This is a genomic window from Pseudopontixanthobacter vadosimaris (assembly GCF_012979275.1).
Lineage (GTDB): Bacteria > Pseudomonadota > Alphaproteobacteria > Sphingomonadales > Sphingomonadaceae > Pseudopontixanthobacter > Pseudopontixanthobacter vadosimaris.
This window is the reverse complement of record NZ_JABASZ010000014.1, coordinates 346,030-401,885: the sequence shown is the minus strand read 5'-3', so window position 1 is coordinate 401,885 and position 55,856 is coordinate 346,030. Positions and strand designations below refer to the sequence as shown.

The 55,856-nt window shown below is 61.9% G+C and carries 56 protein-coding genes and 1 tRNA gene (2 of these 57 only partly in view); 34 read left to right on the top strand and 23 right to left on the bottom strand.

The features are described 5' to 3' along the window. The 8 genes from HG250_RS04160 to HG250_RS04125 form a co-directional block, all read left to right on the top strand. Positions 1-609, top strand: partial view of a heme ABC transporter permease gene (locus HG250_RS04160; RefSeq protein WP_170002936.1) — the 3' portion only. The gene continues 153 nt to the left of window position 1, outside the view; the window shows 609 of its 762 coding nt (coding positions 154-762); its start codon lies off the left edge, out of view; its stop codon occupies positions 607-609. Next, a complete protein-coding gene (locus HG250_RS04155; protein ID WP_170002934.1) occupies positions 609-779 on the top strand; it encodes a hypothetical protein in 171 nt (56 codons plus the stop codon). Before HG250_RS04160 ends, HG250_RS04155 begins: the two co-directional genes overlap by 1 nt. After that, positions 776-1,258: a cytochrome c maturation protein CcmE gene (ccmE, locus tag HG250_RS04150; protein WP_170002932.1), complete on the top strand. Its 483-nt coding sequence runs from the start codon at positions 776-778 to the stop codon at positions 1,256-1,258. The genes HG250_RS04155 and ccmE overlap by 4 nt, the downstream gene beginning before the upstream one ends. Then, the gene (locus HG250_RS04145) at positions 1,255-3,207 is read left to right on the top strand and encodes a heme lyase CcmF/NrfE family subunit (protein ID WP_170002930.1); all 1,953 of its coding nucleotides are present in this window, start codon (positions 1,255-1,257) and stop codon (positions 3,205-3,207) included. Before ccmE ends, HG250_RS04145 begins: the two co-directional genes overlap by 4 nt. Beyond that, the gene (locus tag HG250_RS04140; protein WP_170002928.1) at positions 3,204-3,749 is read left to right on the top strand and encodes a DsbE family thiol:disulfide interchange protein; all 546 of its coding nucleotides are present in this window, start codon (positions 3,204-3,206) and stop codon (positions 3,747-3,749) included. The genes HG250_RS04145 and HG250_RS04140 overlap by 4 nt, the downstream gene beginning before the upstream one ends. Then, positions 3,746-4,165, top strand: a complete 420-nt coding sequence (locus HG250_RS04135) for a cytochrome c-type biogenesis protein (RefSeq protein WP_170002926.1) — start codon at positions 3,746-3,748, stop codon at positions 4,163-4,165. Before HG250_RS04140 ends, HG250_RS04135 begins: the two co-directional genes overlap by 4 nt. 2 nt (positions 4,166-4,167) lie before the next feature. Beyond that, positions 4,168-4,890: a tetratricopeptide repeat protein gene (locus tag HG250_RS04130; protein WP_170002924.1), complete on the top strand. Its 723-nt coding sequence runs from the start codon at positions 4,168-4,170 to the stop codon at positions 4,888-4,890. 111 nt (positions 4,891-5,001) lie between these two features. Next, a complete protein-coding gene (locus HG250_RS04125) occupies positions 5,002-6,942 on the top strand; it encodes a potassium transporter Kup (protein ID WP_170002922.1) in 1,941 nt (646 codons plus the stop codon). 2 nt (positions 6,943-6,944) lie between these two features. Here the strand turns inward: HG250_RS04125 and HG250_RS04120 are convergent, their stop codons facing one another. The 5 genes from HG250_RS04120 to HG250_RS04100 all read right to left on the bottom strand — a co-directional run bounded on the left by HG250_RS04120 (position 6,945) and on the right by HG250_RS04100 (position 12,348). Continuing rightward, positions 6,945-7,598, bottom strand: a complete 654-nt coding sequence (locus tag HG250_RS04120) for an inner membrane-spanning protein YciB (RefSeq protein ID WP_170002920.1) — start codon at positions 7,596-7,598, stop codon at positions 6,945-6,947. Continuing rightward, positions 7,598-8,521 carry a signal recognition particle-docking protein FtsY gene (ftsY, locus tag HG250_RS04115; RefSeq protein WP_170002918.1) on the bottom strand — a complete coding sequence of 308 codons (924 nt, stop codon included), beginning with the start codon at positions 8,519-8,521 and terminating at the stop codon, positions 7,598-7,600. Before ftsY ends, HG250_RS04120 begins: the two co-directional genes overlap by 1 nt. After that, a complete protein-coding gene (locus tag HG250_RS04110; RefSeq protein ID WP_170002916.1) occupies positions 8,518-9,705 on the bottom strand; it encodes a MiaB/RimO family radical SAM methylthiotransferase in 1,188 nt (395 codons plus the stop codon). The genes ftsY and HG250_RS04110 overlap by 4 nt, the downstream gene beginning before the upstream one ends. Then, the gene (dapF, locus tag HG250_RS04105) at positions 9,702-10,517 is read right to left on the bottom strand and encodes a diaminopimelate epimerase (protein WP_170002914.1); all 816 of its coding nucleotides are present in this window, start codon (positions 10,515-10,517) and stop codon (positions 9,702-9,704) included. Before dapF ends, HG250_RS04110 begins: the two co-directional genes overlap by 4 nt. Positions 10,518-10,650: 133 nt before the next feature. Then, positions 10,651-12,348 carry a putative bifunctional diguanylate cyclase/phosphodiesterase gene (locus HG250_RS04100; protein WP_170002912.1) on the bottom strand — a complete coding sequence of 566 codons (1,698 nt, stop codon included), beginning with the start codon at positions 12,346-12,348 and terminating at the stop codon, positions 10,651-10,653. A 200-nt stretch (positions 12,349-12,548) separates the two neighbouring features. Here HG250_RS04100 and HG250_RS04095 point away from each other — a divergent pair, with 200 nt between their 5' ends. Together HG250_RS04095 and HG250_RS04090 are read left to right on the top strand one after the other, a co-directional pair. Next, entirely contained in the window at positions 12,549-12,944 is a 396-nt protein-coding gene (locus HG250_RS04095; protein ID WP_170002911.1) for an EVE domain-containing protein, read from the top strand. Positions 12,945-13,017: 73 nt separating this feature from the next. Beyond that, positions 13,018-13,188, top strand: coding sequence for a CsbD family protein (locus tag HG250_RS04090; protein WP_170002909.1), 171 nt, complete (start codon positions 13,018-13,020; stop codon positions 13,186-13,188). 93 nt (positions 13,189-13,281) lie between these two features. Here the strand turns inward: HG250_RS04090 and HG250_RS04085 are convergent, their stop codons facing one another. Further along, a complete protein-coding gene (locus HG250_RS04085) occupies positions 13,282-15,006 on the bottom strand; it encodes a thiamine pyrophosphate-binding protein (RefSeq protein ID WP_170002907.1) in 1,725 nt (574 codons plus the stop codon). 177 nt (positions 15,007-15,183) lie between these two features. Here HG250_RS04085 and HG250_RS04080 point away from each other — a divergent pair, with 177 nt between their 5' ends. Continuing rightward, on the top strand, positions 15,184-15,387 hold the full coding sequence (locus tag HG250_RS04080) for a hypothetical protein (RefSeq protein WP_170002906.1): 204 nt from the start codon (positions 15,184-15,186) through the stop codon (positions 15,385-15,387). 23 nt (positions 15,388-15,410) lie between these two features. Here HG250_RS04080 and HG250_RS04075 read toward each other — a convergent pair whose 3' ends face one another. After that, positions 15,411-16,730 carry an MFS transporter gene (locus HG250_RS04075; RefSeq protein WP_170002904.1) on the bottom strand — a complete coding sequence of 440 codons (1,320 nt, stop codon included), beginning with the start codon at positions 16,728-16,730 and terminating at the stop codon, positions 15,411-15,413. A 129-nt stretch (positions 16,731-16,859) separates the two neighbouring features. Between HG250_RS04075 and pgsA the strand changes: the two genes are divergently transcribed. Beyond that, positions 16,860-17,426, top strand: a complete 567-nt coding sequence (gene pgsA / locus HG250_RS04070; protein WP_170002902.1) for a CDP-diacylglycerol--glycerol-3-phosphate 3-phosphatidyltransferase — start codon at positions 16,860-16,862, stop codon at positions 17,424-17,426. Positions 17,427-17,464: 38 nt separating this feature from the next. Here the strand turns inward: pgsA and HG250_RS04065 are convergent, their stop codons facing one another. The 3 genes from HG250_RS04065 to rnd all read right to left on the bottom strand — a co-directional run bounded on the left by HG250_RS04065 (position 17,465) and on the right by rnd (position 20,005). Continuing rightward, positions 17,465-17,800: a PilZ domain-containing protein gene (locus HG250_RS04065; RefSeq protein ID WP_170002900.1), complete on the bottom strand. Its 336-nt coding sequence runs from the start codon at positions 17,798-17,800 to the stop codon at positions 17,465-17,467. Between the two features lie 61 nt (positions 17,801-17,861). Beyond that, complete coding sequence (locus HG250_RS04060; protein WP_170002898.1) at positions 17,862-18,758, bottom strand: LysR substrate-binding domain-containing protein; 897 nt, start codon at positions 18,756-18,758, stop codon at positions 17,862-17,864. Continuing rightward, positions 18,755-20,005 (bottom strand): ribonuclease D, encoded by a 1,251-nt coding sequence (rnd, locus tag HG250_RS04055; RefSeq protein WP_170003043.1) that lies wholly within the window; start codon positions 20,003-20,005, stop codon positions 18,755-18,757. The genes HG250_RS04060 and rnd overlap by 4 nt, the downstream gene beginning before the upstream one ends. Positions 20,006-20,190: 185 nt before the next feature. Between rnd and aspS the strand changes: the two genes are divergently transcribed. The 7 genes from aspS to HG250_RS04020 all read left to right on the top strand — a co-directional run bounded on the left by aspS (position 20,191) and on the right by HG250_RS04020 (position 26,813). After that, a complete protein-coding gene (gene aspS / locus HG250_RS04050; protein WP_170003041.1) occupies positions 20,191-22,008 on the top strand; it encodes an aspartate--tRNA ligase in 1,818 nt (605 codons plus the stop codon). A 97-nt stretch (positions 22,009-22,105) separates the two neighbouring features. Next, complete coding sequence (locus HG250_RS04045) at positions 22,106-22,342, top strand: acyl carrier protein (RefSeq protein WP_170002896.1); 237 nt, start codon at positions 22,106-22,108, stop codon at positions 22,340-22,342. A gap of 126 nt (positions 22,343-22,468) precedes the next feature. Next, a complete protein-coding gene (gene fabF, locus HG250_RS04040; protein ID WP_170002894.1) occupies positions 22,469-23,731 on the top strand; it encodes a beta-ketoacyl-ACP synthase II in 1,263 nt (420 codons plus the stop codon). 2 nt (positions 23,732-23,733) lie between these two features. Beyond that, positions 23,734-24,705 carry an endolytic transglycosylase MltG gene (mltG, locus tag HG250_RS04035; protein WP_170002892.1) on the top strand — a complete coding sequence of 324 codons (972 nt, stop codon included), beginning with the start codon at positions 23,734-23,736 and terminating at the stop codon, positions 24,703-24,705. A 10-nt stretch (positions 24,706-24,715) separates the two neighbouring features. Then, positions 24,716-25,228 carry a 2'-5' RNA ligase family protein gene (locus tag HG250_RS04030; RefSeq protein WP_170002890.1) on the top strand — a complete coding sequence of 171 codons (513 nt, stop codon included), beginning with the start codon at positions 24,716-24,718 and terminating at the stop codon, positions 25,226-25,228. Positions 25,229-25,304: 76 nt separating this feature from the next. After that, positions 25,305-25,381, top strand: a tRNA-Met gene (locus HG250_RS04025). A 178-nt stretch (positions 25,382-25,559) separates the two neighbouring features. Then, positions 25,560-26,813, top strand: coding sequence for a tyrosine-type recombinase/integrase (locus HG250_RS04020; protein ID WP_011413769.1), 1,254 nt, complete (start codon positions 25,560-25,562; stop codon positions 26,811-26,813). Between the two features lie 7 nt (positions 26,814-26,820). Here HG250_RS04020 and HG250_RS12930 read toward each other — a convergent pair whose 3' ends face one another. Both HG250_RS12930 and HG250_RS04015 read right to left on the bottom strand, forming a co-directional pair. Beyond that, complete coding sequence (locus HG250_RS12930) at positions 26,821-27,024, bottom strand: DUF5818 domain-containing protein (RefSeq protein WP_240956910.1); 204 nt, start codon at positions 27,022-27,024, stop codon at positions 26,821-26,823. Then, positions 27,021-27,623, bottom strand: a complete 603-nt coding sequence (locus HG250_RS04015) for a lytic transglycosylase domain-containing protein (protein ID WP_170003039.1) — start codon at positions 27,621-27,623, stop codon at positions 27,021-27,023. The genes HG250_RS12930 and HG250_RS04015 overlap by 4 nt, the downstream gene beginning before the upstream one ends. A 144-nt stretch (positions 27,624-27,767) precedes the next feature. Between HG250_RS04015 and HG250_RS04010 the strand changes: the two genes are divergently transcribed. The 3 genes from HG250_RS04010 to HG250_RS04000 all read left to right on the top strand — a co-directional run bounded on the left by HG250_RS04010 (position 27,768) and on the right by HG250_RS04000 (position 35,077). Next, positions 27,768-28,676 (top strand): DUF7146 domain-containing protein, encoded by a 909-nt coding sequence (locus HG250_RS04010; protein ID WP_170002888.1) that lies wholly within the window; start codon positions 27,768-27,770, stop codon positions 28,674-28,676. Between the two features lie 75 nt (positions 28,677-28,751). Beyond that, positions 28,752-32,999: a strawberry notch family protein gene (locus HG250_RS04005; protein ID WP_170002886.1), complete on the top strand. Its 4,248-nt coding sequence runs from the start codon at positions 28,752-28,754 to the stop codon at positions 32,997-32,999. Positions 33,000-33,103: 104 nt separating this feature from the next. Next, on the top strand, positions 33,104-35,077 hold the full coding sequence (locus tag HG250_RS04000) for a ParB/RepB/Spo0J family partition protein (RefSeq protein WP_170002884.1): 1,974 nt from the start codon (positions 33,104-33,106) through the stop codon (positions 35,075-35,077). Between the two features lie 229 nt (positions 35,078-35,306). Here HG250_RS04000 and HG250_RS03995 read toward each other — a convergent pair whose 3' ends face one another. Genes HG250_RS03995 through HG250_RS03985 form a run of 4 tightly spaced genes read right to left on the bottom strand, consistent with a single transcriptional unit; the run spans position 35,307 to position 37,572 of the window. Beyond that, complete coding sequence (locus HG250_RS03995) at positions 35,307-35,699, bottom strand: hypothetical protein (protein ID WP_011414916.1); 393 nt, start codon at positions 35,697-35,699, stop codon at positions 35,307-35,309. Beyond that, the gene (locus HG250_RS03990; protein WP_011414915.1) at positions 35,696-37,027 is read right to left on the bottom strand and encodes a dihydrolipoyl dehydrogenase family protein; all 1,332 of its coding nucleotides are present in this window, start codon (positions 37,025-37,027) and stop codon (positions 35,696-35,698) included. Before HG250_RS03990 ends, HG250_RS03995 begins: the two co-directional genes overlap by 4 nt. Further along, complete coding sequence (locus tag HG250_RS13025) at positions 37,020-37,232, bottom strand: GDCCVxC domain-containing (seleno)protein (protein ID WP_081432306.1); 213 nt, start codon at positions 37,230-37,232, stop codon at positions 37,020-37,022. The genes HG250_RS03990 and HG250_RS13025 overlap by 8 nt, the downstream gene beginning before the upstream one ends. Beyond that, complete coding sequence (locus tag HG250_RS03985; protein ID WP_007163747.1) at positions 37,225-37,572, bottom strand: mercuric transporter MerT family protein; 348 nt, start codon at positions 37,570-37,572, stop codon at positions 37,225-37,227. The genes HG250_RS13025 and HG250_RS03985 overlap by 8 nt, the downstream gene beginning before the upstream one ends. Positions 37,573-37,641: 69 nt before the next feature. On the opposite strand from HG250_RS03985, the gene HG250_RS03980 reads away from it, so the two are divergent. The 6 genes from HG250_RS03980 to HG250_RS03955 all read left to right on the top strand — a co-directional run bounded on the left by HG250_RS03980 (position 37,642) and on the right by HG250_RS03955 (position 41,801). Further along, positions 37,642-38,037: a MerR family transcriptional regulator gene (locus tag HG250_RS03980; RefSeq protein ID WP_011414914.1), complete on the top strand. Its 396-nt coding sequence runs from the start codon at positions 37,642-37,644 to the stop codon at positions 38,035-38,037. A 221-nt stretch (positions 38,038-38,258) separates the two neighbouring features. Further along, positions 38,259-39,188: an ArdC family protein gene (locus tag HG250_RS03975; protein WP_170002882.1), complete on the top strand. Its 930-nt coding sequence runs from the start codon at positions 38,259-38,261 to the stop codon at positions 39,186-39,188. Positions 39,189-39,199: 11 nt separating this feature from the next. After that, positions 39,200-39,640: a hypothetical protein gene (locus HG250_RS03970; protein ID WP_090481503.1), complete on the top strand. Its 441-nt coding sequence runs from the start codon at positions 39,200-39,202 to the stop codon at positions 39,638-39,640. Positions 39,641-39,859: 219 nt separating this feature from the next. Further along, complete coding sequence (locus HG250_RS03965; protein ID WP_170002880.1) at positions 39,860-40,795, top strand: DUF2493 domain-containing protein; 936 nt, start codon at positions 39,860-39,862, stop codon at positions 40,793-40,795. 69 nt (positions 40,796-40,864) lie between these two features. Further along, positions 40,865-41,128 (top strand): hypothetical protein, encoded by a 264-nt coding sequence (locus HG250_RS03960; RefSeq protein WP_011413782.1) that lies wholly within the window; start codon positions 40,865-40,867, stop codon positions 41,126-41,128. A gap of 274 nt (positions 41,129-41,402) precedes the next feature. Then, a complete protein-coding gene (locus HG250_RS03955) occupies positions 41,403-41,801 on the top strand; it encodes a single-stranded DNA-binding protein (protein WP_170002878.1) in 399 nt (132 codons plus the stop codon). A 66-nt stretch (positions 41,802-41,867) separates the two neighbouring features. Here HG250_RS03955 and HG250_RS03950 read toward each other — a convergent pair whose 3' ends face one another. Continuing rightward, entirely contained in the window at positions 41,868-42,134 is a 267-nt protein-coding gene (locus HG250_RS03950) for a DUF6437 family protein (protein WP_083825588.1), read from the bottom strand. 343 nt (positions 42,135-42,477) lie between these two features. Here HG250_RS03950 and HG250_RS03945 point away from each other — a divergent pair, with 343 nt between their 5' ends. The 3 genes from HG250_RS03945 to HG250_RS03935 all read left to right on the top strand — a co-directional run bounded on the left by HG250_RS03945 (position 42,478) and on the right by HG250_RS03935 (position 45,575). After that, positions 42,478-42,699 carry a hypothetical protein gene (locus HG250_RS03945; RefSeq protein WP_029140018.1) on the top strand — a complete coding sequence of 74 codons (222 nt, stop codon included), beginning with the start codon at positions 42,478-42,480 and terminating at the stop codon, positions 42,697-42,699. 705 nt (positions 42,700-43,404) lie between these two features. Further along, positions 43,405-44,397: a tyrosine-type recombinase/integrase gene (locus tag HG250_RS03940; RefSeq protein WP_054522880.1), complete on the top strand. Its 993-nt coding sequence runs from the start codon at positions 43,405-43,407 to the stop codon at positions 44,395-44,397. After that, entirely contained in the window at positions 44,394-45,575 is a 1,182-nt protein-coding gene (locus HG250_RS03935) for a site-specific integrase (protein ID WP_054522892.1), read from the top strand. The genes HG250_RS03940 and HG250_RS03935 overlap by 4 nt, the downstream gene beginning before the upstream one ends. Positions 45,576-45,848: 273 nt before the next feature. Here the strand turns inward: HG250_RS03935 and HG250_RS03930 are convergent, their stop codons facing one another. Both HG250_RS03930 and HG250_RS13115 read right to left on the bottom strand, forming a co-directional pair. Further along, on the bottom strand, positions 45,849-47,435 hold the full coding sequence (locus HG250_RS03930) for an ABC1 kinase family protein (RefSeq protein WP_138619420.1): 1,587 nt from the start codon (positions 47,433-47,435) through the stop codon (positions 45,849-45,851). 4 nt (positions 47,436-47,439) lie between these two features. Then, positions 47,440-47,850 carry a MarR family winged helix-turn-helix transcriptional regulator gene (locus HG250_RS13115; protein ID WP_420821307.1) on the bottom strand — a complete coding sequence of 137 codons (411 nt, stop codon included), beginning with the start codon at positions 47,848-47,850 and terminating at the stop codon, positions 47,440-47,442. A 206-nt stretch (positions 47,851-48,056) separates the two neighbouring features. On the opposite strand from HG250_RS13115, the gene HG250_RS03920 reads away from it, so the two are divergent. From HG250_RS03920 to HG250_RS03910, 3 genes are read left to right on the top strand one after another with little or no spacing between them, the layout of a single operon-like run. After that, positions 48,057-49,184, top strand: coding sequence for an HlyD family secretion protein (locus HG250_RS03920; protein ID WP_054527104.1), 1,128 nt, complete (start codon positions 48,057-48,059; stop codon positions 49,182-49,184). After that, positions 49,181-50,752, top strand: a complete 1,572-nt coding sequence (locus tag HG250_RS03915) for an MDR family MFS transporter (RefSeq protein WP_054527103.1) — start codon at positions 49,181-49,183, stop codon at positions 50,750-50,752. The genes HG250_RS03920 and HG250_RS03915 overlap by 4 nt, the downstream gene beginning before the upstream one ends. A gap of 10 nt (positions 50,753-50,762) precedes the next feature. Then, the gene (locus HG250_RS03910; RefSeq protein WP_082400327.1) at positions 50,763-52,223 is read left to right on the top strand and encodes an efflux transporter outer membrane subunit; all 1,461 of its coding nucleotides are present in this window, start codon (positions 50,763-50,765) and stop codon (positions 52,221-52,223) included. On the opposite strand, the gene HG250_RS03905 is transcribed toward HG250_RS03910, so the two are convergent. The 4 genes from HG250_RS03905 to HG250_RS13080 all read right to left on the bottom strand — a co-directional run. Next, positions 52,153-52,647, bottom strand: a complete 495-nt coding sequence (locus tag HG250_RS03905) for a hotdog fold thioesterase (RefSeq protein WP_082379178.1) — start codon at positions 52,645-52,647, stop codon at positions 52,153-52,155. The two genes, HG250_RS03910 and HG250_RS03905, sit on opposite strands and share 71 nt — an antisense overlap. After that, positions 52,644-53,549 (bottom strand): alpha/beta fold hydrolase, encoded by a 906-nt coding sequence (locus HG250_RS03900; RefSeq protein ID WP_054525565.1) that lies wholly within the window; start codon positions 53,547-53,549, stop codon positions 52,644-52,646. Before HG250_RS03900 ends, HG250_RS03905 begins: the two co-directional genes overlap by 4 nt. 232 nt (positions 53,550-53,781) lie before the next feature. Further along, positions 53,782-54,525 carry a DUF4145 domain-containing protein gene (locus tag HG250_RS03895; protein WP_170002874.1) on the bottom strand — a complete coding sequence of 248 codons (744 nt, stop codon included), beginning with the start codon at positions 54,523-54,525 and terminating at the stop codon, positions 53,782-53,784. Positions 54,526-54,728: 203 nt separating this feature from the next. Beyond that, positions 54,729-55,856, bottom strand: partial view of an Eco57I restriction-modification methylase domain-containing protein gene (locus tag HG250_RS13080; protein WP_138619423.1) — the 3' portion only. It continues 3,087 nt past the right edge of the window; only the last 1,128 of its 4,215 coding nucleotides appear in the window; its start codon lies beyond the right edge, outside the window — the gene reads right to left on this strand; its stop codon occupies positions 54,729-54,731.

Below are 55,856 nucleotides of genomic sequence, written 5' to 3'. Positions count from 1 at the left end.
ATCATGTTCATCCATGTGCCCGCCGCATGGCTCGGCATGGGCGGCTGGACGGCTCTTGCCATCGCCAGTCTGATCTATCTCGTCTGGCGTCATCCGCTGGCCGACATCGCTGCCCGCGCCGTTGCCGTTCCGGGCCTGGTCTTTACCGTTATCTGCCTCGTCACCGGGTCAATCTGGGGCCGGCCCACCTGGGGTACGTGGTGGGTCTGGGACGGGCGGCTGACCAGCATGCTGGTTCTGGCCTTCCTTTACATGGGCTACATCGCGCTTGGGCAGGCGGTGGCGCGTGAGGGGGCGTCGGCCCGCATCACGGCCATCTTCGGACTGGTCGGTGCGGTCAACATCCCGATCATCAACCGTTCGGTCGTATGGTGGAATTCGCTGCACCAACCGCCGAGCATTACCATGGGCAATTCCGCGATCGACGCCGAATTCCTCGTTCCGCTGCTGCTCGCGATGCTGGGGTTCTCGCTGTTGATGGGCGGGGTCGTCCTGGCCCGCATGCGGACAATCCTGGCCGAGATCCAGGCGGAAGCGCGCCTTCGCCGGAAAGCTGCCACTCCGGGCGGCAGTCAGTCGCCCCGCCCTCCGCTGCAGGGCACCGCCTGATGCGCGAGGGGCTGGACCAGTGGGGCTTCGTGCTGGCGGCTTACGCGATCGGCATATTGGCCACGCTGTTGCTGGTGGCGCAGAGCTGGCTGGCGATGCGGCGGGCAGAGGCGAGGCGGGCAGAGGTAAAGCGGGCCGAGGTAAAACCGGCGGCGGCATCGCGGAAATGAACGCTTTCAAATCCAAGCATCAACGCCTCATCCTCATCGTGGTGTCGCTCACCGCGCTGATGATGGCGGGTCTGATCGCCGCCTACGCGTTGCGCAATCAGGCGAGCTATTTCTACGTGCCGAGCCAGTTCGTATCCGAACCACCCGAGATCGGCCGCGCCGTTCGCCTCGGCGGCATGGTGCGCGAGGGGTCGCTCGAACGGCTGCCCGACGGAGTGTCGGTCGGATTCATCGTGAGCGACGGCGATGCACAGGTTCCGGTGCGCTTCACCGGCATCGTGCCCGATCTGTTCGTGGAAGGGTCGGGCGTGGTGGCTGAAGGACGCCTTGGCCCGCAGGGCACCTTCCTCGCCGATAATCTCCTCGCCAAGCATGACGAAAATTACGTTCCGCGCGAGCTGGAGGAAATGACGGCCCGGCAGAAGCGGGAAGTCGTCGCGGAAACCGAAGCGGCAGCGGGGCGGGCGGTAACGCGATGATAGCCGAACTCGGTCTTGCCGCCCTGTGGCTGGCGGCTGCGCTTGCCTTGCTTCAGCTGGCGGCAGGCGTTCTGGCGCTGCGAGCGGGCTCCAGCGGAACCGGCGCGACCCTGGCGGCACTGGTCCGCCCCGTGGCGATCCTGCAGGGGTTGCTGGTATCCTTCGCTTTCCTGATGCTGATGTGGCTGTTCGCCCGCACCGACCTGTCGGTCGCGCTGGTCGCCGCCAATTCGCATTCCGACAAGCCCGTGATCTTCAAGCTGGCGGGTACGTGGGGCAATCACGAAGGATCCATGCTGCTGTGGATCTCGGTGATGGCGCTGGCAGGCGGTCTGATCGGATGGGCGGAACGCCGCCTGCCGGAATCGACCCTGCTTGCGACACTGGCGGCGCAGGCCTTTGTCGGCCTCGGCTTCTATGCCTTCCTGTTGTTCAGTTCCAACCCCTTCGCCCGGCTCGCGCAGCCGGTTGCCGAGGGAATGGGGCTGAATCCATTGTTGCAGGACATCGGCCTCGCGCTGCACCCGCCCACTCTGTATTTCGGCTACGTAGGCTTGTCGGTCGCCTTCAGCTTCGCCGTGGGGGCGCTGGTGACGCGGCAGGTCGGGCCGGATTTCGCCCGCGCCATGCGTCCCTGGGTGCTCGGTGCCTGGATATTCCTGACGCTGGGCATCACCGCCGGCAGTTACTGGGCCTATTACGAACTGGGCTGGGGCGGCTGGTGGTTCTGGGATCCGGTGGAGAACGCCTCGCTGATGCCGTGGCTGGCGGCGACGGCGCTGCTGCATTCGGTCAGCGTGCTGGCTTCGCGCGATGCCTTGCGAGCCTGGACGATCATGCTCTGCGTCGTGGCCTTCTCGATGAGCATGCTCGGCACCTTCCTGGTGCGCTCGGGCATTCTCACCAGCGTTCATGCCTTTGCCGTCGATCCTGAGCGCGGCACCTTCATTCTCGCGTTGCTGGCCCTGAATGTCGGCGGTGCATTGCTGCTTTTCATCCTGCGCGCGCAAACTGTGACGGAGGGCGAACGTTTCGCCGTCACCAGCCGCGAAGGTGCGCTGGTGGTGAACAACGTGCTGCTCAGCGCGATTCTCGGGATCGTGCTGCTGGGCACGCTCTACCCCATCCTGACCGATGCGCTGGGGTTTCGCGTGTCCGTGGGGCCGCCCTATTTCAACCCGGTCGGCGCCATTTTCGTGATGCCGATGCTGGCCGTCATGGCCGTGGGCCCCCTGCTGCGCTGGCGGCGGGACAGTCTGGAGCGGATCCAGAAACCACTGGTCTTCCTCGCCGTGCTGGTGCTTTCCGCGGTTATCCTGTCGCTGATGGTTGGCTATTCGGGCATTCTTCCCCTGCTCGGCATGGGGCTTGCCGCCGGACTTGTCATCGGCAGTTTCCTGCCGCTGCGCGGGCGCAATCTGCTGCGCGTGCCGCTGAATGTCTGGGGCATGGTCGTCAGCCATTTCGGCATCGCGGTGGCGCTGTTCGGGATGTCGAGCGAAGCGGCGTGGTCGGTGGAAAAGCTGGCCGCGCTGGATACCGGAAGCCAGACGCAGGTCGGCCCCTGGTCTGTCGTATTAACCGATGTGCGCCCCCGTGCCGGGCCGAACTGGACAGCGATCGAGGGAACGATGCTGGCCCGCTATGAAGATACCGCTCCGGTGGAGGCGGCGCCGCAATCGCGCACCTTCTGGTCGCCCGTTCAGCAGACGACCGAGAGCGCGCTGGTCACGCGCTGGAACGGTCAGCTTTATGCCGTCATCGGCAGTCAGGGCGACGATGATCGCTGGCAGGTGCGGCTGTGGTGGAAACCGTTCGTCACCTTCATCTGGTATGGCGGTATCCTGATCGGATTGGGCGGGTTGCTCGCGCTGATCGGGCGCTTGATCGGCGATCTGAAGCGCCGCCATGCCACGCGCCGCATCGCCGACCGCGCGGCAGCGGCATGACGCGCCCCGTCGTCATCCTCGTCATCGCGGCACTGCTGGGGCTCGCCGGCTTCGTCGCTCTGGCAGCCATCAAGATGCAGCAGCCGCAGGACGATTTCATACGCAGCGCGATGATCGGCCAGTCGCTGCCTGCCTTCGCGCTACCCGTAACCGGAGAGGGCACTGGCGAACAGCTGAACGCAGCGGAATTCCGCGACGGCAAACCGCGGCTGCTGAACGTCTGGGCAAGCTGGTGCGTACCCTGTATCGCGGAAGCGCCGCAACTGGCCGAATTGCAGCGGCAGGGCGCGGATATCGTGGGAGTCGCCATTAACGACACACAAGGGAACATCGCGCAGTTCCTTGCCGATTACGGCAACCCCTATTCCGTTGTGGCGAGTGATGAACTGTCCCAACTGCAGCTGAAGATCGGATCTTCGGGAGTACCGGAAACCTTCGTCATCGACGGGGAGGGCGTCATTCGCTATCAGCATCTGGGCGATATCATGGAGCGTGACGTTCCGGTGCTGATGGCCGAGCTGCGAAAGGCCGGGTGGCAATGACCCGCATTTCTGGCCTGAGCGTTCTGTTGTCGCTGCTGCTTCTGCCATGCGCCGTCACGCCCGCCGCGGCCGCAGTGCCGCCGCCCCCTTTTGCCTATCGCCAGATCGAAGATCCCGCGCGCGAGGCCGCCGCGCAGGAATTGATGGAAACGCTGCGCTGCCTGACCTGCCAGAGCCAGTCCATCGCCGACAGCGACGCCCCCATGGCCGGCAGCATGCGGCACGAGGTTCGCACGAGGATTGCGGCGGGTGAGGACCCGGAAGCGATCCGCAACTGGCTGATCCGGCGATATGGTGACTATGTCAGCTATTCCCCGCCGGTCGGGGCCGCCACCTGGCCGCTGTATGCCGGGCCGCTCGTCCTGCTGCTGCTCGCCGGAATGCTGCTCAGACACAGATTGGGGAAAAGGTCTTGAGCATGCTGCCGATAGTTTCGCTTGCTATCCTGACCTTTCTGCTCGCAGCCTTCCTGCTGAAACTGCCGCGGCGGCTCTGGACCCTTCTTGCAGCCGGTCTGACCTTCGGGCTGACCGGCTATGCCTGGCAAGGGTCGCCGGGACAGGCGGGCGCACCGGCGGCAAGCGCTGCCGATTCGACGGAATCGGGAGAAGCGCTGGTGGATGCGCGCCGCAGCATGTTTCCCGGTGAATTGCCGCCGCCCCGCTGGATTACGGTGGCGGATGCCTTCACCCGCAAGGGGCGGTATGAAGATGCGGCCAACATGCTGCGAAATGCCGTGGCGGAGAACCCCCACGATCTCGAGGCATGGCTCGCCCTCGGCAATGTTCTGGTCGAACATGCCGATGGGGCGCTGACGCCGGCGGCGGCCTATGCCTACGACCGCGCCGAAACGCTGGGCCCCGATCATCCCGGCGCGCCGTTTTTCGTCGGGATCGCGCTGCTGCGATCGGGTGAGCCGCAACAGGCCCGCGACGCCTGGGCAGAGCTTCTGGCCCGTACGCCGCGCAATGCACCGTGGCGCGTTCAATTGGAGGATCGCGTCGCCATCCTTGATGGACTGCTCGCCATGGACGACGGACGGGCGGCAGCGCCCGATGTGCCCGCCAGCGGCCCGCCCGTGCCTACCGGCCCCGCCCTGCCGCCCGCCATGCCGCCGGCCCTGCTACCGGCAACGCCCTGACCCGACCTGCTGTTGCAGGGTGTAACCTATGCTGATAACGGGCATTCCCTTGCCGCGCTTCGCATCTGATGGCGCGCCCGGCATCAAGCGTGGCATGGAAAGCCGTTCGTCATGACTGAAGCTGCGGTTCCACCGGAACATTCACCCGAAAGTGACTTTCCTGCCCATCGGCATGGCAAGCGCCTTTCTCCGAAGACCGCATTGGCAGTCGGGTCGATCGGCATCGTGTTCGGCGATATCGGGACCAGCCCGATCTATGCCTTTCGCGAGACTTTCGTCGGCCCGCATCCGCTGACGCTTGACACCTTGCATGTGCTCGGGGTGCTGAGCCTGATCTTCTGGGCGATGACGCTGATCGTGTCGATCCAGTATGTCACCATATTGATGCAGGCGGATAACAAGGGGCAGGGCGGCAGCCTGGCGCTGGTCGCGCTGATCTCGCGGTCATTGTCGAAGTCGCGCTATGCTTGGATTACCGTGCTGCTGGGCGTGTTCGCCACGTCGCTGTTCTATGGCGACAGCATGATAACGCCTGCCATTTCGGTGCTTTCGGCAGTGGAGGGCCTGACGGTGGTGCAGGCAGGGCTGGAGCCGCTGGTCCTGCCGATCGCGCTTGTTCTCCTCATCTCGCTATTCATGATCCAGAAGCGCGGTACCGCCAAGGTGGGGGCGCTGTTCGCCCCGGTCATGATCGTCTATTTCACCGTTATCGCCGTGCTGGGCACCATCCAGATCGTGCAGAATCCCGGGGTGCTGGTGGCGCTGAACCCCTGGTATGCGGTGCAGTTCTTCCTTACCGACAAGATGCTCGGCTTCCTGGCCCTGGGATCGGTGGTGCTGGCCGTCACCGGTTCCGAAGCACTATATTCCGACATGGGACATTTCGGCCGCGGACCGCTGCGCCTGTCATGGTTCGGATTCGTCATGCCCTGCCTGCTGCTGAACTATTTTGGGCAGGCGGCAATGATCATCAGCCTGGATTCGGCCGCAGCGGCAGAAGCGATCGAGAACCCGTTCTTCATCCTGGCGCCGGAGTTCCTGCGTTTCCCGCTGGTTATTCTTGCCACGGCAGCGACCTTCATCGCCAGCCAGGCGGTCATTTCGGGCGCGTTTTCCATCACTCACCAAGCGATGCAATTGGGCTTCATCCCGCGCCTATCGATCCTGCACACCAGCGAAACCGAAGCCGGGCAAATATATATCCCCTTCGTCAATTGGGCGCTGCTGGTCGCGGTGCTGCTGCTGGTGGTGACCTTCGGCAATTCCTCCAGCCTCGCGTCCGCCTATGGTATTGCCGTGACCGGCGCGATGCTGATCGATACCTGCCTGATGGCGGTGCTGCTGATCGCGGTATGGAAGTGGCGCTGGCTGGCGGCTGTTCCGGTCATCGTCCTGTTCTTTATCGTGGATGGCGCGTTCTTCGCCGCCAATGTACCCAAGATTCCCGACGGCGGCTGGTTCCCGCTGCTGGTCGGCGCGATCATCTTCACCCTGCTGACGACCTGGGCCAAGGGCCGCACCCTGATGCGCGAGCGCATGGCGGAGGTGGCCCTGCCGATCGAGATTTTTGCGAAATCGGCCCGGAACAGCGCGGCGCGCGTGCCCGGAACCGCCGTGTTCATGGCCTCGAATTTCGGCGGCGTGCCATCGGCGCTGCTGCACAATATCAAGCATAACAAGGTGCTGCACGAACGGGTCGTAGTGCTGACCGTGCTGATCGCCGACGAACCCTACATCGATCAGGACAGGCGTTACGAGGTCAAGGATATGGGGGACGGGTTCTACCGGATGGTGCTGCACTACGGCTTCATGGATGAGACCGATGTGCCGCTGGCGCTGAAGGATGCCGATCTCTGCGGCGGCAGTTTCGACATGATGCAGACCAGTTTCTTCCTGTCCCGCCAGACCCTGCTGTCCTCGCAGAATCCTGCCATGCCGGTCTGGCGAGAGCGGATTTTCGCGTGGATGCTGCGCAATGCGGCAACCGCGATGGAATTCTTCCGCCTGCCCACCAACCGGGTGGTCGAACTGGGCAGCCAGGTCGAAATCTGACGCTATTCGCCGGTGGGCGGCTGGTCGGAGATCACCTCGTCCGTGCGTTCGGGGTCGAGGCCGTGGCGCATCAGCATCGGTATCTGACTGAAGGTGAACAGAAAGCTGACCGGCAGGAAAACCCAGATCTTGGCCGCCAGCCAGTCACCGAAGGACAGATAGAAGCGGAGGCCCTCGTTCAGCGCGGCGAGAGCAAGGAAGAAGATGCCCCAATTGCGCGACAGCTTCATCCAGCCAGCATCGTCCAGCCCCTCGAAGGCAGCTTCCAGCAGGATCTTCAACAGTGGGCGACCCATCCGGTAACCGACCAGAAGGGCGATACCGAAGATCGTGTAGAGCAGGGTCGGCTTGATCTGGACGAAATCGGGATTGCCGAAGAACACGGTCAATCCGCCGAAGCCGATGATGAGCGCGGTCGAGAACCACAGCATCGGCGAAACCTTGCCAAGGTGCCATTTGGATATGGCGAGAGCCACGAGCGAAGCGGCCATGAAAGCGAGCGTGCCGCGGATCACCGCCGCGATCTCTCCGACAGGCTCCGGATTGTCCGGCGAGAAGTAGCGATAGGTGAAAAAGAAGACGATCAGCGGCCCGTAATCGACGGCAACATTGAGCCAGCCTAATTTCTTCGGCTTGTCCTGCGGGATATCGTTCATCAGGCTACTCCGGCGATCACGCGGGCCACGAGGTCGGGGTCGAAGGGGCGCAGATCGTCGATCTGCTCGCCGACGCCGATGGCGTGGATGGGGAGGCCGTATTGCTGTGCCGCCGCCACCAGCACGCCGCCGCGCGCCGTGCCATCCAGCTTCGTCATCACGATGCCGGTCACACCGGCGACATCGCGGAAAGTCTCGATCTGCTGCAAGGCATTCTGCCCGTTGGTCGCGTCCAGCACCAGCACGACATCGTGAGGCGCCTCGGGATTGATCCGGCCGAGAACGCGGCGAATCTTGGAAAGTTCGTCCATCAACTCGCGCTTGTTCTGCAACCTGCCCGCCGTATCCACGATCAGGGCGTCCGTGCCGCGATCCGTCGCCGCTTTCACTGCGTCGAAAACGATGCTCGCCGGGTCGCCGCCCTCAGGCCCGCGGATCAGCGGCACGCCGACCCTGTCCGCCCAGGTCTGCAACTGGCCGATGGCAGCAGCGCGGAACGTGTCGCCGGCTGCCAGCATGACGGCATAATCGTCTTCCTGAAACCAGTGGGCGAGCTTCGCAATGGTGGTCGTCTTGCCGCTGCCGTTCACCCCGATCACCAGCAGCACCTGCGGGCGGGGGAAAGCGGTGATGTCCAGCGGCTTTGCCACCGGGCGCAATATTTCCGCGATTTCCTCGGCCACGGCCTCTTTCAGTTCCCGCTCGGTCATGCCGTGGCCGAATCGTTTTTCAGCCAGACTTGCCCGGATGCGCGCCGCGGCCGCAGGCCCGAGATCGGAGATGATGAGGGCATCCTCGACATCGTCCAGCGTCGCATCGTCGAGCTTCGCGGTGCCGACGACACCGCTCAGATTGGACGACAGCCGTTCCGACGTCTTGCGGAACCCGCCGAAAACGCGGGCGGACCAGCTGGTCTCGCTCATATCAAAAGACCTTCCTGAACCGATCGGGGTTCGATGGTGACGAGGGTGCCTGCCGATGTGCCCGCAGGCAGGCGCATCCTTGCGAAATGGGGCGTGTAGCCGGTGCCGTCCCTTTCGGCGAGAACCGAATGGGTGCGTCCGGTCAGGCCCTGAAGCCAGGCGGACCGCCGGGCGGATACGGCGGCCCGCAGACCGGCGGCACGATTTTTCACGATGGCGCGGCTCAATTGCGGCATCCGCGCAGCGGGCGTCCCCTCACGCGCCGAATAGGGAAAGACATGGCCGTGAACGATATCGAGCTCGTGGATGACCGAAAGGTTCGCCTCGTGCATCGCCTCGGTCTCGGTCGGAAAACCGGCGATGAGATCGGCGCCGATGGCGATGTCCGGCCGGGCGGCCTTCAGCCGCGTGACCAGCTCGGCGGCATCGGCGCGGCAATGACGGCGTTTCATGCGCTTCAGGATCAGATCGTGCCCATGCTGCAGCGATAGATGCAGATGCGGCATCAGCCGTTCCTCGCTTGCGAACAGGTCGAACAGCAGCGGGTCGATCTCGATCCCGTCGAGCGACGACATGCGAAGGCGGGGCAATTCAGGAAACTCGCGCAGGATGGCCGCAACCAACTGCCCCAAAGCGGGGCTATTCGGCAGATCGTGCCCCCAGGATGTGACATCGACGCCGGTCAGGACCAGTTCCGATGCGCCGCGTTCCAGATGGCGACCGGCCTCGCGCAGCACCTCTGCAATGGTGAGAGAACGGCTGGCACCGCGCCCCTGCGGAATGATGCAGAAGGTGCAGGCATGATCGCAGCCATTCTGCACCGTGACGAAGGCGCGGGTCCGGGCGGGCGGCTTAGGCGGCTCATGCGTCTGCGCCGGTGAGGGCACGTTCCACGCCCGCGCGTCCAGCTTGACGCCGTTGGGAACGATCCCGTCAACCTCCGGCATGGCGGCGATGGCGTCGCGTTCCACCTCGGCCGCGCAGCCCGTTACCAGCAGGCGCGCATCGGGGCGGGCGCGGCGGGCGCGGCGGATCGCCTGACGGGTCTGGCGAACGGCTTCCGCTGTCACCGCGCAACTGTTGACGACGATCATGTCATCCTGGCCGCCCAACATTTCGCGCAATTTCTCGCTTTCGGAAATATTCAGCCGGCAGCCGAGCGTCCTGATATCCGGGCCGCTCACAGATAATCCTGCAATGCAAATTCGCCGCGGAAGCTTTCCTGCGCCGGACCTGACATGGTGATCTGCCCGTCTCCTGCCCACTCGATCCGCAATGCTCCGCCGGGCAGATTGACGGTCACGTCATGATCCACCAGCCGACGGCGCATGGCTGCGACGGCCGTGGCACAGGCGCCGGTTCCGCAGGCGCGCGTCAGCCCGGCACCGCGTTCCCACACGCGCAGGGCGATCGTCGCGCGGTCTGTCACCGTCGCGACATTGACGTTGATGCGTTCGGGGAAGAGCGGATCGTTCTCGATTTCGGGCCCGAGATCCTCGAGCCGGATTTCCTCCTGCCGATCGACGAAGAAGACGGCATGAGGATTGCCGACATTCACGGCAGCCGGCTTCTCCAGATTACCCCACGCGACCGGCATCGCCAATGTATCCATCGCATAAGCGAGCGGCACCGCATCCCACGCAAATCGCGGAGCGCCTATGTCCACCGCAATTCCGCCGTCCGATGGCCGAACCGAGATGATCCCGCCGTCCGTCTCTATCCTGGCGGGCGTGCCATGAAGAAGCGCCACCGCGCGGCTCGCATTGCCGCAGGCGCCGACTTCGCCGCCATCGGCATTGAAGATCCGCATGCGGAAGTCCGCTGCTGCCGAACCGCTGGTTTCGAGGCGCACCAGCTGATCGCATCCGATGCCGGTGCGCCGGTCCGCCAGCGCGGCGATGGCTTCGGCAGGGAGTGTCGGCAGATCCCGCTCCCGGCTGTCGAGGATAACGAAATCATTGCCGAGGCCGTGCATCTTGACGAAGGGAATGCGCATGGTCTGCGCATCTAGGTGCCGATGCTTCGCACGTCCAGAGGCTCAGGCAGAGGCTCAGGCAGAGGCTCAGGCAGAGGCTCAGGCAGGGGCTCAGGCAAAAGCGGGGGCAGAGAAGCAGGCGGAGTGCGCGCGATCAGCCGGTCTGGCCGACGGATTTCGCCATGTCTTCCGGCACAAGGATCGGCAGGTCGGCACCCGCGCCGCTATGCTTCAGCAGCTTCAGCGACCGCAGGCGCCGCCGGACGTCGCTGCCGCTTTCCGGCATTCCATAATGAAAGCCCTGTCCCTTGAGCTGTCCGAATTGCTTCAGCGTTTCGAGGATCTGGACATTTTCGATTCCTTCTGCCGTGACTGGCAAATTCAGGCATTCGCCCAGCGAGATGATCGCCTTTATCAGCTCGGGGTTAGCCGTATCGCTCTGCAGTTCCTGGATGAAACTGCGATCGATCTTGAGCCGGTCGAAAGGAAGGCTGCGCAGTTGCGACAGGCTGGAATAGCCAGTCCCGAAATCATCGAGGCTGATGCGCACACCCTGATTTCTGAGGCTGGTGATCATCACGCGCACATTGCCCAGATTCTGATGCAGGCAGCTCTCGGTGATTTCAAGATCGAGCCTGTGCGGCGGGAAATTGTGCAGGATCAGCTTCTTCAGCAATTTCTGCGAAAACCAGGGGTCGCGCATCTGGACCGGCGAAATGTTGACGGACAGTGTAAGCCGCGGATCCCATTGCATGGCCTCCAGCAAGGCGGCATCGATCAATTGATCGGACAATTGCGTGATGACGCCGATTTCTTCCGCGATGGGTATGAAGATTTCGGGGCTGACATCGCCCAGCGTGGGTGAATGCCAGCGGGCGAGCATTTCAAAACCGACCAGTTCGTTGGTTTCGAGATTGATCTGCTGCTCGTAAAAAGGTTCGAACTCGCCGTTGAGCAGCCCCTTGCGGATACCCGATTCGATCTCGTTGCGAACCTGCAGTTCCAGTTCCATCGGCATCTCGAACCAGAAATGACGGTTCTTGCCCTTCTTCTTGGCCTGATACATGGCGATATCGGCCTTGTGCAGCAAAGCCTGGGCGACGGTTTTCTCTGCTGCGCATTTCGCTGCATCTGCCGGTTGCTGCGCCGCAGTAGCGGGTGCGACCATTTGCGTCGATGCGATGCCGATCGACACCGTTACTAGCACGCTGATGCCGGGATCGGCGATGGGCGCCGGTACAGTGTCGATCAGCTTCTCGCAGAAACGATCGACATAATTCGGCCTGCCCGCGTCATAGGGCACGACGCAGGCAAATTCGTCCCCGCCCAGGCGCGCCAGCAATGCGCCGGCGGGCAACAAGCTGCCGATCCGCTCTGCCATCCGCACCAGGATCCGGTCGCCGGCGGCATGGCCGTTCAGATCGTTGACCTGCTTGAAATTGTCGAGATCGATCATCAGGAAGGCGACTGCCTGCCCTTTCGCCCTGCTGCTTTCGACAAGCTGGTCGGTCGCGGGCGATATGCTGCGGCGGTTGAGGCAGCCGGTCAGCGGGTCCGTCTCGGCCAGCTGCCGCGCCACTTCTTCCGCCTGACGGCGCTCGGCGATCTCCTGCGTCAATTCGCGATACCGCCGCCAGCCGAAGATGATGAGCGCGATGTTCAGAAGCAATGCATTGACCAGCATCGCATCGGGTGCAGCGCCCATGCCCCGCAGATAGCGGATGATCATGGGGAGGACCGATCCGCCGGTTCCGACAAACATCAGGATCGCACCTGTCGCGATGCCCAGCGTGATGAAATCGCGCTCCGCCGTTCCTACCCGTGATGCTACCTGTCTGATCCTGTTGCCCATCCGCCCGTCCGTCGCCTTGCAGCGCACCCAGTTGCCGCTTATCTCTGCCCGGCATGGACGATTGCACTGAAGATCAGGTTAATCCGGAGCCTCTCCTTCAGCTGTTGCTTACCATTTCGATCCGGTGGCCGGGTTTCTACCTGAAATGACCAGCCGAACGCTGCGCAGATTGGAGAATATAATTGCCGAGATACTGGTTGATGAAATCCGAACCCGATGCCTATTCATGGGATGATCTCGAAGCGGCGGGGGAGGGCGTCTGGGACGGCGTTCGCAACCATGCGGCGAAAAACAACCTGGCCGCGATGGAGGTGGGCGACCAGGCGTTCTTCTACCATTCCAATATTGCCCGCGAAATCGTCGGCATCATGGAAGTGAGCGAAGCCGGTCTGCGCGATCCTACCGACAAGGACGGCAAATGGGCGGCGGTCAGGATCATCCCGCGCACCAGGCTGCCCGCTGCCGTAACCCTGAAATCGATCAAGGCCGCGGATGACGAACTGGGCGAGATGCAACTGGTGAAGCAATCCCGCCTGTCGGTTTCCGAAGTGACCAAAGCCGAATGGTCGAAAATCCTGTCGATGGCCGGCATCTGAGCGGAACCGCCCGCTGTGACAAGGCGTTCATTCTGCACGGGGCGAATGTTTCGCCTGGTAAAGGAGCAACGACATGGGTGAACTCGGAGACAAGGCAAAGGGCATCGCGAATGAGGCTGCCGGCAAGGTCAAGCAGCAGTCGGGCGATCCGGAAACGCGGGCCGAAGGCCATGCGCAGGAACGCAAGGGCGAAGCGCAGAACCTGAAGGGCGAAGCGAAGGGTGCCATGGGCAACAAGGTCTGAAGGCAACCGACGAACACCTTATCCGGTGGTGATGCAAAGGGCGCTTTTCGGCGCCCCTATTACTTTCCGATCGTCGGCGCACCGATCAGGTGTTCATCCCGCTTTACTGTTCCCGCGAAGTCCGCTGATGGTCGCACCGCTGGCAGCGAGCTGTTCGACATCGATCAGGCAATGGATCACCCGAAGCCCCGAGCGCCCTTGCGCGGCGACGAGGCCGTTGCGGAATTCATCATTGGTCTCGCAGCGGGTCGACCAGGCTCCGAACGATGCTGCCAGTGCGGCAAAATCGGGGTTTACGAGGCGGGTCGCCGAAATACGCCCGGGGAACTCCCGCTCCTGATGCATGCGGATGGTGCCGTAAGCGCCATTGTCGACGATGATCACGATCATGTCGAGCTGGTGCTGCATCGCCGTGGCCAGCTCCTGCCCGTTCATCAGGAAATCCCCGTCGCCCGCAACCGCGACGACCTGCCTGTCGGGGAAACGCGCGGCCGCAGCCACTGCTGCCGGTACGCCATAGCCCATCGCCCCCGCAGTGGGTGCCAGTTGGGTCGGAAAGCCTTCGTACCGCCAGTAACGATGCCACCAGCCTGAGAAATTTCCTGCGCCGTTGCAGATGATCGTATCGGCAGGCAGCGTATCGCGCATGAAGGTGACGCATGTCGCAAGGTCGAGCCAGTAGGCGCTCTGCGGAGGAGGGGAGGCCCATTCCGCCCATTCGCGGTGCGCGTCCGCGCCCGCGTCGAAATCGGTGATGTCATCATCCCACAAGGCCACCGTTTCGGCAAATTCCGCCATATCCGCGCAGATCGCCAGATCGGTTCGGTAGACCCGGTCGAGTTCCTCGGGATCGGGGTGAACGTGGATCAGCACCTGACCGGGATGATCGGGTGACGGAAGCGTGTATCCATCGGTGGTTGCTTCGCCCAGACGCGCACCGACCGCCAGGATCAGATCCGCATCCCGCACGCGTTCGACCAGAGCCGGATTGGGTCCATAGCCGAGATTGCCGGCATAAACCCTGCTGGACGGCGCGATGGCGTCCTGACGCCGGAAGGCGGTCGCCACCGGCAAGCCGATACGCTCTGCAAACAGAGTGAAATATTCGCGCGCCTTGGCGTTCCATCCTGCACCCCCGACGATGGCCACGGGCGCGGCCGCATCGGCAATCAGGGCCATCATCGCCTGCATGGCAGAGGGGCAGGGCGGCTGGGCAGGTCGCAGGATTTCTGGGCGGGGTGCAATCCCCTCGACCTGCAGGGACAACATGTCTTCCGGCAGGGCGAGCACGACGGGGCCGGGACGGCCGCTGATCGCGGTGGCATAGGCGCGGGCGACATATTCGGGGATCCGCCGCGCATCGTCGATCCGGGCCGACCATTTCGCCAGCGGAGCGAACAGGGCGGTCATGTCGACCTCCTGAAATCCTTCGCGATCGCGCATCGCGCTGTCCACATCGCCCACGAACAGGATCATCGGCTGCGAATCCTGCATCGCCACATGAACGCCGATGCTGGCATTCGTCGCCCCGGGTCCGCGCGTGACGAAGCAGACGCCAGGCCGGCCCGTCATGGTCCCATCGGCACAGGCCATGAACGCCGCGCCGCCTTCCTGCCGGCAGGTCACCACATCGATATCGCTCTGTCCGTAAAGCGCATCGAGAACCGGCAGGAAGCTTTCCCCCGGTACCGTGAATATGCGGTCGAGGCCCTGCCGGACGAGGCACTGGACGAGCAGTGCGGCAGCCGATGAAGACGCACCTGCGGATTGGTCGATTTCGGCACCTGGCGCGGCGGATGATGCTTGGTCATGAATCATGCGCGAAGCCTACCCGCAAGCTTGCGAACCAGCAATGCGCCAAACGCCCGGTCCGGTGAACCCGATTGCGCGCAAGCAGGACCTATCGGCACGCCGCCAATCCGCCGCACGTTCCAATTTGCAACAACGCCGTTTGTTCGGGAGCGAAATGGTTAGCAGGAGGTTAACGTCGGCATCATGAGACGCTCCCTTGTTCTGACCGACGAATCGGCCCGCCACCCCTTCCGGGCAAGCCTGCCCCCACATATCCGCAGCGCCGGGTCACCCGCTCCTGCAAAACCGGCCCGAAAACGCTCATGGATGCTCACGCGAGACGATCTCGGCGGCTTTCTCTCCGCCTATTTCGGATGTTTCGTGGCAGTCAGCATCTTCATCGGCTGAAGCGGACTATGCGTGATCGGCGCTCAGGGTGCGATCGCGTGTCCTGCGTTCCGTTCCGCCCCGTAGAGCCGTGCCCCCAGCCATGCCGATACGAGGCACATGGCGGCGCTCAGCAGCAATTGTTCCACGATGGGGATGCCGATCATGTTCAGCAGCATGACGATGACGGACCCCCCGACCATTGCCCCGGAATTGACGATATTGTTGGCGGCGATCGTCCGTGCGGCCTGCGTCTTGGGCACAAAGGTGGTGAGAAACGCATAGAGCGGCACCACGAACATGCCGCCCGCCACTGCGATGCCCAGCAGTGACAGCATCAGGGGCATGGCAAGCGGCTGGATCAGAAATCCCGAAATGCCGTGAAGCGTGCCGGTGGCGGGAAGGTTCCACCGGCTCGACACGATGTGGAACGCAACGACGAAGAGACCCATCGTCAGCACCGATACGGGGGCGAAGCGCGCCGAAACGGTGCCTTTCAACATGGCATTGATCGCAACCGAGCCGACCGCCACGCCGACCGAGAAAATGGCGAGGAACAGGCTGGCCACTTCGCGCGTGCCGCCGATGACATTGTTCACCAGCACGGGAAAATGGATGAACAGCACGGTTCCGATGGTCCAGAAGAAGCTGATCGCGATGATCGCCAGCCACACGCGCCGGTCCGCACGCACCTGCCGGATGATGGCGGCGGATGATCGCAGAACATGAAAATCAAGCGGTTCGGCTTCCTGCATCGCGGGTGCAGGCGGAATTTGCCGGCCGGAAATGTAGCCTATGACGGCCACCAGCAGCACCAGCAGCGCCGCCGTTTGCACCGTGATGAAGCCTGCCAGGATGGTTCCGAACAGAATGGCGATATAGGTCCCGGCTTCGACCAGGCCCGTTCCGGCCAGCACCTCGTTGTCGCGCAGATGCTGCGGCAGGATCGCATATTTGATCGGCCCGAAGAATGTCGATTGCAGGCCCGTCAGGAACAGGGCCAGCAGCATCAGCGGAATGGCCACGTCTTCTATGGCAATCCCCGCCCATGCCAGCAGCAGCCCGGCCGCACCCACCATCATCAGTCCGATCTCGCACAGTTTCACGATTCGGATGATCCGCGCCTTATCGCGCATGTCCGCCAATTGGCCGGCCAGCGCGGAAAACAGGAAGAAGGGCAGGATGAACAGCAGGCTGGCCACGGAACTGAAGATGCCATCCGCTTCTTCCGATCCGTAGACGGCGTAGACCACGAACAGGACCATGGCGGTCTTGTAGAGATTGTCGTTGAAGGCGCCGAGCAATTGCGTGATGAACAACGGCAGGAAACGCCTGCGGCCCAGGATACGCATAATCGTCGTCATGATGTCCTGACCCGAACCCCCGTTTGCATGCTGCCGTAAGGATATGCTCGGCTCGAACAAGGATTTTCGCGTCGGTTGCACGCTTAGCCGCTTTTGCAGAAAGGCGGCTTGCGCTAGGGAAGCCCGGCGATGATGACCCTTCCCAACATTCTGACGCTGTCGCGGATCGTGACCATACCGCTGCTGGCAGCCCTGTTGTGGTGGCCGCAATGGCAGCTTGGTTATGCGCTGGCTTTCGCTCTTTACTGCTTGATGGGCGTCACCGACTATTTCGACGGCTATCTCGCCCGGTCGAGCGACAAGGTGTCGCGCCTGGGCCAGTTTCTCGACCCCATTGCCGACAAGCTGATGATCGCCGCGGTAATCCTGGTGCTGACCGCACAGGGATATCTGCGCGGACCCTATGTCGGCGATCTGCATGTGGTTGCAGGGCTCGTCATCCTGATGCGCGAGATCGCGGTTTCGGGTTTGCGTGAATTCCTCGCCGGATTGCAGGTCAGCGTGCCGGTCACCCGGCTCGCCAAGTGGAAAACGACGCTGCAGCTGGTGGCGCTCGGCGGCCTGATCCTGAGCGGCGCCTTGCCGGAATGGGGCTGGATCCATCTCGTCAGCCTGATCGCGTTGTGGAGCGCGGCGATCCTGACGGTGATCACCGGCTGGGATTATCTGCGGGTCGGGCTGAAGCACATGGACTGACTGTTCGCAGCTGGCGATAAAACGCCGGGCGCAAATAATCAGTTCGGAATGGGATTACCAAACCTGTCGCGCGGGTCGTGTGGGTCGCAGTCCTCTTCGGGCGCGCGAAAGCCGAAATGCTCGACGACTTTGTGGTGCAGCGGCGTCTCGAACTTGACTCCTGCATTGCGGCCGATGCGCCAGACGATCTGGCCCGGTATGCTCGCCAGGTCGCGCAGCCGCACTTCCACCTTGCTGCCTTCGGAGACATCTTCCCTGCGCATTTCAATCATGCAGCCGCCGGGCGACAGATTATACAGCATCACGGCGTTGCGCTCGCCGGCAATGTCGCATTCGACCTCCTGATCGACGATGAAGCGATTGTCGGAACGCATGGAAACCCTCCCCGGCTTGCAGAGAAGATACCTATGCCGAAAATGATCAATAATTAATGAATCAGCCGGCACGGACCTCTTCCGCCAGCAGCCGGAATTCCTCGGACCGAGGCGAATTGCGGCGCCAGGCAAGAACGATCTCGCGCGTCGCGGCCTTGGCCTTCAAAGGGCGGGCGACGACCTGCGTGTCGCGCAGGATACCGGCCTCCAGCGCCATTTCGGGCAGCATGGTCACGCCAAGCCCGTTATCGACCATCTGGACCAGCGTATGCAGGCTGGTCCCGATCATGGCCGCATTGGCGCGCAGGCCGGGGCGGTTGCAGGCGGCAAGCGCATGTTCCTTCAGGCAGTGGCCATCTTCCAGCAGCAGCAGGCGGCCATCGTCGATCATCGCCGCCGGGATCTCGTCGGGCGGATCGCGCGGCTCCCCTTCGGGCATGGCAACGAACAGACGATCGTCGGCAATATGGGCGGTGTCCACCTCGCCGGTTGGGAACGGCAGGGCCAGCAGCACGCAATCGGCGCGGCCCTGATGCAGCGAAGCGATCGCATCCTGGCTCGGTTCCTCGCGCAGGAACAGCTTGAGGTCGGGACGTTCCCGCCTTAGCCGGGGCAACATGCGCGGCAGCAGGAAGGGCGCGATGGTGGGGATCACGCTCATCCGCAATTCGCCCGACAGCGGCTTGCCAGCCGCGAGGACCAGTTCCGACAATTCCTCTGCCTCGCGCAGCAGGCGGTGCGCTTTTTCCACCACCTGGTTGCCCAGAGGCGTGAAACGGATGACGCGGCGGCTGCGTTCGACAAGCGTCACGCCCAGCAGCGATTCCAGCTCGCGGATGCCTGCCGACAGGGTCGATTGCGATACGAAGCTCGCCTCCGCGGCGCGGCCGAAATGCCCATGTTCGTGCAGCGCCACCAGATATTGCAGCTGCTTGATCGTAGGCAGATAGGTGCTCACTCCTCCTCGTCTCCGATCGCATGGTCGCTGATGACCGGGGGCGGGGCATCGCCGGCAGGCGCCGAATTCCGTTCCGTACCGTCGCGTTCGAAATGCGTCATCTCGAGGCGGCCCTGCTTGACGGTGAAACCGACGCGGCCCTCGACCAGTTCCAGCGCATCCTTGCCGAACACGTCATAGCGCCAACCTTCCAGCACGGGCAGATCGCGGATCCCGGCGGCGAGCGATTCCATCTCATCGCTGCGGGTCAGCAGGCGCGGCGCGACATCGATCTCGCGGCTGCGGATTTTTAACAGCAGCTTCAGCAGGTCAGCGACCAGGGCGCCTTCCTTGCCCAGGGGCGCACCGCGCCGGTTCCGGTCGGGCATTTCCGACTTCGGCAGCGGTTCGGCACTGGCGATCACCTCCATCATGCGCTTGCCGATATCATTGTCCTTCCAGGCAGCGGATAATCCGCGCACCTTGGCAAGGTCCGCCTGCGCGCGCGGCGGGTGAGCGGCGATGTCGGCAAGGGTCTCGTCCCGCATGATCCGGCCGCGCGGTATGTTCTTGTGCCGCGCTTCGTTCTCCCGCCACGCGGCGAGGGATTTCAACCGTCCCAGCACGTCGGCCTTCCGGCTCTGCGCGCGGATGCGCTTCCATGCCTCGCCGGGATCCTGCGCGTAATTGGCCGGGTCGGCCAGTTTCTCCATCTCCGCATCCAGCCACACGCCGCGCCCGGTGCCGATCAGCTTCCTGAGCATCCTGGGAAATAGCCGCGACAGATGCGTCACGTCGCCGATGGCATATTCGATCTGCCGTTCGGTCAGCGGACGGCGGCTCCAGTCGGTAAATCGCGCGCCCTTGTCGACCGTGATGCCCAGCCAGCTTTCCACCAGATTGGCATAGCCGATCTGTTCCGACTGGCTGATCGCCATCATCGCGATCTGCGTGTCGAAGATCGGATGCGGCGTCTTGCCGGTCAGGTTGTAGATAATCTCGACATCCTGGCCGCCCGCGTGAAAGACTTTCAGCACGTCCTCATTGTCGCACAGCAGGTCGAGCAGCGGCGACAGGTCTATGCCCTTGGCCATCGGGTCGATCGCGGCGGCTTCCTTGTCATCCGCGATCTGCACCAGGCAGAGCTCCGGATAATAAGTATTCTCGCGCATGAATTCGGTATCCACCGTGACAAAATCCGCCTCGGCCAGTCGGTCGCACAAGGCGGTCAGTTCATCGGTCGTGGTAATGAGATCGTGTATTTTCATCATTCTTTTCTACATGCAGGCGGCTCGCCGCCCCGCGGGCCCGAAGCCCCTGCCAGAAGCTCCGCGTCCTTGACAAAGAGCGGTGCTTCCCCTGTTAGCGCCCCACCAGGGACAGACCGGTTCCGCATGTGCGGCGCCGGTCGAGACGCCTTAGACCCATAGCCTCCCTAATGGAAAGACTCTCCATGCACGCCTATCGCACCCACACCTGCGCCGCGCTGACGAAGGACAACGTCGGCGATACCGTCCGCCTGTCCGGCTGGGTCCACCGGAAGCGCGACCATGGCGGCGTGCTGTTCGTCGATCTGCGCGATCATTACGGCATGACCCAGATCGTCGCGGACGAGGACAGCCCGGCGCTCGGCCTGCTGGAATCGCTGCGCGTGGAAAGCGTGGTCACCATCGATGGCGAAGTGAAGGCCCGTGACGAGGCGACCGTGAACGCCAGTCTGCCGACCGGTGAGATCGAGGTATTCGCCCGGTCCGTCACGGTGCAGAGCCGCGCCGACGAACTGCCCCTGCCGGTCGCGGGCGAGCAGGAATATCCCGAAGACATTCGCCTGAAATACCGCTTTGTCGATCTGCGCCGCGAGAGCATGCACCGCAACATCATCCTGCGCAGCGATGTCATCACCTCGCTGCGCCGCCGCATGGTGGAGCAGGGTTTCCGCGAATATCAGACGCCGATCCTGGCGGCGTCCAGCCCCGAGGGCGCGCGCGACTATCTGGTGCCCAGCCGCCTGCATCCCGGCACATTCTATGCGCTGCCGCAGGCGCCGCAGATGTTCAAGCAATTGCTGATGGTGGCGGGCTTCGACCGCTACTTCCAGATTGCCCCCTGCTTCCGCGACGAAGATCTTCGTTCCGATCGCAGCCCCGAATTCTACCAGCTCGATTTCGAGATGAGCTTCGTCACGCAGGAAGACGTATTCAACACCATCGAACCCGTGCTGGCCGGCGTGTTCGAGGAGTTTTCCGGCGGCAAGTCGGTCACGCCCGCAGGTGAATTCCCGCGCATCCCCTATGCCGAGGCGATGCTGAAATACGGTTCGGACAAGCCGGACCTGCGAAATCCGCTCCTCATCAGCGACGTGACCTCGCATTTCGAGAAATCCGGCTTCGGCCTGTTCGAAAAGATCGTCGGCAGCGGCGGGTGCGTGCGCGTCATCCCCGCGCCGGACACGGCCGACAAGAGCCGCAAGTTCTTCGACGACATGAACAATTGGGCACGCGGCGACGGCTTTGCCGGGCTGGGCTATGTCACCCGCAAGGGGGGCGAATTTGGCGGTCCCATCGCCAAGAACCACGGGCCTGACCTGATGGCCGATCTGTATGACGAACTGGGCCTCGGACCCGATGACGGGCTGTTCTTCGCTGCGGGCAAGGAAGCCGAAGCTGCGAAGCTGGCCGGTGCCGCGCGGACCAGGGTGGGCGAGGAACTCGGCCTGATCGAGCAGGGCTGCTTCAAATTCTGCTGGATCGTCGATTTCCCGATGTTCGAATATGACGAGGCGCTCGGCAAGGTGGACTTCAGCCACAACCCGTTCTCGATGCCTCAGGGCGAGATGGAGGCGCTGGAACAGCAGAACCCGCTCGACATCCTCGCATGGCAATATGATATCGTCTGCAACGGCTACGAACTGTCCAGCGGCGCCATCCGTAATCACCGCCCCGACATCATGTACAAGGCGTTCGAGATCGCCGGCTATTCGAAGGACGTCGTCGACGCGCAGTTTTCCGGCATGATCGAGGCGTTCAAGCTGGGCGCGCCGCCGCATGGCGGTTCGGCCCCCGGTATCGACCGCATCGTCATGCTGCTGGCCGATGAACCGAACATACGCGAGGTCATCGCCTTCCCGCTGAACCAGCGCGCGCAGGATCTGATGATGGGCGCGCCCTCCGCCGTCAGCAGGCAGCAGCTGAAGGACGTGCATATCAGGCTGCTGGAACAGCCGCGTGCGTCCGAGGCGGAGAAGGTGCGGACCGACAACATCGGCGAATAGGCCCATGCCCGCTGCGGCGCATGGGCACTTGCCAGCCAGCGCGCCGTTCATTAGGGCGAAAGACAAATGAACAACCCGCAATTTCGAGAGGGAAAACATGAGCGATACTGCTGAACGCGTACAGAAGATCGTCGTCGAGCATCTGGGCGTCGAATCCGAAAAGGTAACTCAGGAAGCCAGCTTCATCGACGACCTGGGTGCCGACAGCCTCGACATCGTCGAACTGGTCATGGCATTCGAAGAAGAATTCGGCGTCGAGATTCCCGACGATGCGGCTGAAAAAATCACGACCGTCGGCGATGCGACGAAATATATCGAAGAACACAAGGGCTGATTACAGCCGTCAAGCTGCCTGGCAGATGATTTCGGGCGCGCCCCGCCGAACTGCTCGGCGGCAAGCGGGCCATGACAGGCTCGACCCGGTAAGGGCCGGGCCTGTTGCATTTTAACGGAGAGTCGCATGCGCCGTGTCGTCGTAACCGGTCTCGGTCTCGTAACCCCGCTCGGGGCCGATGTCGAAACAGCCTGGTCCAACATCCTAGCCGGGAAGAGCGGGGCAGGGCCGATCACGCGTTTCGACGCATCGGACCAGAAATGCCGCATCGCCTGCGAGGTGAAACCCGCTGACCACGAATATGGTTTCGATGCGAACAAGCGCGTCGATCACAAGGTGCAGCGCCAGGTCGATCCGTTCATCGTCTATGGCATCGATGCCGCCGGTCAGGCGATCGAGGACGCCGGGCTGGAGGACATGGACGAGGCGGCGCGCCTGCGCGCCGGTTGCTCCATCGGTTCGGGCATCGGCGGACTTCCCGGGATCGAGAAGGAATCGCTGATCCTGGCCGAGAAGGGGCCGGGGCGGGTCTCGCCGCATTTCGTGCATGGCCGCCTCATCAATCTGATTTCGGGGCAGGTCTCGATCAAATATGGCCTGATGGGGCCAAATCATGCCGTGGTGACGGCCTGTTCGACAGGCGCGCATTCCATTGGCGATGCGGCCCGGATGATCCGCGATGACGATGCCGATATCATGCTGGCAGGCGGGGCGGAGGCGACGATCTGCCCGATCGGCATCGCCGGTTTTGCCCAGGCGCGCGCGCTCAGCACCGCCTTCAACGATCAGCCCGAAAAAGCCAGCCGTCCTTATGACGTTGCGCGCGACGGCTTCGTCATGGGTGAAGGCGCCGGTGTCGTCGTGCTCGAGGAATATGAACACGCAAAGGCACGCGGGGCGAAAATCTATGCCGAAGTGATCGGCTATGGTCTTTCGGGCGATGCCTATCACGTCACCGCACCGCATCCCGAAGGTTCGGGCGCGTTCCGTTCGATGCAGATGGCCCTGCGCAAGGCCGGGGTCGGGCCGGCAGACATCGACTATATCAACGCACATGGGACATCGACGCCGCTTGGCGACGAGCTTGAACTGGGCGCTGTCCGCCGCCTGTTCGGAGACGAGATCGCCCGCGTGTCGATGAGCTCGACGAAATCCGCCATCGGGCATCTGCTCGGCGGCGCAGGGGCAGTCGAATCGATCTTCTGCATTCTCGCCATGCGCGACCAGATTGCGCCGCCGACGCTCAATCTCGACAATCCCAGTGAAGGCTGCGTCGGTGTGGATCTCGTGCCCCACACCGCCCGGAAGCGTGAAATTCGCGCCGTGCTGAACAACAGCTTCGGATTCGGCGGAACCAATGCAAGTCTCGTGATGAAGCGGCCCGACTAAACATGATGAGGAAGGGCTGGATCATCGCGCTGGCCGGGCTGCTGGCGTTGCTGGCTGCTGTCGCCGTCTTCGCGGCGGGATGGTATGGCGATGCCGACCTGGAAGACGATACGGCCTTCGTCGTGCCATCCGGCGCCACCCTCACGGCCGTGGCGGCCAAACTGGCGGAAGAAGACCACATCGGGTCGGCCGACGGGTTTCTGTTGCGGGCAAAGATCTTCGGCAGCGGCGATCCGATCAAGGCGGGTGAATTCGTGCTGCGTGCCGGATCGAGCCCGGCAAAGATACTCGACACGCTGCAGCATGGCGAGGTGATCCGGCGCTTCGTGACAATTCCCGAAGGCATGCCGTCGATCCTGGTGCATGAGCGGCTGATGGCGACCCCGCTGCTGACCGGCGATGCGCCCGTTCCGGCAGAAGGATCGGTTCTGCCCGATACCTATGATTTCGAACGAGGCGAATCGCGCGCCGAAGTGCTGAAGCGGATGCAGGACGCGATGGCGGGAACCCTGGACGAACTTTGGGCAAAGCGCAGTTCCGACACGGTCGTCTCCACTCCGCAGCAGGCCGTCACGCTGGCCTCGATCGTTGAAAAGGAAACCGGTGTCCCGAGCGAGCGCGAGATGGTTGCGGGCCTCTATTCCAACCGTGTGCGTCAGGGCATGATGCTGCAGGCCGATCCGACGATCATCTACCCGATCACGAAGGGCAAGCCGCTGGGCAGGCGCATCCGCCGATCCGAAATAGCGGCGGTGAACGATTATAATACCTATTCCATGGTGGGACTGCCGAAGGGGCCGATCACCAATCCGGGCAGGGGCGCGATCGCGGCGGTCTTGAACCCGGCCGATACGAATGCAGTCTATATGGTCGCAGATGGCACGGGCGGGCACGCCTTTGCCGAGACGCTGGCCGAACATAATGCCAATGTTGCCAAATGGTTCGCGCTCCGCCGGCAGCGCGGCGAAATGTGACCGCGGGCGAATGGCCGGCGATGCGCCCCTCATCCTGACGGCGGACCTGGCGCAGGACATGCAGAGCTGGGCCACGGCCTTGCGCGACCGCCATTTTCCGCCCGAACGCAACCATCTGAAGGCGCATGTCACCCTGTTCCACGCGCTGCCGCCATCCTGCGAGAGCGAAATTCGCGACGCGCTCGCCGCGATCGCTGCTGCGAACGCACCCGTCGCAGGCAGGCTTGAAGGGCTGATGCCGCTGGGGCGGGGCAATGCGCTGAAACTGACCAGCCCGGGCATGGTCCAGATCTGGCAGGACCTGGCCGATCACTTCCACGGTCTCCTCACTCCGCAGGATGGCCACAGGCCGCGCCTGCACGTCACCATCCAGAACAAGGTTACCGCGCGCGAGGCGAAGGAGCTGAACGCGCTGCTCGGCCCGCAAATTCTGCCACGCGACTTCCGTTTTCGCGGCCTCTCGATGCATGCCTATCGCGGTGGCCCCTGGAATCATCTGAAGTCCTGGTCGTTTCGCGGTTGACCGCGAACGGCAGCCGCCCTAAACGCGCCGCGCTGAACAGGCGAAAAGCGGTGCTTGCCACCCATCTTCAGCCCGTGGCGGAGTAGCTCAGCTGGTTAGAGCAGCGGAATCATAATCCGCGTGTCGGGGGTTCGAGTCCCTCCTCCGCTACCATTCTCGAATCCGCATGGGTTCGCTTGGGGCCGCATGCATCCGCAAAATTCAATTAAAACAGAATGATGTGAGCGATTCGCGTCCGCTTGCGTGCGCTTGCATTCGCTTGAAGCCGGATTTGGTGTGGGGGTATTTTGGGGGTATTTTCCGGGGGTAGCGAAAAGGAGCGATACCCCCAATGGCCTTGAGTGAGATTCAGATCAAAAAAGCGAAGGCGGCAGAGCGCCCATACAAGCTTGCGGATGGGGAGGGTCTATTCCTCCTTGTTCAAAAGAACGGCTCGAAGCTCTGGCGGCTGAAATACCGTTACCACGGTAAGGAGAAGCTGCTTTCTTTCGGCGCCTATCCCGAAGTAGGAATAGCGGCAGCAAGAGAACTCAAGAAAGTTGCCAAAGGTGTGCTGGCTGAGGGCAGGGACCCGATGGTCCACAAACCGGGTCGGGACTTCGAAGAGGCCAAAACCTTCAGGGCGATCGCCACCATGTGGCATCAGAACAGAGCAAGTAGTCTCGATCCCGCGCATGCGAAGCGTGTCTGGTCACGCATGGACCAGGATGTGTTTCCTGACTTGGGCGAGCTCATGATGCATGAGATCACTCCACCAGAAGTGCTGAAGGTCATTCGGAAAATCGAAGAGCGCGGCGCGCTCGACATCAGTCGGCGGGCAAAGCAATGTATTGGACAGGTGTTCCAGTTCGCTATTGCCAGCGGCCTTTGTGATTCCGACCCTACTGCGCATCTTCGCGGGGCACTGAAGCCACGGCCTCGGGTCAAGCATATGGCGAAGCTACCTCTCGCGCAGCTACCCGAGCTGATGATTAAGATCGGGCAATATCAAGAAGAGGGTGAGAGACGCTCCGAGATTACCCGGGCAGCATTGAATTTCGCTCTTCTTACATGGGTGCGGACGAAGGAGCTTCGATTCGCCAAGAAGCACGAGTTCGAAGATATGGGTGGACCTTCACCAGTATGGCGCATTGGCGCTGACCGGATGAAAATGGGCCGCGAGCATATCGTGCCACTGTCGCGACAAGCCGCTTCTCTTGCTCAGGATTTGATCAGCAAGTCCGAAGGTAAATACGTCTTTCCAGGCCAGAAGCCCAAGATGCCGCTCTCAGAGAATACGATGATCTATGGCCTCTATCGGCTCGGTTACCACGGGCGGCAAACTGTTCACGGCTTCAGGGGTCTGGCGAGCACCTGGGCGAATGAGCAGCTTGTCGAGGTCGGCGATCCCCCGATGTGGATCCGTCGATATCATGAAGACTGGGTCGAACTGCAATTGGCACACAGCGAAGAAAACGAAGTTCGCGGAGCATACAATGCTGCCGAATATCTCGCTCCTCGGCGTGCAATGTTGCAGGATTGGGCAGACTTCCTCGACTCCATCGGCGGCAAGCCGCAAAACATTGCGGTCTTGAGGGCTGCTTGACCTGCTCCTAAGCGAACACCTGACCAAGCCATTCGACGCGAAGCCGGTCGAACCCGACGACAATACCCTCTGCGGTAACTTCAAATCCGAAGTCATCGTTTGAGGGTTCATAGTCTTCAAGAACCCAGTGATCACCGGCATCGGTTACAATTGCAGCTCCCCGAGGAAGATGCTCGAGCCGTCCGCTGATCCTTTTCCGATTCGTAGTCATATCGAGCTGTATGCCATCCATCGGTCGATAACGCTCTTCACATATCCAGGCGTTTCCCGATTTTTCGGTATCCCGCCGGCTCGCGACACGGCGCCGGGTCCAGCGTTGTAGGCGGCCAGCGCGAGATGGATCGCACCAAAGCGCTCTAGCATCTGCTTCAGATACCGCGCGCCACCGTCGATGTTCTGAGCCGGATCGTGGCGATTGCTGACACCGAGTTCTCTTGCCGTTCCCGGCATCAGTTGAGCGAGACCAGCGGCGCCAGCCGGACTGATCGCCATCGGGTTGAACCGCGATTCCTGCCAAATCAGGGCCTGAAGCAGTCGAGGCGGTAATTGGTATCGCGCTTCAGCTTGCCGGATGAGTGGCTCGTACAAAGCTTCCTTGAAGCTTCTATCGATATAAGCCTTGCCGCCTTCTGGTTTGGCCAAGTCGATTGCAGTCGGGTTAAAGCCAAGACCTTTGTCGGTTGTAACCTCAACTTTGCTGAGGTCATGGTCGAAGACTTGAAACTCCCGCGCCCGCGCAGACCCCGAGATCGGTATCGCTATCGCAATCGCAATCGCTAGCGCACCGCAACCGCAGGCCACCAGATACATTCGCATCGCATAACCTTTCACCTTGCCTCGATCTGTAAGAGAACATAAATAGAACAAATAGGTGTAGGAAAACGCTTTTTTGCGTGCTTATCCGAGAGGAGAGAGGGTCGGTTGGAGGGGCAATTGTGAGGCGATGGAGCCGGTATGCCCGTTTCGAATTCAACCCTGTCACGTACCTCGCTTGAGGACACCGCCCGCAAGATCTGCGAAAGCCGGGGCGGCAAGTGGTCCGGCACCAAGGGCATGGCCTGCTGCCCTGCGCATGATGATCGCACGCCGTCACTCGGTGTGTCGCTCGGCCGACAGGCCATCCTCTTCCATTGCTTTGCGGGATGCGATCAGCAGAGCGTGTTGTCTGCATTGGCGCGTGAAGGATTCGAGGCACCGGCGCTTTTTTCAGCTTCTGCGACCACCAACGGCCCCGAACCGACCAGCACCCGCAAACCCTCGGCGGCAGCGCTGAGGATCTGGCGCGATGCACAGCCACTGCGTGCCAGTCCGGCAAAGGAATATCTTGAGAGCCGCGGCATCCTCGCCGCATCTCCAGCGCTCCGCTTCCATCCACGAACGCCGCTTGGTCCAAAAGGACGGACCCGCTTTTTGCCCGCCCTGATCGCGGCAGTCAGCCTCGACGAGGGGCCGGTCGCCGTCCATCGCACGTTCCTTTCGGGCAATACCAAGGCCGCTTTCGACAAGCCGAAACGCGCGCTTGGCGCGCTCGGTGAATCTGCTGTCCGCCTCTTCGCTCCGGCCTCTGGCAAGCTCGGCCTTGCTGAGGGAATCGAGAGCGCGATGTCGGCTTATGCTCTCACCGGCATTCCCGTCTGGGCGACCCTGGGGAATGAGCGTTTCGGCCTCGTTAGTGTGCCCGAAAGCGTGACCGAGCTTCATCTCTTCGTCGATCACGATGCTGGCGGCGAGCTGGCTGCCTCGCGTGGCCTGTCCGCCTATGCCTGCGATGAACGGACGATCCACGTTCGCAAACCATCCTCACGCGACACCGACTGGAACGATGAACTGACAGCATGGCTGAGCCGCAAGGCGGCGCCGTAGAGGAGAGAGGGCTTCTCGAATTCCTGATCCGGCAGAGGGCGTGCCCCGATGCCTTCATTAGGAGGACGAATTGCCATGTTTCAATCAGACCTGTTTCCCGCCGGCGAGCAGTTGCCGTCCAAGCCCTTGGCCTATGCCATTGGCACCCGAGTTGCCGCGCTTCTTGCTTCGGGACGTCATCTTACCCGTACCGACATTTCCGGGCTGTTCGCCGAAGAGACCGGTGTTCTGGATTGGGGAGGTGCCTGGACGATCGACGACTACAACAGCGCGGTCGAGATCGGCGCACTACTCTGGCTTCGAGAGTCCTCACGGATCGATCTGGCGACGAATGTACACGAAGCCGAAGCGCGGTTCGACTGGCTCGAAGCAGCCTTGCCGCCGCGGCACGTTCGCAGCGAAGCACAGGTCGAGCTCCAGCAGTTCTCGACCCCGCCAATGCTGGCCTGGCTGATGGCGAAGGCCGCAGCTGTCTGCGCGCAAGACACGCTGCTCGAACCGTCCGCAGGCAATGGTGCCCTTGCTCTCGGGGGGTGCCTCCAGAACGCTTCGCTGCTCCTCAACGAGATCGATCCGGCAAGACGAGACGGTCTGGCCCACGTCTTCCCCACGGCCACCATCACTGCGCATGACGGGGAACTGATCGCCGACTTGCTTCGCGGCCCTGTTCCGTCTGCCGTGCTGATGAACCCGCCGTTCGCTCACAGCCTGGAACGCGGCAAGGACGGTAAGACCGCTATGCGTCACCTACGCGGTGCAATCCGGGCCGCTGCTAATCGGGCGAGGATCGTCGCCATTATGCCTGAAGGCTTCGACGCCTCCGCCTTCGCCAAGGAACAGGACGAAGCATCGCTGCTCCTCGATGTTCGCCTGCAGCAGATGTTTCGCCGGACAGGGACAGGGATCGCCGTTCGCCTGGTTGTGTTCGACAAGACGCCGACTGCGTCCTCGCCTGCGATCACCGGAGATACTGCCGACCTCATCTCGCTCCACGAGCTTATCACTGCGCTTCCGCCACGCGTACAGACCTCCGCCAACATCCATCGCCTGCCGCTCGGCAAGCCAGTGCGCCTCGTTGGCAAGACTTCGGCCCAAAGCGCGCCGGTTCGGCCGGTGGCGCCGTTCGCCGCGACACCAGCAGCCACCGCGAATGCGATCGACCTTGCCTATTCGGTCCTCGCCGACCCCGCGCCTGTGCCCGAACAGGCAGGCATCTACCTGCCGTACCGGCCCAGCCGCATCGCCTTCGAAGATGCTCCGGTCCATCCCACCCCGCTCGTGGAATCGGTCGCCATGGGTTCGGTCGCGGCACCGCAGCCCGATGTTTGCCCGCGCCTTCCCGCATGTTGGCAGGCCGATGGCCTGCTGTCCGAAGCGCAATGCGAGACACTGGTCTACGCTGCCCAGGCATTTGCGCGCGATCTTCCGGGTCAGTTCAAGGTGAGCCAGGAAGGCACCTCGCTGGAACTCTCCGAGGACGGACACTCCTACCGTCAAGGCTTCTTCCTCGGCGACGGAACCGGAGCGGGCAAAGGACGGCAGATCGCCGCGGTCATCATGGATCGCTGGCTCGCAGGCGAGCGCCGACATGTCTGGATCACCAAGAACGAGGCGCTCCTTGAAGATGCACGCCGCGACTGGGAAGCGCTGGGCGGGCTGCCGCTCGATCTCCAGCCGCTCTCGCGCTGGAAACTCGGCCAGCCCGTAACGATATCCGAAGGCATTCTCTTCGTCACCTATCCGACGCTGCGCTCGGGCCGCGCCGAGGATACGCGGCTCGACCAGATCCTTGCCTGGGCGGGCGAGGATTTCGACGGCGTGATCGCTTTCGACGAAGCCCATGCGATGGCTAATGCGCTCGGGGGATCTTCAATCCGCGGCAAGGCCAAGGGCTCCGAACAAGGGATGGCGGGCCTCAGGCTGCAGAACCATCTCCCGCGCGCCCGCGTGCTCTATGCTTCTGCCACTGGCGCTTCGGATATTGCCAACCTCGGTTACACTTCCCGCCTCGGCCTTTGGGGACCCGAGACCGCTTTTCCGACCCACGAGGCATTCATGACCGAGATCCGCGCTGGCGGCGGCGCGGCGATGGAGCTCGTCGCCCGTGATCTCAAGGCCCAGGGCCTCTATCTTGCCCGTGCGCTGTCCTTCGCCGGGGTCGAGTACGACATCCTCGAACATAGCCTGACCGAAGCACAGGTACGGATCTACGATGCCTATGCGGAGGCATGGGCGATCATCCACCGCAACCTCGAAGCGGCGCTCGAAGCAACCCGCGTGGTCGACGAGGACAGCGGCGACACGCTCAACCGCAATGCCAAGACTGCGGCGCTATCGATCTTTGAAGGCACCAAGCAGCGCTTCTTTGCCCAGCTCCTGCTTTCGATGAAATTGCCGAGCCTGATCCCCGCGATGGAAGTAGCGCTTGGCGAAGAGCATTCGGTTGTCGTGCAGCTGGTCTCGACCGCCGAGGCCATGCTCGACCGGCGCCTTGCCGACCTTACCGTGGAAGAACGCGAAGCTCTCGATATCGATCTGTCCCCGCGTGAATACGTCATCGACTACCTTACGAAGAGCTTCCCGATACGATTGATGGAGGTCTTCGCCGACGAGGACGGCAATCTTCGCTCCGAGGCGATGAGCGACGGAGAGGGCAATCCCGTTTTCTGCCCGCGCGCAATTGCTGCGCGCGATGCGCTGATCGAACAGCTTTGCGCACTGCCGCCCATCGCCACTGCGCTCGATGCGATTATCGAACATTTCGGAACCGACGCCGTGGCCGAAGTCACGGGCCGGACCCGCAGGCTTGTCCTGGGCCGCGATGGTGAGCAGCGCCTCGAACGGCGTAGCCCCAGCGCCAATGTCGCCGAAGCCCAAAGCTTCATGGAAGGGACCAAGCGCATCCTGGTCTTCTCGGATGCGGGCGGTACGGGGCGTTCCTACCATGCCGACCTCGGCTGCCGGAACCAGCAACGCCGGGTCCATTTCCTGCTCGAGCCGGGCTGGCGCGCCGACAACGCTATCCAGGGTCTCGGTCGTACCAACCGCACCAACCAGGCCTCGGCTCCGCTGTTCCGGCCGGTAACCACCGACGTGAAGGGCGAGCGCCGGTTCATATCGACCATTGCGCGAAGGCTCGACGCATTAGGCGCGCTGACGCGCGGCCAGCGCCAGACCGGCGGACAAAACCTGTTCGACCCGGCAGACAATCTCGAAAGCGACTATGCGCGCGACGCGCTCACCCGATGGTTCCAGCTGCTTTATGACGGCAGGCTCGAAGCCACCACATTCGGCAACTTCGTCGAGCGAACGGGCCTCCGGCTCGAAAGTCCAGATGGTGGACTGACCGACAATCTCCCCACGATCCAACGCTGGCTCAACCGCATTCTTGCGCTGCCGATCGCGCTCCAGAACGCGATCTTCGAGGAGTATCTCGGACTTGTCGAAGCGCGGATCGAAGCTGCGCGCGAGGCCGGAACGCTCGACCAGGGACTGGAAACCGTGAGGGTCGATCATTTTACGGTCCTGGCAGATGAACTCCTGCGCACCGATCCCGTGACCCGAGCCGAGACCCGCCTCGTCTCGCTCGAAGTGACGAGGCACCTTCGGCCTCTGCAATTGCAGCGCCTGGTGCGGATGCACGAGATCGGCAGCCGGCACGCGATCCCGATGCGCAATATGCGGTCAGGCAAGGTCGCGCTGTCGGTTCCAGCCCGTCGCCTCATCGCCGACGACGGGGCCGTGATTGAACGCAGGCGCCTGCTGCGCCCGCTCAAGTCCGCGAACTGGACCCTTGAGGCACTCGCTGAGAGCCACTGGGAGGAAATTGGCGTCTCTGCGTTCACCAGCGCCTGGCGGGCCGAGGAAGAAGAGGCGGCCAAATCACCGGTCACTGAGCGAGTCCATTTCGCTACCGGACTTCTGCTTCCGGTCTGGAAGCGCCTCCCAGGCGATCATGTTCGGGTCACCCGGCTCGTTGCCGAAGATGGTCAGTCGATCATCGGTCGCGAAGTGCTCGATATCGATCTCGCTGCGATCGCCGATACCTTTGGTCTATCCGGGGTTACCGGACCATCGGCAGAACAGATCGGCGCGCTTGTGATTGCCAGCGGCAAACCGCTGGGCCTTGCTAGCCATGATCCACTCACCGTGAAACGCTCGCTGGTCGGCGGCGAACAGCGCCTTGAACTGATCGGCTTCTCCCCCGATCGGCTCGACTGGTACAAGAACAAGGGCTGCTTCACCGAGATCATCCGCTACCGCACGCGGCTGTTCGTCCCGGTGTCGAGAGCCTCGTCGGTCCTCCCCGCGCTTGCCGCCTGATCCTTAGGGCAGACCCCAATCTCAGAATGAGAGTGGAGGGAGCCCTTTGGGCTTGTGGGCCTCGTGATCCTCACCTGCGCCTTCATTCCATCAGGAGAACACCCATGATCCATTCGATTCCCTTGAAGAAGCTCGTCCCGAGCCCGCGCAACGTTCGCAAGTCGAGCGACGTGCTGGCCGACCTCCAGCTGCGGGCAGACATTGCTGCGCGCGGCCTGCTGCAGAACCTCGTCGTGCGCAAAGGAAAGCGCGGCAAATTCGAAGTCGAGGCCGGCGGTCGCCGTCTCGCCGCACTGCAGGCGCTGGCCGAAGAGGGCACCTTGCCTGACACGCACGAAGTCACCTGCCTCGTGATCGAAGGCGAGGAAAGCGAAGTGCGCGAAGCCAGCCTCGCCGAGAACTTCCAGCGACTCGCGATGAACCCGGCCGACGAGGCGCAGGCCTTCACCTCCATCATCGAAGCAGGAGCTACGACGGAAGACGTAGCGCGACGCTTCGGCCTCACCGTCCGGTTCGTCGAAGGGCGCCTGCGTTTGGCAAGTCTGGCACCCTGCGTCTTCGAAGCGCTCGCCGAAGGCACGATCACGCTCGACATGGCCAAGGCCTACGGCGCGATCTCCGACGTCGAGCGCCAGGCGCATGTCTATGCCGAGCTGCAGGATGCCTGGTACCAGATCACGCCTGACACGATCCGCCGCATGGTGCTTGATGCCACGGTGCGTGGTTCCGATCCGCGGGCCGTGCTTGTCGGACGCGATGCCTATCTCGCCGCAGGCGGCCGGATTGAGCGCGAACTGTTCGACGATGACGCCAGCGAGAGCTGGATCGATGTCGCGCTGCTCGAAGACCTCGCGCACAAGGCCATGGACGAAGCCGCAGAAAAGACCGCGCTCGAATTTGGCCTTGCCTGGGTCCGGCCGACGCTTGGCAACTACGTCAGCCACGACCTTGTTGAAGGTCTCGGTCGCTTGCCCTGCGAGCCTGCGCCAATGACCGAGCAGGAAGCGCAGGAGCTCGGTGAGCTCGAGGCCGACTACGACCGCGTCGCCGCCGTGCTCGAAGACGAAGACAGCGACGAGGACGAGGTCGCCAAGGCCGAACAGGAACTCGTCGTCATCGACCGCGCCATGCGCGCGCTCAATGACCGGCCGCCGGTCCTCGCTGACGAACTGAAATCCGAGGCTGGTGCCTTCCTAGTCCTCTCGCGCAATGGCGAGCCGACCTTGGTCCCGCAGTTCTACACCGAGACCGAAGTCATCGCTGACGAAGGCGTGATCGAGGCCATTGAAGAGAGCGGTGCGGCGAAGCCCAAGGGCAGCTCGCTGTCCCAGCGCCTGCTCGACGAACTGGCCATGCAGCGCCGCGACATCCTTGCGATCCATCTCGCCAACGATCCGGCACTGGCGCTCGACTTCATGGTCTTCACGCTTGCCGATGTCGATGGACATGACTGGCGCGCCAAGAAAGCGTCGACGCTGGTCGGCTCTGTCGCTTCCGGCCCGGTCACCGGGTTTGAGGCCAAGGATGCGCCGGCGAGCGCTGCCCTGGCCGAGTTTGCCGGGTCGCTCGATGAAAGCTGGCGTGCTGGTGAATGCGACGTGAAGCGGTTTGCGAGGTTCCGGGCGCTTTCCGATGAGGCGCGTTCGGCCTGGCTCGGCCATGTCGTCTCGCGCACTCTAGTTGCAAGCCTTGCGTGCGAAGGCGAACGTTCGGTGCCGCTGCACGAGGCGCTTGGCTCGTTACTTGAAATCGAGACCGCGCATTGGTGGCGTCCCACGGCGGCCAACTACTTCGACCGCGTGGCCAAGGCTCGCACGCTCGAAGCGCTCGATGGCGCCGGCGGTCCCGAACTCGTCAGTCGCTATGCCGCATCGAAGAAGGCCGAACTGGCGAGCGCTGCCGAGCGCATCTTCTCCGGCAACTTCATTGGCGAGCCCGAGGTCAAGGAACGGGCGCAGGCCTGGGTTCCACCTATAATGCGTTTCGCCGGTTCTGAAGAAGCCGAACTGGCGGACCACGGAGGCGACGAGGCGGCCAACGTGGAAGCAACTGACGAAATTGCCGAGCAGGCTGCCTGACCCCTCCTGACAGGTCCAGGTCACTCGGCGGGCGGTCCGTCCCAATCGGGACGGGCCGCCTTTTCCATGTCAAATTTTGGGCCGGTTGCTAACAGTCCGCTCCCAGGCGACTGCGCAGCAGAAGCAGACGGCAGTCTGCTTGATCGAGACCACCCGCTCGTGTTCGCTTTGAAAAGGTTCTTGGTGGAGAGGGTCTCGTTTCTATTTCGCTGTGAACAGAAACCTGAGCTTACGCCGGTCTTCGCCAATACTTCCCTGCTATCCGTTCGGCGATAAAGCTGCCAGCAACTACCCCAAACGTGACCCAGATGATGACGCTTGGACCGTGTTTCCCGAAATCAGCCAAGCCGAATGCCACCATGGCAAAAAGCGCAGCACCAATCAGAAATGCTGGCCCTGCGATCATGCAGTGAAGCCGACGGCAACGCAAAGCGTTTAACGAGCACGCCGCCCCCATCCATAGGAACAGCACCGCCGCGATTTCCACCCTCTCGTTCGGTTGCAGAAGTTCTGCGGTAAAGTTTAGGCCGATTAGCGCCGCAAACGGCACGCCCCAGATTAGGATACGGTGCAGACGGTTGGCGGCCAAGTCACGCTTGTTGGTGGCTTCCGCGTTGCTCATCCCAACATATACCCTGCATCGGAGGCCGCCGTCGGATAAGCGAACATGGTAGATTTGATGTCGTCCGCGTTTAGCCCATGGCGCATGGCCAAGCCGAAGATATTGACGAGCTCGTCGGCGTCAGGGCCGACCAAGTGGGCTCCAAGGATGCGTCCCGTTCCGTTCTCGACCAGCAGCTTGTGGCCGTAGATCTCTTCGTTCAGCCGCCTCGCCGAGAACCAACCAGGGTGCGAGCCAGCATGCACCGTGAAATCCAGCCCTGCCTCACGCGCCTCGCTTTCCAGCATTCCGACCCTGGCCGCCGGCGGCTCCGTGAAAAGTGCACTTGGCACCCCTCGATAGTTCGGAGTTCGACCGGTATCATCGAGTATGTTTTCTACCACGACCTTGGCATCGTTACTGGAGACTGGAGTCAGTGGCGGGCCATTTGCAGCAGCGTCACCTGCCGCGAAGACCTTGGGGTTACTTTGGCTCCGTAGCTGGGCGGTAAGTGCCAAGCGACCCGCGTCACAGGCGACGTCTCCCGCCTCCAGATCGAGCGAGCCGATCGCAGGGATTCTTCCGGCAGCGTGCACCACCAGGCTCCCTTCGATCCTGCGGTCGCCAGCATGGACGGTCAGCACGCTGCCTTTCTTCGTTACGCGGTCCACTTCAGCGTCCACAATTTCGATGCCGAGATCATCGAAACTTGGCATGAGCCAATCGACCGTGTCAGGGTCGAAGGCTTTCAGAATGCGGCCTCGTTGGAAGATTGTGACCTTTGCACCGGCGCGCGCGGCGAGGTGGGCAAATTCTGCGGCAATGTATCCGCCGCCGACGAATACGATCCGATCTGGAAGGGTTTTGAGTTCTAGGAATGCATCGCTGTGAATCAGCAATTCCTCACCTTCGATCCCAAGCGGTCGAGGCTCTGCTCCCGTTGCGATAAGAGCGTGCGAGAAACTCAGTTCCCGGTCGCCTATCACGATCCTGTCGGGGCCAGCAAAGCGTGCCGCGCCGTGAAAAGTCGCGACGCCCTTACGCTCGTAGCGAGCTTCCTGCTTTTCAGGGACGGGGTCGGTAAAGCTGCGCTTGAATGCCTGGAGGTCGGCCCAATCAATTGAAACCGAGCCCTTGATGCCCTTCCCCTTCATTCGCCTGTATGCCGCGAGCGCTTCCTCTCCGCTCACCATCATCTTTTTCGGGTCGCACCCTCGAAGCGCACATGTGCCACCGTAAGGCCGATAATCGATAACCGCGCAGCGCTTCCCGGCGTTGGCCATCTGGTGGACCGCGACCTGCGCAGCAGTTCCCGATCCGATGGCGACGAAATCGAAAGCCTCAGCCATGGCAGCAATCCCCTTCCTGTATTGGGGGGCAGGGAACGGTGCCGTACGAGCAAAACACGCAGCAATCGCCTTGGAGCGGCTGAAGGCGAACGCCGCAACCCGCGCAGTTATGGAAGAACAGGCAAGCGTTGGTCGGCATTTCCATGTCCTCCTCATGACCGCATTCGGGACAGCGCAAGCGCGAGATCAGGATCGGATCAGCCATAGAGGAAGGCACCTGTCAGCAGCGCCGCACCGATGGCAATTCCTATGGCGGTCAGCGCTCGATAAGTCGATGATCCGCATGCACTGTCCGCCGGGCATGTTCGTGCCTGCCGAAACTGCCAGAGCAAACGGAGGGTCGCAGCGAGAAGAAGAGCCGACGCCAGGGTCAGCAACGGGACGCGATAGGGGGCCAGGACCGGCGAGATGCTGCCAAGCCACGCCGAGCCCACACCCACCGACGCGAGCATCAAGGGCAGTGCACAGCATGCAGCTGCCCCGAAGGCTGCAAAGATACCTCCGCCCGTCGCCAATCCGTTCCACCATGTGCTGATGCCGCGCATCGATCGTCCTTTTGCAAACCTCGATTCGCACACCTATTTACAGTCTGTAGCAACTACAGACTCAAGAGGTTGGCTTTGAAAATTGGCGAAGTGGCGAAGCGGACCGGGTGTAACATCGAGACAATCCGGTATTACGAACGGATAGGCGTTATCGATGCTCCGCCGAGAAGGGGCGCCTACCGCGACTATGGTCCTCACGACACGGAGCGCCTCCGCTTCATTCGGCGCGCGCGCGAACTCGGATTTTCCCTCGAAGAGGTGCGGGCATTGCTTGACTTAACGCCAGGTCAGGAAGTGCGTTGCGATGAGGTGCAATCGATCGCCGAACAGCACCTCGCAAACATCCGTGCGAAGCGGGCCGACCTTGAGCGTATGGAGAACGCTCTCGCTAAACTGATCGAGCAATGTGGCACCACGAGCAATGATCGGTGCCCGGTATTGGAAAGCCTCGCGGGCGAAGGCTAGCCCAGCGAATTCAAGCTACAGACCAACGGGTTTCCACCCAGCACTCAAAATTGGCGCAGCCTGCCGGATCAGAAAAGCAAGCGGTCCGCTTTCGGGCACCTTGCAATGTGCGGCCTACGACCAGAATTGGGGCGCATAACGGTCATCATTGAAGGAGAGAGGAGGCAGCTTTGCTCATCCTGAGCCGGGATATGTCCGTCCCGGCCATCAGGAGAACTCCCATGACCAAGTATCGCCGCAGTGCTTCGACTTCGCCAGCCCAGCGCATTACCGCTGCCATCATCGAAAAGCTCGAGCAAGGCACAAAGCCCTGGGTCAAGCCGTGGCGTGGCGTACCGGTTTCGCGGCCCTTACGCTCCTGCGGGACCCCCTATCGCGGGATGAACACCTTCTGGTTGTGGACGGTGGCCGATGGCTGTGGCTACGCCTCGCCCTACTGGATGACCTACCGCCAGTGCCAGCAGCTCGGCGGACAGGTCCGCAAGGGCGAAAAGTCGACCATCGCAATCTTTTACAAGAGCTACACCAAGGAGGTCGAGAGCGCCGAAGGCGAAGCTGACACCGAGAACCGGCGCGTGCTCAAGGCCTATGCCGTGTTCAATGCCGACCAGTGCGACGGCCTCCCCGACTTCTACCATCCAGAGCCACTGGTTGCCGCGCTGGAGCCCTATGGACGAGAAGATCGCCTTGATACCTTCTTTGCTCATGTCGGCGCAGACCTGCGCCACCATGGCGCGCAGGCTTACTATGAGCCGTTGCGCGACCGGGTCACCATGCCGCCAGCCGAACTCTTCGAAGCCTACGACCAATACTATGCGACGCTCGCACACGAGCTTTCGCACTGGACGGGTCACTCTTCGCGGCTCGACCGCGATCTCAAGAACCGCTTCGGCAGCGACGCCTATGCCGCCGAGGAACTGATCGCCGAACTTTCCTCGGCCATTCTCGGGGCAGAACTGGGTCTTCCTGTTACCCATCTCGACCATCACGCCAGCTACATCGCGTCTTGGCTCAAGATCCTCAAATCGGACGAGCGCGCGATCTTGACCGCTGCGGCCAAGGCCGAGGAAGCGGCAAGCCTGTTGCTCGAGCTTGGGGGTCACCAATCCTGCGATAGCGAGGCCGACATCGATCTCGCTGATGCAGCCTGAGGAGCAGTGAGATGGGACGTTCCGTCAGCTATCCAACTGGCTCCGTGGTGGCCTTTCGCCTGCTTGATGAGGGCGAAGGCGGCGATGTCGACTGGGTCTACGAGTGCCTGGTCGACGAGGTCATCGATATCACGAAGGCGACCTTTCCTTCCTTTGAACGCTTCGATGGATGGCGCGGCCGTGAGGACCGCATCCTCCTGCGAAACGCCTTCGCCGATTGCGGCATATCGACCTATTGCGGGCTCGCCGCGATCTGGCTCGCCGAACGCGATGATGCCCGGTACTGGGAGGCGGATTTCTACATCCCAAGAACGGCAAGGGCACGGCACTGGCTCGCCCAGGTGTCAGGAAAGTTCATCGACCTGTTTGGTGAGCTGCGCCTGGTTGGGCGGTTCTCGAATGGTGAAGCGATCTTCGAGCGCTCCCGATCCACCTGCGACAGCGGGTCCTGATCCTGCCTCATCCCAGTCCGCCGGGAGAGGCCCTTGGGCCGGTCGTGGCGAGCCGCAACCTGCGGCCCGTCGGCCCGTGTTGCCCGCGCCAGCCTAGGGCCGCAGGTTTCCCGCTGCGCGGTGCGTCTCGCCCCTTCTCCCGGCTCTGATCGGGCTCCGGCGGACAGGGCCGAGGCAATGGTGCCTCCTCTCCTTGTCCCCGCGATCAGGAGACACCCCATGTACGACAGCTTCATCGACCAGTTGAGCGGCCTTGACCTTTCAAGCCTCAGCATCAGGCCCGCCCCATTCAATGCAACCGACTTTCCCTGCGAGGACGCGATCGACCAGACACTTGGCGCCGTATGGTCCGACCTTTTCGCGATGTTTTCCGACACTGCTTTGGAGGCTGATGCCGAGGATATTGCCTGGGGCATGGTCAATCTCTTTCACCGCGCAGCCAGCCGTAAGTCGGCTCAATTGGATCGGGCCAGCGACGAGATCCGGACTCTGCTGGCATCCGCTGATGGATCCGAAGTGCATTCGAGCAATCTGGAAGAGCAGGTCGAGCGCGCGCAGGCTGCCGAAGCCAGCATGCTGGCCTTCGAGCAAATGCGCGAGGCGACGGCAGCACTTTATCGCGACGAGACCGGTTCCTCGTGGAAGCCCGTTTCCGGCTCGCGCACGAACCATTCGCGAAATCTCACATCGGCCGTGATCGATGCCCGCGATTTCCTGCGCGCACGCGCGGAGAACCGGCGTCATGCCCTGATTCCGGAGGGCACTCCGGTAGTCTTTGCCGGTGGTCGCCAAAGCTTCGAGAGCGCCGAGGATGCGAAGCGTTATGCCGAAAATGTTTGGGCGACGCTGGACAAGGTTCGCGATGTGGTTCCTGATCTCTTCCTGGTTCATGGTGGCGACGGCAAGGGTGCCGATCGCCTGGCCGCGAGCTGGGCCGAGCGCCGCGAAGTACAGCAACTGACCTACTCACTTGATCGTCGGCTTGGTGCCCGCGCCGGATTCAAGCGCAACGAGCAGATGCTCTCGCTCAATCCGCGTTATGTCGTCGCCTTTCCCGGCAATGGCGTCACCGAACGACTGGTGATCGATGCTAAGACGCGCCGGATCACCGTGGTCGATCGTCGCGGCCTCTTGGGCACCTCGCCTGGGTCCTGAGGGGCCCTTCATCATCTGCATCTTCATGGCGCGATGTCCATTCGGCACAGACCCGGCTATAAACTGCTCATGCAACTTGACGATCTGCTGCAGCGCTACTTTGCCACCACCGACCTTTCCGGGGTTTCTCCCGATACCTTTGCAGCCGGCATTGAGCACTGCCGGGTCGATCTCGGCCTTGAGGAGGACCGGGGCAAGCGCTTTGCGCTGTGGTCATTCCTCCACATGTTCGGATCCGCCCCCGATCTTGATGTGGCGTTCGAAAACGAGGAAGACCGGCAAGCAGCTCGCAACTTCATGGATCTCCTGGCAGCATCGGAAGGCGATGGGTAAGCTGATTGCATTGGGAATACGCGAGCCTTCAGGCCCACACCCGATACCCATCCGGCTTTCTTCGCGAACAGTCCTGAACTAGGTCAGCTGAGGACGGCAACCCGTTCCTTTCCGGCCGTGTTGTCGCGCTTCGCGCGCCTGCCCGCACCACCCGTCATGAACAGGTTTCCCTTGGAGCTTCGCTCCTGCGGTGCAGTCCTCCCATGCCCTGCTTCTTCTGGATGTTCGCAAGCCGGAGATGGTCTCCGGTTTGAGGAACTGAAGGACTTACACCATGACCAATATCGCAATCCTCACCGGTCGCATCGCCCGCGAGCCCGACACCCGCGAGACCAAGGGCGGCACCAACGTCACCGGGATCACCGTCGTCACCGATCGCCCAGCACGGGACAAGGACGGCAAGACATACAAGGACGAGAACGGCTACACCGCCAAGGAAAGCGAGTTCCACCGAGTGACCTGCTTCAACGGCCTTGCCAAGACCGTCGGCCAGTACTGCTCCAAGGGCCAGCTGGTCAGCGTCCAGGGCCGCATCCACTACACCCAGTGGGAGGACAAGGACGGGGTCACCCGCTACGGCACCGAAATCCTCGCCGACAAGGTCGACTTCCTCTCCCGCGGCAATGGGTCGGCCGACGAGAACGACAACACCGACGCTCCCGATATCGACTGAACTCTCCCGTCGATCTCCCTCCCGAAGGGGTCCTGTCCAACCGGACAGGGCCCCTTCTTGGTGTTCCTACTCTCCGGATGGCTGTTCGGTGCGAGGAGACGAGCGAGCCGGTGGAAGCAGCTTCTGCAGAGACGCCTCTTCACCGAGCTTTCCGAGCTCTCCGGCAACTCTTGCGAGCGCCTTCTTCGAGAAGGTCTCAAGCCCCGTTCCCAGGATGATGCGTCCCAGTTCTAGGGCGGCTTGAGCTTCAAGTAGCTTCTGGCGCTCGGCAAGTGCCAGCCGGTCGGCCTCGAGTTTCCGGAGTGCTGCGACAGCGCTTCGTTTGGTTGGCATCGGGGTTCCTTTCCTGCACCCCTCGGTGGTTCCTCCCTTCGATCAACATGCACCCGGGCACAGCCTGTAGGAAAGTCCAATCGCGCTGGTCGTCCCTTGCACTACGTAACGGAGCGGGGGAGGGGGCTGGCTCACCGAATTCCAAGGGTGATGGGCATGGGGCCGGCGCGTCAAGGACGGCGGGGCCCCACCATTTTGCCTCCCCTGCGCTTTGCTCCGGTCCGACAAAATCGTTGCCCCCACCGCCGCTTCGCGGTCGCCCTCGGGGCGATCCCTGACCCGCCGGCCCCATGCCCCTCCGCCTGTTTCCTGTCGTCTCAGCGACAGGTTTCAGGAGGATATCATGACTACACTCAGCACCTTGGACATGAACGCGCACAGCTATTTCGAAGCGCTTGCAGTTGCCGAAAGGCGCGCCCAGCACAGTTTCTTCGACCAGCACGTGGTGGAAGATGAAGACCTGGGCTACTTCGCCCTGGACGAGGGTGACTACAACGCACTGCCTGCGCATCTCGCCAGCCGCGTGGTGCACACGGTCCATGGAGCCATGCTGGACGAATACTGACGACCATACGAGGGCAGGAGCCGGTGACGGTTCCTGCCTTTTTTCGTGTTCGCTGGCACTGGAGCGGGACGAAAAGCGGAGCGGGGCTGGGGTCGCGCTCGGTCCCGCCCCGCCTTCGGCGGTGCTCCTGCGGGCGCGGCCTTCTTGTTCTGGGCCCCGCACGCACGCCCGAACGACAGCGGGTCGGACCGGCGCGGTGCCGCGGGAACCGACAGGCCCCGGTCCCGGGCACCGCACGCGCTCCTTTGCCGCCGCCTTTGCGGGGTGTGCGGTCCTTGTGCGTGGTATTCATTCAAACGCAGATCAGGCTCAATTACGGTCGCGAACTGGATGCTCGCGCCTCCGAGGGCTCAGTTGGAAAATGCCTTAGAGAAAGGAGCGACCATGATCACTGGATTTCGCCGTACAATGGGGAACAGAATTGGCACACCGTACGCAGCCTAAGCTGCATTTATGGAGCAAAACCTAGTAAAAACAGATAGTTCGAAATTTCTAACCCACCGGCAATCTGTGGGTGGGCAAGGCACAGCCGTCACCCACAAACGCCAATCCAATAAGCTGAAACTGACCGGTCATGTGGCCCGTCGAGCCTCACTTCCGCTCGGGATTACATGGGATAATGAACTGCCTGGCTTCGGACTGCGCAAGCGCAAGTCCGGACACCTTAGCTGGATAGTGAAGTACAGGCCCCGAGGCGTGCAGAGGATGGTGACGCTGGGACGCGCGGGAGTGGCGGCAGGTGCGCTGGGCGCTCCCGCCGCGCGCGCTGCCGCGCGCAGATTGCTCATCAGGGCTACGCTTGCCGACCTGCCGTCTGCGCCCGAGCAGAAAAAGGTCCCGCTCTTTGTCGACTTCGCCGAGGAATTCTGGACCGACTATTCGCCGCACTGGAAGCCGTCGACCAGGACGAGCTCGCGCTCGCGCATCGATCAGCTGCTCATTCCGCATTTCGGCGAACTTCCGGTCGACATGATCGCACGGTCAGACATCAACCGCTGGCGCGACACCATGACAAAGAGGGAAGGGAGCTTCAATCGCACCATCCCGATCATGTCTGTCATGATGCAGTATGCGGAAAAGCTCGGGTATCGCGCCAAATGCTCCAACCCGTGTCGCGGTGTGTCCCGCTTCAAGCGCGAGCTCCCGGAGCGCTACCTTTCCGCCGACGAATACCGCAGGCTCGGGCGCGCGTTGGCCAATCACGAGTTTGCGAACCCGTTCGTGATCCCCGCGCTTCTCTTGCTCGTTTACACGGGTGCACGTGCTTCGGAGATTGCGACCTTGCGCTGGCGCTACGTCCAGATTCCTCGACTTGCGCTACCCGACAGCAAGACCGGCCCGAAGACCATTTATCTCAACCCGCAAGCGATCGAAATTCTGAGTGGCCTCGACCGCCGGGCCGACGACCAGCTTGTCTTTCCGGCGTTGCATCGGGAGGGACCAATCAATCTTGGAGAACACTGGATCAGGATCAGGCGCAAGGCCGCTCTTCCCGATGTCCGGCTCCACGATCTTCGCCACAGCTTTGCCTCAGCGGCCATTGCCAAGGGCATTCCACTCGCGACCATCGGCAAGCTGTTGGGGCACGCGCTTCCCGAGACGACCGCGCGCTATGCGCATCTTGCAGACGACATCATCTCGGAGAGCGCCGACCGGATTTGTTCGAGCCTCGCCGGTGCGCTGGGCATCGCGGCGTGACCGGATACGATCTGAAGCATATCCTGGCCGAGGAACTCGCGCGCGTTGTTCCGGGAGAGGCTGGGAAGCGCCGGACGAGGTTTGACTACGTGCTTCCGGGCTTTGGCGAGCGCATCCACCGCTCAGGACGCAAGAGCTACGTCCTCCAGCGGACCATCGGTGGCAAGCAGCGGTTGATAACGATCGGCGATGCCGCCATCCTTACCGAGCGCATAGCGAAGGATGTTGCCCGCCGGCTGATCCTCCGGATCGAGCTCGGGCAGAACCCGGCAGACAAGAAGAAGCGCGGCACGAAGACGCCGACCTATGCGGCGTTCCTTCAGTCGTATTGGGATGTGGCGGCACCGACCTGGAAGAAGTCCACGCGCGAGATCCAGGACATCTACCGCCGCACCCATCTCGACCATGCGTTTGCGGGCAAGTTCATCGACGAGATCGATCATGCCGATGCGGTGCGCTGGCACGCGGAGGTAACGCGCTCGGCAGGGCCGGGCGCGGCAAACCGCGCCATGGAAATTCTGAAAGCCATGTTCGCCAAGGCCGAGGCCTGGGGCTATATTCCGGAGCATTCAAACCCCTTTCGAGGCGTGAAGAAGAACAGGGGGCGCAAGATCGAACGGTTTCTGAGCGACGCCGAGATGGCGCGGCTCGGGAAAGCCCTTGTCGACCGACGCGCTGACCAGCCCGTCGAGGCGGCGGTAGTCACACTGCTCACGTTGACGGGATGCCGACGCGGCGAAATCCTCAACCTCACCTGGGGCGAGGTTCAGGGGCGGAAGCTCAAACTGACCGATTCCAAGACAGGTCCGCGCATCGTCTGGCTTGGCCAGGAGGCGAGGGCGGTGCTCGATGGATTGCCGCGTGGGAAGAAGGATGAGCTAGTGTTTCCGTTCAAGGGGCAGTCGGTTTCAGCGATCGACTGGTTCTGGCGCAAGCTTCGGCGTGATGCCGGTCTGGATGACGTCAGGCTCCACGATCTGAGGCACAACTATGCCAGCCTGGCAGCGCGATCATCCGAGACTTTGCCGATGATTGGAAGCCTCCTTGGCCACAGGCAGGTTTCGACAACAGCTCGGTATGCACACTTGGATGATACCTCCCTCCTTGAGGCTGCGACCGAAATTGGTGATGAAATCGCGTGCAGACTGGCGCTATCCGAAGCCCCCTGGCGTCAGTGAGATTTCGCGCTCCAGAGATTCGAATTCAATGTCGTGGGGTCTAATTCGCTTGGCAGCAATGCGCCCTAATAGCGGCCATAAAGTCAGGCGAGGACAAGCCTGAAAGCTGCCGTTCCATAGTTTCGTCTGATTGAGGAAAATAAGCCTTCAATCGCAATAGGTCGAAAAATTTTTTTCGCGATGCGTCTTGGTCGCTGAAGTGCGGCGTATGAAATCCTCATTAAGTTCGGCTTTGCCGTAACGTGACCGTGCACGAATTAAGTTGCTCCTTCATTATGATTTTCGGATGAGCACCACCCCAGCAATCACAAGCGCGCCGCCAGCCAGAAGCCAGGATTGATCGACAAGCAATGCGCTAGCCACGATCAATGCGGCAGCTAGAGGGCCTTTCAAGGACTGACGCTCATTGCGAAGTCCTGCGAGTTGCTCGATACTGAGCGGATCGAGCTGAACCGGCACATATCCTGACTTTGCGATCGAGTTCGCAGTGGCAAGTATGTCGGGCAAGGACGCCGACAACCCCAGCAGCTGACCGCGAAGTTTCTTCAAACCCGACCGAGCGCTAGCGAGCGAGAACCGCTCGGCGAAAAGCTCCGTCATGATCGGCCGGGTGTCCTCGGCAATGTTATAGTCGGGTGCCAGTGATCGGACGACACCCTCTGCCGTAAGCAAGGTACGCAGAAGGATGGCCAGATCGGGTGGCAGGACCAGTTGATAATCCCGCAAAAGATCGAAAACGCGGGAAAAAATTTGCGAGAACTCGATTCCAGAAAGCACGGTCCCCCTGAACTCTCCGATCAAATGATCGAGATCCACCGCGAGCGCATCGCGATCCACCTTCGGCGCCCCCGCCCATGCGAGCAGGACATCCGCGACTTCGCTCGTTTCCTCGCCAGCGATCGCAAGCACGAGCCGAACGATCTCGTCGCGCCTCGTCTTGGTGAGCGTCCCGACTGATCCGAAGTCGATGAAGCCGACATCCTGCTCGCCGATCAGGAAAACATTGCCGGGATGAGGGTCGCCGTGGAATTCGCCGTTCAGGATGATCATGCGCAGGACAGCGTTGGCATAGCTTTTAGCGAAAGCCGCCACCGGCGGGTCGCCGGATGGGCTGCCCAGCGAAGACGCGGGCCTGCCGTACAGGCGTTCCTGAACGTTCACCCGCAGCCCGGTCAGTTCCCAATGGATGGCCGGGGTCCTGACGCCGATGGTATCGAGATATGCGCCGATCCGCTCGCAGGCTCGGGATTCCGCAGCGAGGTCCATCTCCCAGGCTAGATTGCGGCCGAAGGTCCGCAGAAACTCGACTGGCCGGTAACGCGCGATGTCAGGCGAGCGTGCTTCTGCGATCTCGGCAAGACGCACAAGCAGGCGCACATCGGCTTCCATGCGCGCGGCGGTGCCCGGGCGGCGAACCTTCACGATGACCTCGCTACCGTCCTGTAGCTTGGCGGAATAGGTCTGTGCAATCGAGGCGGACGCCAAAGGCTGTTCGTCGAACTGCGCAAAGTCGTTCCGCCAGTCCTCACCCCAGCTTGAAGCAAGTACGGGCTCGATATCTGCGAAGCGCACTGGCGACACCTGATCGTGCAGGGTTGAGAATGCCGTGATCCAGTGTTCGGTAAACAGATCGCTTCGGGTGGCGAGGAGCTGCCCCAGCTTTATACCAACTGGCCCGATGTCACGGAGGAACGCGACAACTGCGGCCGGACGAAATTCGCGAGGATCGATGACATTGCTCGAAGAGGGAATAAATCCGAGGGCTCCGGCGAGATTTTTCGCGCCGTGCCTCATTAGGATTTGGCCGATCTCCGCGGCGCGAGCGATGCTGCCGATAGGCTTATCCGGGGGCGATGCCATGATTTTACTCAGCCTCGGCCCGGAGTTGGTCCAGATTTTTCGATACCCTTTCAAGAATCTGCTGCAACGTTCGCTTCTCGTCGGCGGCAATGTCGCGCCAAAGAAGATCATGAAGCCTATCCGCGGAGCCTCTCAGTTCGGGCAGCAGATCGTCAAGCTGCTCCGTGAGGATGAGCTGCCACGCTCGCCGATCCGTCTCAGCTCGAAGCCTTTTCATCAGCCCGCGTGCGCAAAGACCTGCAACCGCCTGGCCGATGGTCGCCGATTCCAGTTCCAGTTTCTTGGCGATTTCAGCCTGCGTAAGGGCAGGATCGCGAAGAAGTTGTCCGATGATCCTCCACTGTGTCTGATTGAGACCGATCCTGGCGACCCTCGCATCGTACACTCTGCGCGCGCCGCGACTGATCTCGTCCATAAGATAGAGAATGCGGTCATCATCGGTGATGACCTTCTGCCGACGCTGAGACCGTGACATGGTATCTGGTTTTTCATCCATAGCGCTGTGTAGTCGGATAGCCTCGGATGCCCAAATGCAAACTGCTAAACGCCTTTACTATTTGACTCACGGCTCATAGGGCGCGAGACGCGTTCACCTTTTACTGAGGCTGCCGAAAGAATCAGATGACCGATAACTCCAACCAACCGGAGCAGGAGGGCACAACCCCAACGAAACCGCAATCGCGGCGTGGCTTGCGCATCGTGCTAATCATCGTTGGTCTTGCCGTGCTGCTTGGCGGGATCTGGTGGTACTACCGGCACGTAACCTACGGACAGTACATGCAGTCGACCGATAACGCCTATGTCGCTGCCGACAGCGTCGTTATCTCTTCCAAGGTAGCGGGATACGTCGAAGAGGTCTTCGTGGGGGAGAACGAGCAAGTTGCTCGCGGCGGAGCCCTCGTACAACTGGATCTGCGGGATTATCAGGCGCAAGCGCAACAGGCGCGCGCACAGATCGCTGCGACCCTGGCCGGTGCCGACACAATCCGTTCTCAGGTAGCCGAACAGGATGCAGCCATTCGCCAGGCGCGGGGCCAACTCGCCGCCGCGCGCGCAGCACTCGACCTCGCGAACGACCAGGTGGCGCGATATCGGCCCCTTGTCGCGACAGGAGCCGAACCGCGGGAAAAGCTAGACCAGTATGAGGCGCAGGCGCGGCAGGCGCGGGCCGAACTCGCCGCTGCGCAGGCGGCGGTGGCTGCCGCGACCGCTCGCCGGGGGACCCTGTTCGAGCAGATCAGCCAGACCCAGGCGCAGGCGGACGCTGCTCGCGCTCAGCTGGAAACAGCCGACCTTACGGTTGAATCGACCTTGCTGCGCGCCAGCAAGGCCGGCCGCGTCGGCGATCTCTCGGTGAGGGTGGGCCAGTTCGTGCAACCGGGTCAACGTTTGATGACGGTTGTTCCGGTGAGCGCGATCTACGTGACCGCGAACTTCAAAGAAACTCAGGTCGGCCTCATCCGGGCCGGCCAGAGCGTCAGGCTCGAAGTTGACGCCCTGCCAGACCTTGAGATCGCGGGACGAGTGGACAGCATATCGCCAGGAACGGGCGCGGAATTTTCCATCCTCCCCCCCGAAAACGCCACCGGCAACTTTACCAAGATCGTTCAACGGATACCCGTCCGCATCGCTATCGATGCTCCCCCTGAAGTGCGTAGATTGCTCGTTCCCGGCATGTCGGTTGTGGCTGTTGTCGACACCCGGAATGCTGCCGGCGAATTGGAAGAGATCTCGAGTCGGACTCAATGACCGAGATACTGGCAGCGCAGGACACTTCGATCGGGCCGGCCGGGAGCCGAAAGAACGCAGACGCTACCGCCTGGGTCGCTGTGGCCGCGGGCGCGCTTGGCGCCATGCTCGCCACGCTGGACATCTCGATCGTCAATTCGGCTCTTCCGGTCATTCAGGGCGAGATCGGGGCCAGCGGGACAGAAGGAACCTGGATCGCAACTTCGTTTCTTGTCGCTGAAATCGTCGTCATTCCGCTGAGCGCCTGGCTGGAACGGCTGTTCGGTCTGCGAACCCTTCTCATTATAGCGGTCAGCGCGTTCACCGCTTTTTCGGTGCTATGCGGGGTTGCCACCGACCTTACTACCATGATCATCGGCCGCACGGGCCAGGGCTTCACGGGCGGTGTCCTCATTCCGACCGCAATGACTATTGTGGCTAAACGATTGCCGCCGCACCAACAGCCAATCGGAATGGCCCTGTTCGGCATGACTGTGGTTCTTGGCCCCGTGATGGGGCCATTGATCGGCGGCTGGCTGACCGAGAACCTGAGCTGGCACTATGCCTTTTTCGTCAATGTGCCAGTCTGCGCAACCCTGCTGCTCCTGCTGTTTATCGGGCTGCCTCACGAGAAGCCCAAGTGGGAATATCTCACGGACGCCGATTGGGCTGGCATTCTCGGGCTGATCCTCGGACTGGGCGGTCTGACTGTTGTACTCGAGGAAGGGCACCATGAGGAATGGTTCGAGTCCTCACTCATTCGCTGGCTAACGGTGGTGACCATTATCGGCTTTGCCTGTTTGATTTACGGACAAGTGAAAGCAAGCAAGCCGGTCTTGAAACTTCGGCTTCTGCTCAATCGACAGTTCGCCAGCGTCGCGATCATGGCGCTCGCCCTGGGCATGGTGATGTATGGTTCGACCTATGTCATTCCGCAGTTTCTGGCGATCATCTCTGACTTTAATGCTTTTCAGACGGGACTGGTCATCTTCTGGATGGGTGTCCCGGCCTTTCTCCTGATGCCGGTTCTGCCCCTGATGATCCGCAAGGTGGACATCCGCATTGCCGTCGGCACCGGAATGCTGCTGATGGCGATCAGCTGCTTTGTCAGCACGAGTCTGACTGCCGAATCCGGCGGCGCTGTCTTCACTGAAAGTCAGCTTATCCGCGGGGCCGGAATGATACTCGCGATGATGTTCCTGAATCAGGCAACGGTTGCGTCGGTGGCCAAGGAAGACGCGGGCGATGCCTCGGGCATTTTCAACGCGGCCCGCAATCTTGGCGGATCATTCGCCCTTTCGGCCCTCGCTTCGTTCCAGGACCAGCGAATTTGGCACCATACGAGGCGCATGGAAGAAACGCTGAATGCGAACAGCGTTTCGCTGCAGACCTATCTCGACGGACTGGCGCGAAGCCTGGGCGATATGGAACGAGCGATGGCGGCACTCGGCGGCACTCTCCAGCGCGAAGCGTTCATCATGACCTACAATGACGTCTTTCTGGTGATGGGACTTCTCACACTCGCGACGGTCCCGCTTGCCCTGTTCCTCAAGCCGCTCCCGAAAAATGTCTCCCTTTCGATGCACTGAGCCCGAGATTATGCGCCACTTGCTACCTCCGCTTGTCACTTTCGCCTTGCTAGCTGGATGCACGGCAGGGCCCGATTATGCAGGCCCCCCGGAAGTTGTGTCAGCAGACACGGGCGCTCGCTTTGTGCGCGCTGGCAGCGATGTGAGCGCATCTGATCCGGTTGTCGCTCAATGGTGGCTGCTGCTCGGCGATCCCGAGTTGACGCGGCTGGTGGAGGCTGCGCTGTCCGGCAACCCCTCGCTCGCCGCAGCGCAGGCGCGCATTGCTCAGGCACGGGCATCCATCAGGCAAGACCGTGCGGGTCGAATGCCAACGCTTGGGGCACAGGCCACTACCGTGCAGGGCCGGCTTCCTGGTCTCGACCTTCAAGGCGGGGCGCCCCCCCCGTCAGAGCAAACCAATCCTGACGCAGAAACCGATGACTCGCTCAGCTTTTACAATGTGGGCCTTAACGCGAACTGGGAGCTGGAGTTTGCCGGTGGCTCGCGCAGGCGTATTGAGGCCAGCAATGCCCAAGCTGCTGCAACGGTAGCCAATGCAGAGGACGCAAAGGTCCAGTTGACTGCCCAAGTGGCCAGCACCTACGTCAATTTGCGGGAGGCCCAATTCCGCGCAGAGCAATTTGAGGCGCAGATTTCGTTGCAGGAAGAGATCCTGGCGCTGACATACCAACGCTATCAGCGCGGTGCATTGCCGCTTTTCCCGGTAGGCACCGCGAATGCCGAACTGGAGGTGCTCAAGTCACAACTTGCCGAAGCTGAAGCGGATATCGCAGTCCTGTCTGATGCGCTCGCTATACTGACCGGACAGGTGCCGGGATCAGCTGATGCAGCGCTCACGACTGTGCGCTCCATTCCCATGCCGCCAGAGCAGGTCGCGATTGGCGATCCGGCAAGCCTGGTGGCGCGTCGGCCTGACATAAGGGCGGCCGAACGGTCTCTTGCCGCGTCGACGGCGCGGATCGGGGTGGCCGAGGCGGCGCGGTTCCCGAAATTGTCCTTCACAGGGATCCTGGGCCTCGGCGGATCCTCGTTGGACGACGTTGTCGATGTCGGCGAATTCTCCGCACTCGCGATCCCGCGCCTCCAGTGGAATTTTCTGGATTTCGGCAGGGTAGACGCTGCGATCGACCAAACCGGGGCGGCGCGCAACGAAGCAGTCGCCAATTACCAGCAGACGGTGCTTCTGGCACTGCAAGACGCCGAACGTGCCTTGGCTCGCTTCGGCCAGCAGCGTGTTGCGCTCGCTGCCAGTATGCAAATCAAGAAGCAGGCTGACGTCGCGGCGGACCTGAACCGCCAACGTTTTGCTGCAGGAGCGATCTCGAAGGCTGACCTCAACCGGGCCCTGCGAGAACAGCAGCAGGCCTCAGCAGACCTCGTCCGGGCAAAAGGCGCCCTTACGCTGGCGTGGATTGCGCTGCAGAAGTCGCTGGGCCTTGGGTGGCAAGAGCCTGTTCGAGATCAATAGTCCCGCCGCGCTGATCAATTGATCCGGTTGACGAGAAGTAGGCGCCCCTGCCGCTGGCGACCAACTTGCCGTCGGGCTCGAGAACCCGGGTTTCCGCCACCGAAATCTGTCGCCCGAGCTTCACGATCTGTCCGTGAGCAGTGAGAGGTCCTGAGGTTGCAGAACGGTGGTAATTGACATGCAGATCGGCCGTCGCTCTCGCCGCGACGCCCGCCGCAAGCAGAGTATAAAGCCCGGTGAGGTCGACCAGTGAAGCCAGGATCCCTCCATGCGCCGACCCAATCATAGGGTTCGACACGATCTCTTCGCGCCATGGCATGGTGATCGCGATTCCCTGGTCGGAGCATGTTGCAATCTCCAGCCCAAGCCATCGGTGAAACGGCGCTATATGCAGCATTTCCTGCAAGCGCTCTCGATCGATCATAGCTCCCTCGTCCCCTGTGGCTGAGCCGTATCGCGAGAGTGATGGCGCCCTAGGAAATCGACGATAGCGGCGGAAAAGGCATCGTTCGCATCGCCCACGACCATGTGCGTGGCATCGGCAATATCGGTGTATTCTGCATGGGGGACGAGTTGTCGCAGATGCAAAACGGCCTCTTCGGAAACAAGATCGCTAGAGCCGCCTCGGATGAGGTGAAGCGGAAGCGTGAGATTCGCCGCAGCTTGGCTCAGCATTGCCGATTGACGTTCTTGGCTGTCTGGGTCGCCTTGTCTGGCTGACATTATATTACGGATAAACACAGGGTCCCAGTGCCAATAGAAGCGCCCATCCGGCTTCTGCCTCAGATAGTTTTTCAGACCATCGCTCGCGCCCCGCCTGGGACGATGCGGCATGTAGCGAGCGATCACGTCGGCCGCCTCCTCTGGTGAGGCGAAGCCGCTATCGACATGCTCTTCCATGAAACCAACCACGCGCATCACACCGCTAGGCTCCATGCGCGGGGCAATGTCGACCAATGTGAGTGAAGCAAAGCTACCTGGAGCAAGCTCCCCTGCGGCAATCAGTCCGGCGAGCCCGCCCAGTGAAGCGCCGACCAGCGCTGGCTTCTGGTCCAGGCGCGACGCTGCAGCGACCAGATCCGCCGCGAAGTCGCGCATTTCATAAGCTCCGCATGGCGACCAATCGCTGTCTCCGTGACCGCGCATGTCGAAGGCGATTGCGCGAAAGCCGGCTTGAGCCAGCTCGCTGACCACCCTTCTCCACGCGCGCCGTGTCTGCCCGCCGCCGTGCGCAAGAAGGACGGGTATGGCGTAGGCATCCCCCTCAGCCTCGGCTGTAAGAGAAATTGCGCCTGCGCCCTCAATCGTAAAGGTTTCTCTCGCCATCACTGGATGGTAGGAAAGGCGCGCTAAATAGTAAACCGATTTACTTTGTGGCTCTCGGCTCCGTGTTGGCTGTCCTGCAAGTGCGTTTTAACGACGGCAAAAGTCTATTCCAAGAGGGGTTTCTCCAGACCATTCTCTAATGCACCGGCTTGCGATTCGGTCAGCAGTCGCTGTCCGCTTAATCCGCTCAAAGATATAAAAGCTGCCTTTCCGCTTCCGGCCCCAATTGTGGTCAGGGAGTAGTCTTCTTCCCAACGGCGAGCAGCCGCTCGGGTTTTGCGGGAATACTTTTCTTGATGCCTAATGCTTTCTGGCCGACGATAAAAGCGCGATGGAGGAACACCTCTAGCGATGAGAGCAGTTCGGAAACCTCCTGACTGTCGGGCTCCCAGCCGCGATGCGCAGCCGCATTACCCGCATCCGTAACAACGCCGAGGATGTCCCGCTCAGTTTGCCCGATCCACCCTCCGTCGCGCAGCTCGTTCAGTTTCTCATCAAATGTCTTGGCCGGGTCGATGCCGAGGACTTCGGTTGCACGGTCCAGTGCCGTTCTGAGTCCTATCGCCGTGAGGATGTGTGCCTGGTTGTCGTGCGCTACGTACATCTGGCTCAGGATATTGCGCAGCTGGGGGTCAGCCTTTTGCATGGCGTCGAACCATACCGGCTTCGTCTTGGCCTCTGGCTTCGGATAAGTTTGTATCTCCCTCGGATGCTCATACTGCTCCTGCCCCGCCGCATCGTAGTAGTGATCGGTGTCTTCGCTGTTCCAGCTGGAAGTTTCGTAGAAGACCGTCTCGCACCCTTGACATTCGAGCACAGAGTGGTCGACACCGCCGTTGACCGAATGGCCATATTGCTTGTCCTCCCAGTCCCAAGCCTTGTAGATCGAGCCGTGGATTTCGCAGGTGCGCTCGCCATCGCAGGTGGGACAGTGCCCCTTCTTCGTTGCGTTTGTTGCTGTTGGTGTCGTGGCCATAGAGCCCGATAGCGAGCACTGACGAACTTTTCCAACAGTGTGCGTGTAAGTCGGCGCATCCTAAGTCCGCTTTTTGGGTTTGGCCGCTCTAGAGCCGCCATTCTGCTTCCGGCCCACAGTCAGCCAATGGAGTTCGGTTGCGGAAAGGTCAGGAAGTGCGCCGGTTGCGGACTTTAGCAGTGACAGCAAAAACCTAGAGTAGTTCAGTCACCAGTGTCATCGCTTAGATCTAACCCGGGTGGAGGGGCCAGCGGCATGCGGGGCGGGGCCGTGCGCCACATGAGAGCAACTTCCTCGTCGGTCAGGCCATAGGCGCGCTCGACCATGGCAGCGAGGCTGCGCTCATGGGCCAGCAATTCGATCCGTGCCTGCCGGGCAGGCTCGGCGGTCTCGGCAAACGCTTCGCGCAGCCGACGGAGTTGGGTCGGGGTCAAGCCTTCACGTTTGGGCAGGGCGGCGCGGACCGCTGAGACAAAGCCGTCGCTGTCGAGCTTGCTGGCCTCGGAAAGGGCGGTGCTAGTAACTCTTGGGAACTCGAACCCAAGCCAGTCAGCAATGGCTCGATCCGCTTTTTCCACGATGGCGGTGTTCGTCTTAATGCACTCAACATTATCTTGGAACGCTTCCCGCTTTCCGTGTTCAAGCTGCGGAATTGGGAACTCACGGATATAAGGAATATCAAAAGCGAGCGCCTCATCCTTCTTGTGCGGGAACTTTTTGAATTGGAAATACCAGCCGATCGGTGAGTTGAGGCAGGCGACGATCCATTCATCAACGGTCGGCAGTATCAAAGCTGAGTCATTGACCATGTATTGGCCTTGGTCAGTGCAGACTTGGGCATAGAAAGCGATGCGCCGCAAAAGGACCTTCGGGCGGTCAAAATCCTCAAAGTAGTCGACAGCATCCTGAATCTCATACCAGCGATAACTTCCGGCCTTCCGACCTGGCCATTTCGCATCCTTCTTCGGAGGCTGCCAATTAGCTGGTTTGGGTTCTAGCTGTGTTCGGAAAGACTCGAGATGCCGAAGTACGCTCGGATATTCTTCAATGTCGATACCTCGCCGAGCGAAGATCATCCAGAGCCCGTTCCACTCCGGCAGCCAGCGGCCAATGTCCTGACCGCGCAGGTAGGGCTTGATGATGTCGGCTGCTTTCGGGTCATCGCCAACAAGCTGATCGCGTGTGGCGGTGTCGATCAGAAATGCCTCATTGAAGCCCGTCTTCACGCCGTAAAGCGGACTAGCCCCGGCATATTCCTCAAGCGATACGCCGCGCTCACGAATCTTCTTGAGCAGGGCGGCTACGTCTGGCGGCTCCAGCACCCATGCTTC

Coding starts and splice junctions, on each gene's coding strand:
- HG250_RS03960 (WP_011413782.1), top strand. CDS start 40,865: ATGCAACTTGACGATCTGCTGCAGCGCTACTTTGCCACCACCGACCTT.
- HG250_RS03965 (WP_170002880.1), top strand. CDS start 39,860: ATGTACGACAGCTTCATCGACCAGTTGAGCGGCCTTGACCTTTCAAGC.
- HG250_RS03975 (WP_170002882.1), top strand. CDS start 38,259: ATGACCAAGTATCGCCGCAGTGCTTCGACTTCGCCAGCCCAGCGCATT.
- HG250_RS04015 (WP_170003039.1), bottom strand. CDS start 27,623: ATGTATCTGGTGGCCTGCGGTTGCGGTGCGCTAGCGATTGCGATTGCG.
- fabF (WP_170002894.1), top strand. CDS start 22,469: ATGCGCCGTGTCGTCGTAACCGGTCTCGGTCTCGTAACCCCGCTCGGG.
- HG250_RS03930 (WP_138619420.1), bottom strand. CDS start 47,435: ATGGCATCGCCCCCGGATAAGCCTATCGGCAGCATCGCTCGCGCCGCG.
- HG250_RS04135 (WP_170002926.1), top strand. CDS start 3,746: ATGACCCGCATTTCTGGCCTGAGCGTTCTGTTGTCGCTGCTGCTTCTG.
- ccmE (WP_170002932.1), top strand. CDS start 776: ATGAACGCTTTCAAATCCAAGCATCAACGCCTCATCCTCATCGTGGTG.
- HG250_RS04155 (WP_170002934.1), top strand. CDS start 609: ATGCGCGAGGGGCTGGACCAGTGGGGCTTCGTGCTGGCGGCTTACGCG.
- aspS (WP_170003041.1), top strand. CDS start 20,191: ATGCACGCCTATCGCACCCACACCTGCGCCGCGCTGACGAAGGACAAC.
- HG250_RS04020 (WP_011413769.1), top strand. CDS start 25,560: ATGGCCTTGAGTGAGATTCAGATCAAAAAAGCGAAGGCGGCAGAGCGC.
- HG250_RS04095 (WP_170002911.1), top strand. CDS start 12,549: ATGAAATCCGAACCCGATGCCTATTCATGGGATGATCTCGAAGCGGCG.
- HG250_RS03905 (WP_082379178.1), bottom strand. CDS start 52,647: ATGATCGATCGAGAGCGCTTGCAGGAAATGCTGCATATAGCGCCGTTT.
- pgsA (WP_170002902.1), top strand. CDS start 16,860: ATGATGACCCTTCCCAACATTCTGACGCTGTCGCGGATCGTGACCATA.
- HG250_RS04140 (WP_170002928.1), top strand. CDS start 3,204: ATGACGCGCCCCGTCGTCATCCTCGTCATCGCGGCACTGCTGGGGCTC.
- HG250_RS12930 (WP_240956910.1), bottom strand. CDS start 27,024: ATGACTACGAATCGGAAAAGGATCAGCGGACGGCTCGAGCATCTTCCT.
- HG250_RS03900 (WP_054525565.1), bottom strand. CDS start 53,549: ATGGCGAGAGAAACCTTTACGATTGAGGGCGCAGGCGCAATTTCTCTT.
- mltG (WP_170002892.1), top strand. CDS start 23,734: ATGATGAGGAAGGGCTGGATCATCGCGCTGGCCGGGCTGCTGGCGTTG.
- HG250_RS04090 (WP_170002909.1), top strand. CDS start 13,018: ATGGGTGAACTCGGAGACAAGGCAAAGGGCATCGCGAATGAGGCTGCC.
- HG250_RS03945 (WP_029140018.1), top strand. CDS start 42,478: ATGACTACACTCAGCACCTTGGACATGAACGCGCACAGCTATTTCGAA.
- HG250_RS04005 (WP_170002886.1), top strand. CDS start 28,752: ATGTTTCAATCAGACCTGTTTCCCGCCGGCGAGCAGTTGCCGTCCAAG.
- HG250_RS03990 (WP_011414915.1), bottom strand. CDS start 37,027: ATGGCTGAGGCTTTCGATTTCGTCGCCATCGGATCGGGAACTGCTGCG.
- HG250_RS04130 (WP_170002924.1), top strand. CDS start 4,168: ATGCTGCCGATAGTTTCGCTTGCTATCCTGACCTTTCTGCTCGCAGCC.
- HG250_RS03915 (WP_054527103.1), top strand. CDS start 49,181: ATGACCGAGATACTGGCAGCGCAGGACACTTCGATCGGGCCGGCCGGG.
- dapF (WP_170002914.1), bottom strand. CDS start 10,517: ATGCGCATTCCCTTCGTCAAGATGCACGGCCTCGGCAATGATTTCGTT.
- HG250_RS03985 (WP_007163747.1), bottom strand. CDS start 37,572: ATGCGCGGCATCAGCACATGGTGGAACGGATTGGCGACGGGCGGAGGT.
- HG250_RS04075 (WP_170002904.1), bottom strand. CDS start 16,730: ATGACGACGATTATGCGTATCCTGGGCCGCAGGCGTTTCCTGCCGTTG.
- HG250_RS03920 (WP_054527104.1), top strand. CDS start 48,057: ATGACCGATAACTCCAACCAACCGGAGCAGGAGGGCACAACCCCAACG.
- HG250_RS13115 (WP_420821307.1), bottom strand. CDS start 47,850: ATGGACGAGATCAGTCGCGGCGCGCGCAGAGTGTACGATGCGAGGGTC.
- HG250_RS04125 (WP_170002922.1), top strand. CDS start 5,002: ATGACTGAAGCTGCGGTTCCACCGGAACATTCACCCGAAAGTGACTTT.
- HG250_RS04065 (WP_170002900.1), bottom strand. CDS start 17,800: ATGCGTTCCGACAATCGCTTCATCGTCGATCAGGAGGTCGAATGCGAC.
- HG250_RS03950 (WP_083825588.1), bottom strand. CDS start 42,134: ATGCCAACCAAACGAAGCGCTGTCGCAGCACTCCGGAAACTCGAGGCC.
- HG250_RS03955 (WP_170002878.1), top strand. CDS start 41,403: ATGACCAATATCGCAATCCTCACCGGTCGCATCGCCCGCGAGCCCGAC.
- HG250_RS03940 (WP_054522880.1), top strand. CDS start 43,405: ATGGTGACGCTGGGACGCGCGGGAGTGGCGGCAGGTGCGCTGGGCGCT.
- HG250_RS04080 (WP_170002906.1), top strand. CDS start 15,184: ATGAGACGCTCCCTTGTTCTGACCGACGAATCGGCCCGCCACCCCTTC.
- HG250_RS04085 (WP_170002907.1), bottom strand. CDS start 15,006: ATGATTCATGACCAAGCATCATCCGCCGCGCCAGGTGCCGAAATCGAC.
- HG250_RS04010 (WP_170002888.1), top strand. CDS start 27,768: ATGCCCGTTTCGAATTCAACCCTGTCACGTACCTCGCTTGAGGACACC.
- HG250_RS04120 (WP_170002920.1), bottom strand. CDS start 7,598: ATGAACGATATCCCGCAGGACAAGCCGAAGAAATTAGGCTGGCTCAAT.
- ftsY (WP_170002918.1), bottom strand. CDS start 8,521: ATGAGCGAGACCAGCTGGTCCGCCCGCGTTTTCGGCGGGTTCCGCAAG.
- HG250_RS04100 (WP_170002912.1), bottom strand. CDS start 12,348: ATGGGCAACAGGATCAGACAGGTAGCATCACGGGTAGGAACGGCGGAG.
- rnd (WP_170003043.1), bottom strand. CDS start 20,005: ATGAAAATACACGATCTCATTACCACGACCGATGAACTGACCGCCTTG.
- HG250_RS03895 (WP_170002874.1), bottom strand. CDS start 54,525: ATGGCCACGACACCAACAGCAACAAACGCAACGAAGAAGGGGCACTGT.
- HG250_RS04045 (WP_170002896.1), top strand. CDS start 22,106: ATGAGCGATACTGCTGAACGCGTACAGAAGATCGTCGTCGAGCATCTG.
- HG250_RS04145 (WP_170002930.1), top strand. CDS start 1,255: ATGATAGCCGAACTCGGTCTTGCCGCCCTGTGGCTGGCGGCTGCGCTT.
- HG250_RS04000 (WP_170002884.1), top strand. CDS start 33,104: ATGATCCATTCGATTCCCTTGAAGAAGCTCGTCCCGAGCCCGCGCAAC.
- HG250_RS03970 (WP_090481503.1), top strand. CDS start 39,200: ATGGGACGTTCCGTCAGCTATCCAACTGGCTCCGTGGTGGCCTTTCGC.
- HG250_RS03995 (WP_011414916.1), bottom strand. CDS start 35,699: ATGAGCAACGCGGAAGCCACCAACAAGCGTGACTTGGCCGCCAACCGT.
- HG250_RS13025 (WP_081432306.1), bottom strand. CDS start 37,232: ATGGCTGATCCGATCCTGATCTCGCGCTTGCGCTGTCCCGAATGCGGT.
- HG250_RS03910 (WP_082400327.1), top strand. CDS start 50,763: ATGCGCCACTTGCTACCTCCGCTTGTCACTTTCGCCTTGCTAGCTGGA.
- HG250_RS04030 (WP_170002890.1), top strand. CDS start 24,716: ATGGCCGGCGATGCGCCCCTCATCCTGACGGCGGACCTGGCGCAGGAC.